At 72.5% G+C, this 57,134-nt stretch carries 50 protein-coding genes, 1 rRNA gene, 1 pseudogene and 1 riboswitch (1 of these 53 running past the window's edge); of the genes and pseudogenes, 22 read left to right on the plus strand and 30 right to left on the minus strand.

The genetic code is table 11. From position 1 onward, the window contains the following. The 4 genes from ACLWS4_RS00005 to ACLWS4_RS00020 form a co-directional block, all read right to left on the minus strand. Positions 1-75, minus strand: a 16S ribosomal RNA gene (locus tag ACLWS4_RS00005); the annotation flags it as partial. Between the two features lie 443 nt (positions 76-518). Beyond that, positions 519-1,595: a threonine aldolase family protein gene (locus tag ACLWS4_RS00010; RefSeq protein WP_049650550.1), complete on the minus strand. Its 1,077-nt coding sequence runs from the start codon at positions 1,593-1,595 to the stop codon at positions 519-521. Beyond that, positions 1,592-2,350, minus strand: a complete 759-nt coding sequence (locus ACLWS4_RS00015; protein ID WP_079272480.1) for an SDR family NAD(P)-dependent oxidoreductase — start codon at positions 2,348-2,350, stop codon at positions 1,592-1,594. The genes ACLWS4_RS00010 and ACLWS4_RS00015 overlap by 4 nt, the downstream gene beginning before the upstream one ends. Beyond that, positions 2,347-3,747: a DUF6421 family protein gene (locus ACLWS4_RS00020; RefSeq protein WP_049650551.1), complete on the minus strand. Its 1,401-nt coding sequence runs from the start codon at positions 3,745-3,747 to the stop codon at positions 2,347-2,349. Before ACLWS4_RS00020 ends, ACLWS4_RS00015 begins: the two co-directional genes overlap by 4 nt. A 536-nt stretch (positions 3,748-4,283) precedes the next feature. Between ACLWS4_RS00020 and ACLWS4_RS00025 the strand changes: the two genes are divergently transcribed. From ACLWS4_RS00025 to ACLWS4_RS00045, 5 genes are all read left to right on the plus strand, one after another. Next, positions 4,284-5,171: an ABC transporter substrate-binding protein gene (locus ACLWS4_RS00025; RefSeq protein ID WP_380778049.1), complete on the plus strand. Its 888-nt coding sequence runs from the start codon at positions 4,284-4,286 to the stop codon at positions 5,169-5,171. 53 nt (positions 5,172-5,224) lie between these two features. Further along, on the plus strand, positions 5,225-6,124 hold the full coding sequence (locus ACLWS4_RS00030) for an amino acid ABC transporter permease (RefSeq protein ID WP_416873283.1): 900 nt from the start codon (positions 5,225-5,227) through the stop codon (positions 6,122-6,124). After that, positions 6,121-6,879, plus strand: coding sequence for an amino acid ABC transporter ATP-binding protein (locus tag ACLWS4_RS00035; protein ID WP_416872992.1), 759 nt, complete (start codon positions 6,121-6,123; stop codon positions 6,877-6,879). The genes ACLWS4_RS00030 and ACLWS4_RS00035 overlap by 4 nt, the downstream gene beginning before the upstream one ends. 324 nt (positions 6,880-7,203) lie before the next feature. Continuing rightward, positions 7,204-7,758: a DUF5134 domain-containing protein gene (locus ACLWS4_RS00040; RefSeq protein ID WP_380737966.1), complete on the plus strand. Its 555-nt coding sequence runs from the start codon at positions 7,204-7,206 to the stop codon at positions 7,756-7,758. Between the two features lie 154 nt (positions 7,759-7,912). Further along, complete coding sequence (locus ACLWS4_RS00045; protein ID WP_117492506.1) at positions 7,913-8,860, plus strand: M56 family metallopeptidase; 948 nt, start codon at positions 7,913-7,915, stop codon at positions 8,858-8,860. Positions 8,861-8,918: 58 nt separating this feature from the next. On the opposite strand, the gene ACLWS4_RS00050 is transcribed toward ACLWS4_RS00045, so the two are convergent. Continuing rightward, the gene (locus ACLWS4_RS00050; protein WP_049650557.1) at positions 8,919-9,353 is read right to left on the minus strand and encodes a MarR family winged helix-turn-helix transcriptional regulator; all 435 of its coding nucleotides are present in this window, start codon (positions 9,351-9,353) and stop codon (positions 8,919-8,921) included. 87 nt (positions 9,354-9,440) lie between these two features. On the opposite strand from ACLWS4_RS00050, the gene ACLWS4_RS00055 reads away from it, so the two are divergent. Beyond that, positions 9,441-10,955 carry an MFS transporter gene (locus ACLWS4_RS00055; protein ID WP_416872993.1) on the plus strand — a complete coding sequence of 505 codons (1,515 nt, stop codon included), beginning with the start codon at positions 9,441-9,443 and terminating at the stop codon, positions 10,953-10,955. 228 nt (positions 10,956-11,183) lie between these two features. Next, the gene (locus ACLWS4_RS00060) at positions 11,184-11,789 is read left to right on the plus strand and encodes a TetR/AcrR family transcriptional regulator (RefSeq protein WP_049650559.1); all 606 of its coding nucleotides are present in this window, start codon (positions 11,184-11,186) and stop codon (positions 11,787-11,789) included. Between the two features lie 79 nt (positions 11,790-11,868). Here the strand turns inward: ACLWS4_RS00060 and ACLWS4_RS00065 are convergent, their stop codons facing one another. Beyond that, positions 11,869-12,735, minus strand: a complete 867-nt coding sequence (locus ACLWS4_RS00065; RefSeq protein WP_049650560.1) for a helix-turn-helix domain-containing protein — start codon at positions 12,733-12,735, stop codon at positions 11,869-11,871. Between the two features lie 418 nt (positions 12,736-13,153). On the opposite strand from ACLWS4_RS00065, the gene ACLWS4_RS00070 reads away from it, so the two are divergent. Beyond that, positions 13,154-13,729: an ATP-binding protein gene (locus ACLWS4_RS00070; RefSeq protein WP_241853036.1), complete on the plus strand. Its 576-nt coding sequence runs from the start codon at positions 13,154-13,156 to the stop codon at positions 13,727-13,729. A 376-nt stretch (positions 13,730-14,105) separates the two neighbouring features. On the opposite strand, the pseudogene ACLWS4_RS00075 reads toward ACLWS4_RS00070, so the two are convergent. Continuing rightward, positions 14,106-14,369 (minus strand): annotated as a pseudogene (locus ACLWS4_RS00075) (DUF397 domain-containing protein). Between the two features lie 558 nt (positions 14,370-14,927). On the opposite strand from ACLWS4_RS00075, the gene ACLWS4_RS00080 reads away from it, so the two are divergent. The 3 genes from ACLWS4_RS00080 to ACLWS4_RS00090 all read left to right on the plus strand — a co-directional run bounded on the left by ACLWS4_RS00080 (position 14,928) and on the right by ACLWS4_RS00090 (position 18,377). Next, entirely contained in the window at positions 14,928-15,887 is a 960-nt protein-coding gene (locus tag ACLWS4_RS00080) for a hypothetical protein (RefSeq protein ID WP_234348297.1), read from the plus strand. Between the two features lie 450 nt (positions 15,888-16,337). Next, a riboswitch (cyclic di-AMP (ydaO/yuaA leader) is annotated at positions 16,338-16,508 on the plus strand. Beyond that, positions 16,495-17,880: a transglycosylase family protein gene (locus ACLWS4_RS00085; RefSeq protein WP_416872994.1), complete on the plus strand. Its 1,386-nt coding sequence runs from the start codon at positions 16,495-16,497 to the stop codon at positions 17,878-17,880. (Overlaps the previous riboswitch by 14 nt.) Positions 17,881-18,176: 296 nt before the next feature. Continuing rightward, positions 18,177-18,377 carry a hypothetical protein gene (locus tag ACLWS4_RS00090; RefSeq protein ID WP_117492512.1) on the plus strand — a complete coding sequence of 67 codons (201 nt, stop codon included), beginning with the start codon at positions 18,177-18,179 and terminating at the stop codon, positions 18,375-18,377. A gap of 109 nt (positions 18,378-18,486) precedes the next feature. Here ACLWS4_RS00090 and ACLWS4_RS00095 read toward each other — a convergent pair whose 3' ends face one another. The 5 genes from ACLWS4_RS00095 to ACLWS4_RS00115 form a co-directional block, all read right to left on the minus strand. Continuing rightward, positions 18,487-19,506: a LacI family DNA-binding transcriptional regulator gene (locus tag ACLWS4_RS00095; protein ID WP_181970866.1), complete on the minus strand. Its 1,020-nt coding sequence runs from the start codon at positions 19,504-19,506 to the stop codon at positions 18,487-18,489. Positions 19,507-19,531: 25 nt separating this feature from the next. Next, entirely contained in the window at positions 19,532-21,229 is a 1,698-nt protein-coding gene (locus tag ACLWS4_RS00100; protein ID WP_049650564.1) for a glycoside hydrolase family 13 protein, read from the minus strand. A gap of 113 nt (positions 21,230-21,342) precedes the next feature. Beyond that, positions 21,343-22,248 carry a sugar ABC transporter permease gene (locus ACLWS4_RS00105; protein WP_049650565.1) on the minus strand — a complete coding sequence of 302 codons (906 nt, stop codon included), beginning with the start codon at positions 22,246-22,248 and terminating at the stop codon, positions 21,343-21,345. A gap of 40 nt (positions 22,249-22,288) precedes the next feature. Further along, on the minus strand, positions 22,289-23,290 hold the full coding sequence (locus ACLWS4_RS00110; protein WP_049650566.1) for a carbohydrate ABC transporter permease: 1,002 nt from the start codon (positions 23,288-23,290) through the stop codon (positions 22,289-22,291). A 201-nt stretch (positions 23,291-23,491) separates the two neighbouring features. Next, a complete protein-coding gene (locus tag ACLWS4_RS00115) occupies positions 23,492-24,769 on the minus strand; it encodes an extracellular solute-binding protein (RefSeq protein WP_074004381.1) in 1,278 nt (425 codons plus the stop codon). A 310-nt stretch (positions 24,770-25,079) separates the two neighbouring features. Between ACLWS4_RS00115 and ACLWS4_RS00120 the strand changes: the two genes are divergently transcribed. Further along, complete coding sequence (locus ACLWS4_RS00120; RefSeq protein ID WP_074004380.1) at positions 25,080-25,583, plus strand: GNAT family N-acetyltransferase; 504 nt, start codon at positions 25,080-25,082, stop codon at positions 25,581-25,583. A 93-nt stretch (positions 25,584-25,676) separates the two neighbouring features. Here the strand turns inward: ACLWS4_RS00120 and ACLWS4_RS00125 are convergent, their stop codons facing one another. Then, complete coding sequence (locus ACLWS4_RS00125; RefSeq protein ID WP_079272479.1) at positions 25,677-26,744, minus strand: aldose epimerase family protein; 1,068 nt, start codon at positions 26,742-26,744, stop codon at positions 25,677-25,679. Between the two features lie 229 nt (positions 26,745-26,973). Further along, positions 26,974-29,988, minus strand: coding sequence for an ATP-binding protein (locus tag ACLWS4_RS00130; protein ID WP_079272478.1), 3,015 nt, complete (start codon positions 29,986-29,988; stop codon positions 26,974-26,976). A gap of 310 nt (positions 29,989-30,298) precedes the next feature. Here ACLWS4_RS00130 and ACLWS4_RS00135 point away from each other — a divergent pair, with 310 nt between their 5' ends. The 3 genes from ACLWS4_RS00135 to ACLWS4_RS00145 all read left to right on the plus strand — a co-directional run bounded on the left by ACLWS4_RS00135 (position 30,299) and on the right by ACLWS4_RS00145 (position 33,752). Further along, complete coding sequence (locus ACLWS4_RS00135) at positions 30,299-31,246, plus strand: terpene synthase family protein (protein WP_049649515.1); 948 nt, start codon at positions 30,299-30,301, stop codon at positions 31,244-31,246. Positions 31,247-31,674: 428 nt separating this feature from the next. After that, positions 31,675-33,198, plus strand: a complete 1,524-nt coding sequence (locus tag ACLWS4_RS00140; protein WP_049649514.1) for an aldehyde dehydrogenase family protein — start codon at positions 31,675-31,677, stop codon at positions 33,196-33,198. A gap of 230 nt (positions 33,199-33,428) precedes the next feature. After that, on the plus strand, positions 33,429-33,752 hold the full coding sequence (locus tag ACLWS4_RS00145; protein ID WP_049649513.1) for a hypothetical protein: 324 nt from the start codon (positions 33,429-33,431) through the stop codon (positions 33,750-33,752). Positions 33,753-33,831: 79 nt separating this feature from the next. Here the strand turns inward: ACLWS4_RS00145 and ACLWS4_RS00150 are convergent, their stop codons facing one another. Continuing rightward, positions 33,832-35,055, minus strand: coding sequence for a serine hydrolase domain-containing protein (locus ACLWS4_RS00150; RefSeq protein WP_049649512.1), 1,224 nt, complete (start codon positions 35,053-35,055; stop codon positions 33,832-33,834). A gap of 122 nt (positions 35,056-35,177) precedes the next feature. On the opposite strand from ACLWS4_RS00150, the gene ACLWS4_RS00155 reads away from it, so the two are divergent. From ACLWS4_RS00155 to ACLWS4_RS00165, 3 genes are all read left to right on the plus strand, one after another. Then, on the plus strand, positions 35,178-35,687 hold the full coding sequence (locus ACLWS4_RS00155; RefSeq protein WP_049649511.1) for an NUDIX hydrolase: 510 nt from the start codon (positions 35,178-35,180) through the stop codon (positions 35,685-35,687). Positions 35,688-35,818: 131 nt separating this feature from the next. Beyond that, positions 35,819-36,661 carry a TetR/AcrR family transcriptional regulator gene (locus ACLWS4_RS00160; RefSeq protein ID WP_416872995.1) on the plus strand — a complete coding sequence of 281 codons (843 nt, stop codon included), beginning with the start codon at positions 35,819-35,821 and terminating at the stop codon, positions 36,659-36,661. Between the two features lie 231 nt (positions 36,662-36,892). Further along, a complete protein-coding gene (locus tag ACLWS4_RS00165) occupies positions 36,893-38,830 on the plus strand; it encodes a hypothetical protein (RefSeq protein WP_416872996.1) in 1,938 nt (645 codons plus the stop codon). Positions 38,831-38,977: 147 nt separating this feature from the next. On the opposite strand, the gene ACLWS4_RS00170 is transcribed toward ACLWS4_RS00165, so the two are convergent. From ACLWS4_RS00170 to ACLWS4_RS00225, 12 genes are all read right to left on the minus strand, one after another. Beyond that, the gene (locus tag ACLWS4_RS00170; protein WP_416872997.1) at positions 38,978-40,003 is read right to left on the minus strand and encodes a TetR/AcrR family transcriptional regulator C-terminal domain-containing protein; all 1,026 of its coding nucleotides are present in this window, start codon (positions 40,001-40,003) and stop codon (positions 38,978-38,980) included. Positions 40,004-40,158: 155 nt separating this feature from the next. Continuing rightward, positions 40,159-40,869, minus strand: coding sequence for a spermidine synthase (locus tag ACLWS4_RS00175; RefSeq protein WP_049649508.1), 711 nt, complete (start codon positions 40,867-40,869; stop codon positions 40,159-40,161). A 102-nt stretch (positions 40,870-40,971) separates the two neighbouring features. Further along, complete coding sequence (locus ACLWS4_RS00180; protein ID WP_416873284.1) at positions 40,972-42,105, minus strand: YeiH family protein; 1,134 nt, start codon at positions 42,103-42,105, stop codon at positions 40,972-40,974. Between the two features lie 58 nt (positions 42,106-42,163). Next, positions 42,164-42,745, minus strand: coding sequence for a cysteine dioxygenase family protein (locus ACLWS4_RS00185; protein ID WP_074004375.1), 582 nt, complete (start codon positions 42,743-42,745; stop codon positions 42,164-42,166). A gap of 124 nt (positions 42,746-42,869) precedes the next feature. Next, on the minus strand, positions 42,870-43,775 hold the full coding sequence (locus ACLWS4_RS00190) for a LysR family transcriptional regulator (RefSeq protein ID WP_049649505.1): 906 nt from the start codon (positions 43,773-43,775) through the stop codon (positions 42,870-42,872). 201 nt (positions 43,776-43,976) lie between these two features. Further along, a complete protein-coding gene (locus tag ACLWS4_RS00195) occupies positions 43,977-44,846 on the minus strand; it encodes an amino acid ABC transporter permease (RefSeq protein ID WP_117492528.1) in 870 nt (289 codons plus the stop codon). Then, complete coding sequence (locus ACLWS4_RS00200; RefSeq protein WP_074004373.1) at positions 44,843-45,487, minus strand: amino acid ABC transporter permease; 645 nt, start codon at positions 45,485-45,487, stop codon at positions 44,843-44,845. Before ACLWS4_RS00200 ends, ACLWS4_RS00195 begins: the two co-directional genes overlap by 4 nt. Before the next feature lie 12 nt (positions 45,488-45,499). Next, positions 45,500-46,414 (minus strand): glutamate ABC transporter substrate-binding protein, encoded by a 915-nt coding sequence (locus ACLWS4_RS00205; protein ID WP_416872998.1) that lies wholly within the window; start codon positions 46,412-46,414, stop codon positions 45,500-45,502. A 54-nt stretch (positions 46,415-46,468) separates the two neighbouring features. Continuing rightward, complete coding sequence (locus tag ACLWS4_RS00210; RefSeq protein ID WP_206745852.1) at positions 46,469-47,197, minus strand: amino acid ABC transporter ATP-binding protein; 729 nt, start codon at positions 47,195-47,197, stop codon at positions 46,469-46,471. A gap of 47 nt (positions 47,198-47,244) precedes the next feature. Then, on the minus strand, positions 47,245-47,490 hold the full coding sequence (locus tag ACLWS4_RS00215; RefSeq protein WP_049649495.1) for a lipopolysaccharide assembly protein LapA domain-containing protein: 246 nt from the start codon (positions 47,488-47,490) through the stop codon (positions 47,245-47,247). Positions 47,491-47,646: 156 nt separating this feature from the next. Next, complete coding sequence (locus ACLWS4_RS00220; RefSeq protein WP_416872999.1) at positions 47,647-49,419, minus strand: ABC transporter ATP-binding protein; 1,773 nt, start codon at positions 49,417-49,419, stop codon at positions 47,647-47,649. 43 nt (positions 49,420-49,462) lie between these two features. Then, on the minus strand, positions 49,463-51,238 hold the full coding sequence (locus ACLWS4_RS00225; RefSeq protein WP_074004370.1) for an ABC transporter transmembrane domain-containing protein: 1,776 nt from the start codon (positions 51,236-51,238) through the stop codon (positions 49,463-49,465). A gap of 600 nt (positions 51,239-51,838) precedes the next feature. Between ACLWS4_RS00225 and ACLWS4_RS00230 the strand changes: the two genes are divergently transcribed. Further along, complete coding sequence (locus tag ACLWS4_RS00230; protein ID WP_074004369.1) at positions 51,839-52,705, plus strand: aldo/keto reductase; 867 nt, start codon at positions 51,839-51,841, stop codon at positions 52,703-52,705. Between the two features lie 193 nt (positions 52,706-52,898). Here the strand turns inward: ACLWS4_RS00230 and ACLWS4_RS00235 are convergent, their stop codons facing one another. Then, the gene (locus ACLWS4_RS00235) at positions 52,899-53,723 is read right to left on the minus strand and encodes a MarR family winged helix-turn-helix transcriptional regulator (protein WP_053111942.1); all 825 of its coding nucleotides are present in this window, start codon (positions 53,721-53,723) and stop codon (positions 52,899-52,901) included. A 445-nt stretch (positions 53,724-54,168) separates the two neighbouring features. On the opposite strand from ACLWS4_RS00235, the gene fabG reads away from it, so the two are divergent. Continuing rightward, positions 54,169-54,936: a 3-oxoacyl-ACP reductase FabG gene (gene fabG / locus ACLWS4_RS00240; RefSeq protein ID WP_380777725.1), complete on the plus strand. Its 768-nt coding sequence runs from the start codon at positions 54,169-54,171 to the stop codon at positions 54,934-54,936. 231 nt (positions 54,937-55,167) lie between these two features. Beyond that, positions 55,168-55,977, plus strand: a complete 810-nt coding sequence (locus ACLWS4_RS00245) for a phosphatase PAP2 family protein (RefSeq protein WP_241853035.1) — start codon at positions 55,168-55,170, stop codon at positions 55,975-55,977. A 42-nt stretch (positions 55,978-56,019) separates the two neighbouring features. On the opposite strand, the gene ACLWS4_RS00250 is transcribed toward ACLWS4_RS00245, so the two are convergent. Continuing rightward, positions 56,020-56,289, minus strand: a complete 270-nt coding sequence (locus ACLWS4_RS00250; RefSeq protein ID WP_416873000.1) for an I78 family peptidase inhibitor — start codon at positions 56,287-56,289, stop codon at positions 56,020-56,022. Positions 56,290-56,365: 76 nt separating this feature from the next. Between ACLWS4_RS00250 and ACLWS4_RS00255 the strand changes: the two genes are divergently transcribed. Continuing rightward, positions 56,366-56,638: a DUF6343 family protein gene (locus tag ACLWS4_RS00255; RefSeq protein ID WP_416873001.1), complete on the plus strand. Its 273-nt coding sequence runs from the start codon at positions 56,366-56,368 to the stop codon at positions 56,636-56,638. Between the two features lie 109 nt (positions 56,639-56,747). Here ACLWS4_RS00255 and ACLWS4_RS00260 read toward each other — a convergent pair whose 3' ends face one another. Beyond that, a protein-coding gene (locus tag ACLWS4_RS00260) for an aspartate aminotransferase family protein (RefSeq protein ID WP_416873002.1) crosses the window boundary here: on the minus strand, positions 56,748-57,134 show its 3' portion. The gene runs 1,014 nt beyond the window's last position; the window shows 387 of its 1,401 coding nt (coding positions 1,015-1,401); its start codon lies off the right edge, out of view; it ends in the stop codon at positions 56,748-56,750.

Below are 57,134 nucleotides of genomic sequence, written 5' to 3' on the forward strand. Positions count from 1 at the left end.
GCTTCACCGTTCGACTTGCATGTGTTAAGCACGCCGCCAGCGTTCGTCCTGAGCCAGGATCAAACTCTCCGTGAATGCTTACCCGGCAGTGCTCGATTAAAAGCGCCGGTCGACACCCGCGTTGAGCGGCACGGCAACCACCGGAATAGGGTGATCCCGCGCACTGCGTCCTCGCTAGTGTTTGTTTCAAAAGGAATCTCCAACCCCAGTCGCAATGACCGAGGCCGGGGATGTCAACATATCTGGCGTTGACTTTTGGCACGCTGTTGAGTTCTCAAGGAACGGACGCTTCCTTCGGACCGCCTTCCAGCGGACCCTCCGGGCTTCGTTCTTTCGTGTTTCCAGCTTATCAGACGCTTTCCGCTCCGTTTTCCGGAGTTTCATTCATCGGATTCGCTTTCCGCTTTGCCGCCCCGGTCTCCCGCGGCGACTCCGGAACTGTACGGGCACCGGCCCGTCACATGCAAATCGTCCCGCCCCGCTGTCGCGGGACGGGACGATCCGTCGTTCGAGCACCGTCAGGCGCGGCCCATCTCCTCGGCGATGGCCGCCGCGAAGGCGTCGATGTCGGCCTCCGTGGTGTCGAAGGCGCACATCCAGCGGACCTCGCCGGTGTGCTCGTTCCAGAAGTAGAAGCGATAGCGCTTCTGGAGCCGCTCGCTCACCTCGCGCGGGAGGATCGCGAACACCGCGTTCGCCTGGGCCGGGCGGACCACCTCGACGCCGTCGATCTTCCGGACCGCGGCCTCCAGGCGGCTGGCCATCGCGTTGGCGTGGCCGGCGTTGCGCAGGTAGAGGTCGCCGGAGAGCAGGGCCTCGAACTGGACCGAGACGAAGCGCATCTTCGAGGCGAGCTGCATCGAGGTCTTGCGCAGGTACGTGATGTTGCGAACCCGCTCCGGGTTGAGCACCACCACGACCTCGCCGAACAGCAGGCCGTTCTTCGTCCCGCCGAAGGAGAGCACGTCGACGCCCACGTCGGTGGTGAAGGCGCGCAGCGGCTGGCCGAGCGAGGCGGCGGCGTTGGCCAGGCGGGAGCCGTCCACGTGGACGAGCATGCCCAGCTGGTGGGCGTGCTCGGTGATCGCGCGGATCTCGTCGGCGGTGTAGAGGGTGCCGAGCTCGGTGCTCTGGGTGATGGAGACCGCGAGCGGCTGCGCGCGGTGCTCGTCGCCGAAGCCCCAGGCCTGCTGGTCGAGCAGCTCGGGGGTGAGCTTGCCGTCCGGGGTGGGGACGGTGAGCAGCTTGATGCCGCCCATCTTCTCCGGGGCGCCGCCCTCGTCCACGTGGATGTGGGCGGACTCGGCGCAGACCACCGCGCCCCAGCGCGGGAGCAGGGCCTGGAGGGCGACCACGTTGGCGCCGGTGCCGTTGAAGACGGGGTAGGCCTCGGCCTTGTCGCCGAAGTGGCGACGGAAGACGTCCTGGAGGTGGGCCGTGTAGTCGTCCTCGCCGTAGGCGATCTGGTGGCCGCCGTTGGCGAGGGCTATCGCGGCGAGGACCTCCGGGTGCACGCCGGCGTAGTTGTCGCTGGCGAAGCCGCGGACGGCGGGGTCGTGCCGCCGTACCGCGTCCGTACGGGTGAGGTCGGTCATCGGGCTGTCAGCCACAGGTGCTGTCCGTTCAGTTCTGCTGCGGGGCGGTCCCAGAGGCCCGCCAGGTGTCCGGCGAGGTCGGCGGTGTCGGTGAAGCCGGCGAACTTCGCCTCCGGCTTCTCGGCCCGCATTTCGGGACTGACCAGCGCCTTGATGACCAGGATCGCAGCCGCCGCGGTGGGCTCGCCGTCGGGGGCGGTGGTCTCCTTCTTGAAGGAGTCGGCCATGGCGAGGGTCCACGCCTCGGTGGCGGCCTTGGCGGCCGCGTAGGCGGCGCCGCCGGCGGTGGGCTTGTGCGCGGCCGCGGCGGAGATCATCGCGTAGCGGCCGGCGGTGCTCCGGACCAGCGCGGGCTGGAAGGCCAGCGAGGTGTGCTGGAGGGTGCGCACGACGGTGTCGTGCAGGAAGTCCCAGTCGTCCAGCCGGGTGTCGAAGAAGGTCTTGCCGCCGCGCCAGCCGCCGACCAGGTGGAACAGGCCGTCGACGTGGCCGTGCTCGGACTCCAGGTGGTCGGCCCAGTCGTGGACCTCCTGGGGGTCGAGCAGGTCGATCACCTGGCCGCTGACCTTGGCCCCGCGGACGGCCACCCGGGTGGCGTCCAGCGCGGACTCCAGGCGCTGGGCGTCGATGTCGGCGCCGATCACGGTGGCACCGTCGGCGGTGAGGCGGCGCAGCACGGCGCGGCCGGCCGGGCCGCTGGCTCCGGCGACGGCGATGACCTTGCCGGCCAGCGGGGCGTTGGTGGAGGTGGTCACGCGGCGGCTCCCTGGATCCCGGCGCCGGTGATGCCGGCGGTGGCGGCGATGACACCGCTCAGCTTCTTGTTGAGGGCCTCGTAGAACATGCTCAGCGGGAACTCGTCCGGGAGCACGGCGTCGCAGAGGGCCTTGTTGAGGGCCTTGCCATCGGTGATGTCGAGCGGCAGGGCCTCGGAGCCCTTCGCCCAGGTGGAGGCCGGGTGCGGGGTGAGGTAGCGGGAGACCAGCTCGTACGCGGCGATCCAGTGGGCCGGCTTCGGCCGGTCGATGCCGTCGCGGTAGAGGGTCTCAATCTCGGCGCAGAGCGCGTTGGTGACCTGCTGGGCGCGCTCCCAGTCGATGCTGAGGCGGTTGTCGCGCCAGCGCAGCGCGTCGTGCTTGTGCAGGTAGGCGAAGAGCAGCTGGCCGCCGAGGCCGTCGTAGTTGCGCACCCGGTCGCCGGAGACCGGGAAGCGGAACAGGCGGTCGAAGAGGACCGCGTACTGGACGTCGCGGGCGTGCGGGTTGCCCTCGGTCTCCAGCTGCACCGCCTCCTTGAAGGTGGTGAGGTCGCAGCGGAGCTCCTCCAGGCCGTACATCCAGAACGGGCTGCGCTGCTTGATCATGAAGGGGTCGAACGGCAGGTCGCCGTGGCTGTGGGTGCGGTCGTGGACCAGGTCCCACAGGACGAAGGTCTCCTGCGCGCGCTGCTGGTCCTGGAGCAGGCCCTCGGCGTCGGCCGGGATCTCCAGGCCGAGCTGCTGGACGGCGCTGGTGGTGACGGCGCGGAAGCGCGCGGCCTCGCGGTCGCAGAAGATGCCGCCCCAGGTGAAACGTTCCGGCGCCTTGCGCACGGAGACCGTCTCGGGGAAGAGCACGGCGGAGTTGGTGTCGTAGCCGGCGGTGAAGTCCGTGAAGGTGATCGGCACGAACATCGGGTTGTCGAAGCGGGTGCGCTCCAGCTCGGCCAGCCAGTCGGGCCACACGACGCTCAGCAGGACGGCTTCCAGGTTGCGGTCCGGGTTGCCGTTCTGGGTGTACATCGGGAAGACGACCAGGTGCTCCAGCCCGTCCTCGCGCTGGGCGGCGGGCTGGAAGGCGAGGAGCGAGTCCAGGAAGTCGGGCTCGCGGTAGCCGGTGTCGGCCCACTTGGCGAGGTCCGCGTCGACGGCGGCCAGGTAGGCGGCGTCGTGCGGGAAGTTCGGAGCGAGCTCCTGGACGGCGGCGCGGACGGTCGCGACCAGCGGGTCGACCGTGTGCCGCTGGACGGCGGCCAGGTCGATCGAGCCGTCCTTCGACTGGAGCGGGCGCAGCGTCTCGACGGCCTCCTTCAGGCGCAGCCAGGCCGGGTGGCCGGCGAGGGTCGAGACCGGGGCGTCGGCCGCCACAGCGAGCCTTGGCGAAAGATTCTGCATCGTGGACTCACTTCGACAGGAGTTATTTCAACGGGAACACCATAAGTACGAAAGGTTCTCCCGTTCAAGGGGGGCCGGACGGGCAAAGTTCCGGCGCACCACCGCTCCGGCGCGGAAACCTTCGGCGAGAGGCGGGTTGTCCGGCATGTGGACAGTGATCTGGATGTTCTGGACAGATGCGCCGTTCTGATGCGAACCTCCCCGCATGCTCCCGGCGGTGATCACGGTGGCCGTACGCCACGACAGCCCGTTCCGGGCGCCCTCCCGTCGGCACGTCTGCCGTCGCTGTCGCTGTCGCGCGCGCGGCCTCTGCTGCCGCTGTCGCCGCTGTTGTTGACCGGCCTGCCGCCGACCCGGCTGCTGCCGGTCCGGCTCGGGGGGCGCCGCGGACGCGGGCCCGTACGCCGACCATGCCGCGTGTGTTCCGGCACCGCCACCGGGGGGAAGTGACCCGCCGGGATGCGGGCCGCCCGTCGCGCCCTCCCGTGCCCCTCACCTTCCTTCCGTCCCGCCGGTCCTTTCCCTGGAGCCCCGTCATGACCCTCCGCAAGCCGTCCGCCGTACTGCCCATCGCCGCGCTGGTCGCCGCCGCGGCCGTGCTGACCGCCTGCGCGCCGCAGGACTCGAAGTCCGACGCCGCCCCGGGCGCCTCGGGCGCGGCCGGGTCGGCGGCGGGCTGCGCGCCGGGCGCGCTGGCCACGCGTACCGCCGGGACGCTGACCGTCGGCACCGACAAGCCCGCGTACGACCCGTGGTTCACCGAGGACAAGCCGGAGAACGGCAAGGGCTTCGAGTCCGCCGTGGCCTACGCGGTCGCCGAGAAGCTCGGCTACCCGAAGGAGAAGGTCAGCTGGGTGGTGGCGCCGTTCAACAAGGCGACCTCGCCGGGTGCCAAGGACTTCGACTTCGACATCAACCAGGTGTCCGTCAGCGACGAACGCAAGCAGGCGGTGGACTTCTCCTCCGGTTACTACGACGTGCGCCAGACCGTCATCGCGCTGAAGAACTCCAAGGCGGCGGGGGCCAAGAGCATCGCCGACCTCAAGGGCGCCAAGCTCGGCGCGCAGGTCGGCACCACGAGCCTGGACACCATCACCGACACCATCAAGCCGAGCACCCAGCCGGCCGTCTTCGACTCCAACGACCTGGCCAAGGCAGCGCTGAAGAACGGCCAGATCGAAGCGCTGGTGGTGGACCTGCCGACCGCCTTCTACATCACCGGCGCCGAGGTGCCGGAGGCCCAGGTGGTCGGCCAGTTCGAGGTGTCCTCGCGGGCCGAGCAGTTCGGCCTGGTGCTGGACAAGGGCTCCAAGCTGACCGGCTGCGTCTCGCAGGCGGTGGACGCGCTGCGCGCCGACGGCACGCTGGCGAAGCTGGAGAAGCAGTGGCTCTCCGACGCCGTCTCGGCACCGGTGCTGAAGTGAGTGCTGACCTGGGCCCCCGGCCGAGTGGGGAGTCGTCGGGCCGGGAGGGCTCGGTGGACCTCGCCAAGGCCCCGGCGGTGCGGACCGGGACGCCGGCCGCGGAGGATGGCTACCGCCCGTCCGAGCGGCGGCTGGCGCACGAGGCCTACCGGCGCTCCCGGGCCCGCCGCTCGGCGCTGATCGCCACCGCGTCGACGCTGGCGACGGCCGTCGTGCTCTACCTGCTGGTCGTCAACTCCCCCGGCTGGGAGGTGACCCGGCGGACCTTCTTCAACCTCGACTACGCCCGCCAGGCACTGCCCGAGGTGCTGAAGGGGCTGCGGCTGAACCTGGAGCTGATGCTCGGCTGCGGGGCGCTGATCCTGGTGTTCGGGCTGCTGCTGGCGGTGCTGCGGACGCTGCGCGGGCCGGTCTTCCTGCCGGTGCGGCTGCTGGCCACCGCGTACGTGGACTTCTTCCTCGGGCTGCCGATGATCATCTGCCTGCTGGTGATGATCACCGGGGTGCCGGCGCTGCGGCTGACCGGGGTGACCACCGATCCGCTGCTGCTGGGCGGGGCCGCGCTGGTGCTGACGTACTCGGCGTACGTCTCCGAGGTGTTCCGCTCCGGCATCGAGTCGGTGCACCCGAGCCAGCGCGCCGCGGCCCGGTCGCTGGGGCTGACCAACGCGCAGGCGATGCGGTACGTGGTGCTGCCGCAGGCCGTCCGCCGGGTGGTGCCGCCGCTGCTCAACAACCTGGTGAGCCTCCAGAAGGACACCGGGCTGGTCTCGATCGGCGGGGCGATCGACGCGGTGTACGCGGCGAAGATCATCGCGGCCCGGTCCTTCAACTTCACGCCGTACCTGGTGGCGGGGCTGGTGTTCATCGTGCTGACCATTCCGTTGACCCGGTTCGCCGACTGGCTGACCACCCGGATGAACCGCCGCCAGCTGCAGGGAGGTGCGGTGTGACGTCGAGCGAGGTGCTCCGGCTGGAGTCGGTGCGCAAGACCTTCGGCGACCAGGTGGTGCTGCGCGACGTGGACCTCGCCGTGGCCGAGCACTCGGTGACGGCGCTGATCGGGGCGTCCGGCTCCGGCAAGTCCACGCTGATGCGCTGCGTCAACCTGCTGGAGGGGATCGACGACGGGGCGATCTTCCTGGACGGTGAGGAGATCACCGATCCGCGCGCGGACGAGGACGCCGTACGGCGCCGGATCGGCGTGGTGTTCCAGTCGTACAACCTGTTCCCGCATCTGACGGTGCTGGAGAACATCACGCTCGCGCCGCGCCGGGTGCACCGGGTCGCCCGGGCCGAGGCGGAGACGCGGGCGCTGGAACTGCTCGACCGGCTCGGGCTGGCGGCCAAGGCGAAGGAGTACCCGGACCGGCTGTCCGGCGGGCAGCAGCAGCGGGTCGCCATCGTGCGCGCGCTGGCCACCGGGCCGCGGCTGCTGCTCCTGGACGAGATCACCGCGGCGCTCGACCCGGTGCTGGTCGGCGAGGTGCTGTCGGTGGTGCGGGACCTCAAGGAGCAGGGGATGACGATGGTCCTCTCCACCCACGAGATGGGCTTCGCCCGCGAGGTCGCCGACCGGGTCTGCTTCCTGGACGGCGGGGTGGTGCTCGAACAGGGGCCGCCGGAGCAGGTGTTCGGCGACCCGCGGGAGGAGCGCACCCGGCAGTTCCTCAGCCGGGTGGTCGCCTCGGGGCGGCTCCAGGGCTGAGCGGGCACGCCCGGCCGGCGGGTACCGCACTGTGCGGCCGGGGTTTGCCACGAGGCGTGCGGTGGGCGTGCGGCAGGCGTGCGGCCAGGGCTTTCGCGAGGACGGGCACCACTGTGCGCCCCCGTACGCGCCCTGGCCACGCCCGGCCGGGTGCGGTGATCGTGGACCGGACGTCCGTCGCCGCGCACGGGGGCGGCGCACGGGCGACAGCCGACGGGTGACAACTGACAGCCGACAGATTTCATCATCTGTTCGCTGACCGCTGTCCGTTGTCATCTGTTCGCCGCCCGCCGCCCCGTCGCCCACCGCCCCGGGAGGCCGCCGTTGCACGGACCCGCCCTGGTCAACTGGCTCCTCGCCCTCCTCGCCGCCGGCGCGGGCACCTCCTGCCTGACCCGGCTGCGCCACTCCCCCTGCGCCCCGGGCGGCGCACACCGGCCGCTCGCCCGCGAGTCCGACGCCGCCGAGGCCCTGATGGGGCTCGGCATGGCCGCGATGGCCGTCACGGGCGCCACCGTCCCGGCCGCCGTCTGGGCCGGGCTCTTCGGCCTCCCCGCCGCCGCCTTCCTGCTCGCCGCCGTCCACGCCCCGGCCGGGCGGGCGCACCGCCTGCACCACGCGGTCGGCGCGCTCGCTATGACGTACATGGCCCTCGCGATGACGGGCACCTCCGGCCACGGGCACCACCAGGCCGCCGCCCTGGGCCTTCCGGCGCTGACCGGGGCGCTCCTCCTCTACTTCGGCGGATACACCCTCTGGACCGGCAGCCGGCTGCTGCGCACCCCGGCGGGCGCCCTCGCGGTCGGCACCGCCGGTCTGCCACAGGCCTGCCGACTCACCATGGGGATCGGCATGTTCGCCATGCTCCTGACCATGTGACGGCCGCACGCCACGACCTCCGGCACCCCAAGGCCCCCGTCCGGGCGTGGCGTTGGTCACTGGCCGGACGAAAGCCGTTCCACCGGACGTCGCCAGCGCATAGGTTGGCAGGGAACGCGTTGTCGCGTTCCGTGCGTACTCGGGGAGCCCATCGATGCCTGCCCTGATCGGCCTGCTGCTGCTCGGCCTGCTGCTCTCGACCGTCGCGCCCCGGCTGCTGGCCCGGGCCCGCTGGGCGGAGCGCGAACCGGTGCTGGCACTGCTGGTGTGGCAGTGCCTGGTGGTGGCCGTCCTGCTCTGCTGTGCGCTGGGCCTCCTCCTGGCGGCCTCCGCCGCCCTGCCGGAGCTGCGCGCGCTGCTGTTCCGCGGCGCGCCGCACGGCGTGGAGGCGGCGTACGGCCTCCAGGAGGCCGAGGGCTGGGGCCGGCTGTGCGCCGCGGCACTGGCCGCGGGCGGGGTGCAGACGGTGTTGGCGCTCACCCGGGAGGTCCGCACGGCCAAGGCACTGCGCAATCGTCGGCACGCCCAACTGGCCACCCGCGCGCCCGAGTTGCCGGACAGCATCGAGAGCGACCGGAGCCGCCGGGAGCGGCTGGTGGTCCTGGAGAACGTCCGCCCGGAGGCATGGTCGCTGCCCGGACCGGACTCCCGGCTGGTGGTCACCACCGGCGCCCTCCGGCAGCTGACCGACCGGGAGCTGGCGGCCGTGCTGAGCCATGAGCGCGGCCACGTCCGGGCCCGGCACCACTGGCTCCAGCAGTTCGCCCAGGCGCTCGCCTCCGGCTTCCCCGGGGTCGGCGTGTTCAGCGCCTTCCGGGACCAGGTGGCGGAGCTGGTCGAGCTGGCCGCCGACGACCGGGCCGCCCGTCGGCACGGCCGGCACACCACCGCCCTCGCGCTGGCCGAACTCAACCTGGACCGCGGGGTGTTCGGCTCCTGTCCGCCCGGCCTGGCACAGTCCCCGAAGCGGGTCGACCGGCTGCTCGCGGGCCGTCCGCGGCTCTCCGTCCCGCACCGGCTGCGGCTCACCGTCGGGGCGCTCGCCGCGCCCGCCGTGGTCGTCCTGCTGGCCGCCGCACCGGGGCTGCACTCGCTGCTCTGAGGCCAACCCGGCGTCAGCCCGGGGTTCTTGACGTTCCGTCAGCCGGAAAGCCGATCCGTCAGTCGGTGGACGATCCGCAGGCCGGCCCGAGTCCGCCGCCGAGGGTCAGCTCCAGCACCTGGCGGTGGAGCGGCCTGGCCTGCTCGTACCGTTCCCGCCCGGCCTCGGTGAGGGTGAGCACGACGCCCCGCCGGTCGCTCTCGCACATCGCCCGGGTGACCAGTCCGGCCTTCTCCAGGCGGGCGATCAGCCGGGAGAGCGCGCTCTGGCTCAGGTGGACGGTGTGGGCCAGCTCGCTCACCCGCACCGCGGGCCCGCCGCCGCCCCCGCACTCCTCGACGAGGCGCTCCAGCACCTCGAACTCGCTCATGCCCAGCCCGTACCGGTCGCCCAGCTCGCGGTCGAGCATGCAGGCCGCGGCGGCGTGCCGGGCCAGCAGCTCGCGCCACTGCGCGACGAGACCGGTCTCCGCCGGGGAGTCGAGTTCAGCCACGCCGCCACCCTAGCACGTGCATCGACAATTATTGCGTTCACATCTAATTCACTTGCATTGAATGCATGTGCATGTACTGTCCTCCCCATGACCACCGCGACCGTCCCATCACCCGATGCCCCGTCAACCAGCGGGCCGCACTGGACTCCCCGCCTCTGGGGCACCCTGATCGTGCTCTGCGCCGCCATGTTCCTGGACGCCCTGGACGTCTCCATGGTGGGCGTCGCCCTCCCGTCCATCGGCTCCGACCTGCACCTGTCCACCTCCACCCTGCAGTGGGTGGTCTCCGGCTACGTGCTCGGTTACGGCGGTCTGCTGCTGCTCGGCGGACGCGCCGCCGACCTGCTCGGCCGCCGCCGGGTGTTCCTGGTCGCCCTGGGCGTCTTCGCCGCCGCCTCACTGGTCGGCGGCCTGGTCGACGACGGCGGCCTGCTGATCGCGGCCCGCTTCCTCAAGGGCGTCAGCGCCGCCTTCACCGCCCCGGCCGGCCTGTCGATCATCACCACGACCTTCGCGGAGGGCCCGGCCCGCAACCGCGCCCTGTCGATCTACACCACCTGCGGTGCCAGCGGCTTCTCGCTCGGCCTGGTGCTCAGCGGCCTGCTCACCTCGGTCGGCTGGCGCTGGACCTTCCTGATGCCCGTCCCGGTCGCACTGCTCGCGCTGGTCTTCGCCGTCCGGCTGCTCCCCCGCCCGGTCGAGGAGCGCGCCAAGGGCGGCTACGACGCGCTGGGCGCGATCACCGGCACCGCGACCGTTCTGCTGCTGGTCTTCACCGTCACCGAGGCCCAGGGCGCCGGCTGGCTGAGCGCGCGCACGCTCGGCTCGATGCTCGTCGTCGCCCTGCTGGCCGCCGCCTTCCTGTGGGTGGAGAGCCGCGCCGCGCACCCGCTGGTCCGGCTCGGCATCTTCCGCAACGGTTCGGTCGCCCGGGCCAACGTGGTCGCCTTCGCGATGACCGGCGCCTACGGCGGCTTCCAGTTCGTGGTCACCCTCTACCTCCAGCACCTGCTCGGCTGGTCGGCCCTGGAGATGGCCCTCGGCCTGCTCCCCGCCGCGGCGCTCATCGCGCTCTCGGCGCCGTTCATGGGCCCGATCGTGGACCGCTTCGGCACCGGGCGGCTGCTGCCGATCGGCCTGCTCTCGCTGGTCGCCGCCTTCGCGCTGTTCCTGCGGCTGGACGAGCACAGCTCGTACCCCGGCCTGGTGCTGCCCTCGATGCTGCTGCTCGGCGTGGGCTTCGCCTTCGCCTTCCCCTCGGTGAACATCGCCGCCACCGACGGCGTGGGCGACGAGGAGCAGGGCCTGGCCTCGGGCCTGGTGAACACCGCGATCCAGGTCGGCACCGCGGTGGTCCTGGCCGGAGCGACCGCGATGATCACGGCCGGCAGCGCGGGCGGCGACAGCCCGCAGGCCCAGCTGGACGGCTACCGGCCGGCGCTGCTGTTCGTCACGATGGTCGCCCTGGTCGGCCTGGTGGTCGCGGCGGCGGGCGCCCTGGTGGACCGGCGCCGCGCCTCAACTCCCGCGCCGGTGCCGGATTATGATTACTCATCAGCCGGGTCGACCACGGCCCGCGCCGAAGTCCTGACCGAGCGCTGACCCCGGGCCCCGCCCGCGGCCGATCTCCGGGCCGTCGGGCCGTGGCGCCGGCTCCACCAAACCCCCGTGTTGGTGGAGCCGGCCGTCTTCGTGGCGGCCGCCCGGGCAGCGCCCCTCGGGGCACGGTTCCTCGGTGCGGCTGTCGGCTCCGCAAGTATATTGGCTGGCAGCCAACGAACGTTCGGAGCAGACACGATGGCACCTCGCGGGGATTCGGTCAATGAGGAGATGCGGCAACGCTCCCGCCGACGCATCATGCGGGCCACCGTCGAGCTGGTTGACCAGCGCGGATACGCGGGCACCACGCTGACGGACATCGCCGAGCGGGCCGGGCTCGCCCGCGGGCTGCTCTCGTACTACTTCGACGGCAAACGGCTGCTGATGCAGTCCGCGACGCACCGGATGATGCACCAGTCGCTGGCCTGCGCCTTGGCCGAACTGGCACCCGGTTCCTCGCCGAACGCCCGGCTGGCCCGGGCGATCGACACCGTGCTGGGGCTGGCGCTGGACCACCCCCGGGTGATGCGCTCGCACCTGGCACTGATCCTCGACCCGGACACCGGCGCCTTCGTCCAGGACCCGGAGCAGCAGCAGCTCGGGGCCCTGCTCCAGGGGCTGCTGCTCGACTGGGGCGCGCCCGACCCGGTCGCCGAGCACGCCGTCCTGCGCAGTGCGCTGATGGGCGGCTGCATCGGGGTGCTGCTGCCGGGCGCCGAGATCCCGCTGGCGCCGATCCGGGCCGACCTCTTCCGCCGCTACGACCTGGCCTGGGAGCTGGGCCGCCCGCCGCAACCGTCCCCGCCGGAACGCGAGAGGCCGCCGGCCCGCGACTGACGGCGGGTGGGCGGCCTGGCGGACCGACTGCCGGGGGCCTCGCGAGGGAGGGATCTCACAGGCCCCGGACGGCAGCGGCTCAGCGTTCCTTCAGGATCGAGGCGAGCAGGTCTATCGTGCGCTCCGGCGTGAGACTGTCCACGCAGAGCCGCTCCATGACCTGGATGTAGGCATCGACGTCGTCGCGCTTGTCCAGGTAGAGCGCGCTGGTGAGCTGCTCCAGGTAGACCACGTCCGCGAGGTCCTGCTCCGGGAAGCGCAGGATCGTGAACGCCCCGGACTCGCCCGCGTGCGCGCCGAACCGGAACGGCATGACCTGGATCACCACGTTGGCCTGCTCGGCGACGTCGATCAGGTACTGCACCTGACCGCGCATCACCTGGGGCCCGCCGACCGGCCGGCGCAGCGCGGCCTCGTCGATGACCGCCCACAGGCGCGGGCTGGCCCCCTCGGTCAGCAACTTCTGACGGCGCAGCCGGAGGCTGACCCGCCGTTCGACCTCCTCCTCGCTGATGACCGGCCGACTCTGGCCGAAAACCGCCCGTGCGTACTCCTCGGACTGCAGCAGTCCGGGGATGAACTGCACCTCGTAGGTGCGGATGAGCTGGGCGGCCTCCTCCAGGCCGACGTAGGTCTGGAACCAGCCCGGCAGCACGTCGTTGAAGCTGTGCCACCAGCCGGACTTGTTGGCCTCGCGGACGAGGCCGAGCAGGGCTTCCCGCTCGATGCCGTCGTCCACGCCGTACAGGCTGAGCAGGTCGGCGACGTCGCGCTCCTTGAAGCTGACGCGGCCGAGTTCCATGCGGCTGATCTTGGACTCGGAGGCCCGGATCGCGTAGCCCGCGTCCTCGCGGGTGATGCCGCGCGCCTCACGCAGGCGGCGCAGCTGCGAGCCGAGGAGGATCCGGCGGACCATCGAGCCGCCGCCCGGCTGAACTGTGGTCATGCGGTCGAAACCTCCACCTAGGGCAAACAGCGCACAGTCTGCCATCAGTTGAGCGCTCACGGTGCCGATACTGACGGATGTTCCTATCAGTTCTGCACTCCACGCACCAGGATGCACGTGCATTCGGCGCTTGCATATGCCAATAGTGCGACTGCACGTGAATCGACTCTTGCATCTGCAGTGAGCGCACACCACCATGGTGCACGTGCACCTGCACATCCCTGGCAATCCCGCGGGCTCCGCGTCGACCCCACGCGCGACTCCGTGCACCGACCCGACGGCGTCCCCCGCGTCATCGGGCGTTCGAGTGCGCGCGCGCCTGGTCGAGGGGGCGGCCGAGCGGCCGAGCGAGTCGGAGGTGACCGGCATGACCCCGGCGGGTCCAGCCGTGTCCGCCCCCTTATGGGAGGAGCTCTTCATGAGCACCGGTACGGCTTTGGCGGTTGACCCCCATGTGGTCACCTGTACGCTCGCTCCTCGCTTCGAAGCCGTCAGAACCGCGCGGGACTTCGCTCGGAGCACGCTCCAGCTCTGGGGCCTGACGGAACTGTTCGACGACGTCGCGCTGGTGGCCTCGGAACTCGTGACCAACGCGCTCCGGCATGCGATCGGCGCACGGCCCGACCCGTCGGGCGGCGCCCTGGGCGAGTACGACTTTCCCATGAAGCCGACCGCGGACGGCCGGCTGCCGATCCGAATAAGCCTGGTGCACCGCGCACCCCAGGTGGTCTGCGCGGTGAGCGATCCGAGCAGCACCGGCCCGGTCGCCCGGGAGGCCGACTTCGTCGCCGAATCGGGCCGCGGGCTGCACCTGGTGGAGTCGTTCAGCCGCTCCTGGGGCTGGCACCCGCTGGGCAGCGGCAAGGTGGTCTGGGCGATGTTCGAGGCCGAGTCGGTCGGCGGTTCCCCGCTGGACGGACACCCCGGGCTCGGCGGCCGCTCACCGCTCGACGGTCCCGTCGACGTCGGCGGACGGCATCGGCGCTCGGCCTAGGACGGGCCCCGCGCTCCGAGCGGGTCCTGTACTCCCAGCGGGCCCCGTGCTCCGAGCGGGCCCGGCGTTCCGGACGAGCCCTGACCCCGGGACAGGCCCTGCGCTCCGGAGGAGCCCTGCCTTCGGGACGGACCCCGCGCCGGACGGCGCGCGGCCGGTCGACGGACACCCCGGGAGGACCGCACCCCGGGCGCTTCCAGCAGGCCCCGTCGAGAGCCTCCGGCACCACGGAACCGCGAGCGGCTCAGCGCGGCCGGGCGGCCGGACGGATCCGGGAGAGGCCTCCGGAGCGAAGACATCCGGAGGAGACAAAGACAAAGGCCGTCGTGGTGTCGGCACCCACGACGGCCCCCCGATGATGGAGCACGGCGGCTGGTCAGACCGCCAGGTGGTCGAACTCCCCGTCCTTCGCCCCCAGCAGCAGGGCGGAGATCTCGGCCCGGGTTTAGATGAGTGCGGGGCCGTCCGGGAACCGCGAGTTGCGCATCGCCACATCGCCGCCCGGCAGGGCCGCGAACTCGACGCAGTTGCCCTGGGAGTTGCTGTGCCGGCTCTTCTGCCAGACCACCCCCTGGAGATCGGCGGCGGCCATCCCGTTGTAGGTGTCGTACGAGCCGTGCGTGTCCTGCGAGTCGTGCATAGAAATCTCCCGAAGAGCTCCGGAGTTGTCGTCCAGCGCGGCGCCCCCGGCACCGCCGAAACGAACGGACCGGCCCCGTACCGGTCCGGCACAACGCCTCACTTGACGTGATGATAGCCGCAGTGCACGTGCATCAGCACGGGACATTGCAGGTGCACGAGGCCTTTTACCCGCAGCCGCGAACTCTTCACGGGCCCTTCCCCTGACGGTACGTAAACGGACATAGCCGATGAATCGTCGAGCCCGCGATAACCGGCCGTGAGCACCTCCCCGCTGAATGTTGATCTTCGAATGCCGGGAGTCGCCCGCCCGTGACCCTCCGTCAAGCCGGGCTCATGCTGTGAGACATCTCACGCGCCCAGGGTGCAACGCCCGTCCCCTCGGATCGCGTCGGGACAAGCACCGGCCACCATGCGGGGGTTGGGCGAAGAATGTCCGGATTGTAGGCAAAGCGCCCGGACCGGCGCCGGAGACGCACCGGGTCCGTACCGCGAGCACGCGAAACCCGTACGGCAGCCGACTGCAAGCCGGACGGGCCGATGTCCTACGATCTCCGGCATGAGCACCGCAGCCATTCCGGGCGCGCCACTGCCCGTCCGTACTCCAGGCTCCCGTGCGCGGGGGCGCCACCGTCGTCCCGAGCGCCCCGAGATCCCGGCCGGCGCCCCGGCCCTGGTGCTCGCCGTGCCCGCGACCGCCGGGCCCGAGTCCCGCTCGGTCGTCGAGGAGCTGCTCTCGATCGTCCGCACCGAGCAGAACGGCGTCCAGACCGCCGTCGGCTACCTCCCCGGTGACGGTGCGGCGGGCGCGAGCGGCGAGGACCGCACCGTGGCCGAGCTGCTGGCCCTGGCCGCCGAGGCCGGGCGGCCGATGCCCGTCCTGGTGCCGCTGGTGCCCGGCCCGCACACCTTCCTGACCGGGCTTCACGCGCTCGCCGCCGAGTACGGCGCGCCCGTCACCGACCCGCTGGGCCCGCACCCGCTGCTGGCCGAGGCCGTGCACGTCCGGCTCTCCGAGGCCGGGCTGGCCCGGGCCGACCGCGCCCGACTGTTCGCCATCGCGACCGCCGCGGACGGCGTGGTGCTGACCACCGTCGGCGGCGAGGACGCGGCCGCCGCGGCCGGCATCACCGGCGTGCTGCTGGCCGCCCGGCTGGCCGTGCCGGTCGTCGCCGCCGCGCTCGACGTGCCCGGCTCGGTGGCCGCGGCCGTCAACCACCTCAAGGACACCGGCTCGCAGCGCCCGGCGCTGGCCCCGCTGGTGATCGGCCCGGAGGCGGACTCCGAGCTGCTCGCCACCGCCGCCGAGGAGACCGGCTGCCCGTCGGCCGCGCCGCTGGGCGCCTACCCGTCGGTCGGCCAGCTGATCGCCTCCACCTACCTGGCCGCGCTGCCCACGCCGTCCCCGGAGGACCTGGCACGGGCCGAGGCGGAGGCGGCGGCCGCCGCCGAGGCCGAGGGGGTCGTGGAGGGCTCCCGTGGCGCCCACGCGGCCGCCGAGGGGCCTGGCGGACGATAAGGACACCGCGCGCGGGTTCGCGCGCACCGAAGGGCCCGGAACGGATCGCGTTCCGGGCCCTTCCGCGTACTTCCCCCACCCCGTCCGTCCCGTACGGGAGTCACCCGGCAATGAAGGGGAATGTCCGTTCTGGCGCTATTTGAAAGGAAATAGGGAGCGTGGATTCACATGCTCCGATCGCGACCGCTCCCCCACCCGCCGGAGTGCGCCACTCCGCGATTCGACGCACCGTCACGCCACTCCTGAGGCGGAGCCAGTTGTCGGCTTCCACAACAGCATTGCCTGAAAACGATCATTTACGATCATGGTGAGTGGCAATTTTGGCAGTTTCCACTAAACCGTGATGCACATCACAGTGGTTTGCAGTTTGAACTTAAGTCTGATTAACGTGCTCCCCGTTCGTGACCACACGAACCCGGTCATCCGCAACGCCGAGTCCTGCCGTCGGATGTCCTGGAAGCGCGAAAACGCACCACGGCAGGAGCGGGGGACCCACAGGTAAGTCGCCCCGGACCGCTCTCCGGAACGGTCCAGGGCTAGGGGTGAAGCCGTGCTCACCGCACGGCCGGGCAACTCCAGCCCGAATCCGACAGCTCACCTCGCAGGCGTGGGAGAGGACCACGTCTTCATGCTGCCCACCAACGGCACCCGTCTGTCCGGCCGTACCCGTCGCGTGATCGCCGCCCTCGGCGTCGCGGGCGTCGGCCTCACCGTCCCCTGCCTCACCACCGGCACCGCCTCGGCCGCCTCCGTCGCCACCTGGGACAAGGTCGCCCAGTGCGAGAGCGGCGGCAACTGGAGCATCAACACCGGCAACGGCTTCTACGGCGGCCTCCAGTTCACCTCCAGCACCTGGTCCGCCTTCGGCGGCACGGCCTACGCGGCCCGCGCCGACCTGGCCGCCAAGGACCAGCAGATCGCCGTCGCCGAGAAGGTCCTCGCCTCGCAGGGCCCCGGCGCCTGGCCGGTCTGCTCGGTCCAGGCCGGGCTCACCAAGGGCGGCGCCGCGGCCGCCGTTGACACCTCGGCGGGTTCGACCGCCGCCAAGCCCGCCGCGCCCGCCCAGAGCGCCAAGCCGGCCGCTCCGGCCGCGAAGCCCAGCGCCAAGCCCGCACAGCCCCAGACCCCCGCCGCGAAGCCCGCCGCGCCCGCCCAGGGCGACGCGCAGGCCTCCACCGACTCCGCCGCCTCCGGCAACCGGAGCGACTGGGTGCAGAAGCGCCAGCAGCAGGCCCAGGGCGGCGACTACACCGTCGTCGAGGGCGACTGGCTGTCCGCGATCGCCGACCAGCACAAGGTGCAGGGCGGCTGGCAGCGGCTGTACGACCTCAACCGCGGCACCCTGACCGAGGGTCCGGACACCATCTACCCGGGCCAGCAGCTGTCCTTCGGCGGCAACGGCCAGGCCCGGGCCGGCCAGTCCTCCGCCGGCACGTCCGGCTCGGACTTCACCTGGTTCGACCGCTCGCAGAAGTCCGGCCAGTCCGCGAACGGCGGTGCCGTGAACGCCCAGCCGACCGCGCAGCCCGAGGCCCCGGCCGCCAAGCCGTCCACCAAGCCGGCCGCGAAGCCCGCCACCAAGCCCGCTCCGCAGCCCCAGGCCCAGACGCAGACCCAGGCGCCGGCCGCGACCGGCAGCATGGCCGCCGCGGTCTCCTTCGCCCAGTCGAAGGTCGGTCAGGCGTACGTCTACGGCGGCACCGGCAACGGCGGCTGGGACTGCTCCGGCCTGACCCAGGCCGCGCTGCGCGCCGCGGGCGTCTCCGTCCCGCGCGTCGCCGCCGACCAGGCCGCCGCCAGCACCCACGTCTCGCTGGACAGCCTCCAGGCGGGCGACCTGCTGTTCTGGTCCAACAACGGCAAGGACTCCGGCGTCTACCACGTCGCGATCTACGTCGGCAACGGCAAGTACGTCGAGGCCGCCAACCCGAGCTCGGGCGTCCGCGAGCAGAGCATCGCCAACTGGGCCCCGGACTTCGCCGGCCGGGTCTGAGGACGGCGCACGGTCCACGGCGCACGGCCGACGGACGGCCGGTAACAGCTGACGGGTAACAGATAACAGCTGACAGCTTTCAACATCTGTCAGCTGTTATCCGTCAGCTGTCGGCCGTCGTCCGAACGCTGACCGCCCACCACCCCCGGGGAGAGTCTGGTCGCTCCTCCCCGGGGGTTCCGGCGTTCCCGGGGCCCCGGCGTGCCCGACCGTTCCCGACCGCGGTTCCACCCCGTTCCGTGGTGGATCGCCGCCCCAGCGGGCATGCTGCTGCTCTGCACCCGAGGAGGAGTCACATGGCCCAGGTCACCGTCACCCTCGACGCGAACCTCGCGATCGACGCGATGATGCTTTCCGGCACCAAGAGCCCCCAGGACGCCGTCGAGCTGGTCCTGCGCGACTACCTGGCCCGCGGCCGCCGCACCGAGACCCGTACCGGCGAGGCCGCCGACGGGCACCGCCTGACCGCCGACCGCCCGACCGCCCAGGAGGGCTGACCCACCCCACGGCCTGCCACGGCCCGCGACGGCCGACCGCGCGCACGCCGACGGGCCCCGGAGAGCGATCGCCCTCCGGGGCCCGTCCGACGGCCGTGGCGGCCGGGGTTCAGCGCGCGCAGGCCCCGGTGGACCCGCGCATCACCAGCTCCGGCTGGAACATGAACTCGCCGCGCTGGGCGGCGTTCCCGCCGACCTCCTCCAGCAGCGCGTCCACCGCCGCCGTGGCCATCGCCTCGACCGGCTGGCGGATCGTGGTCAACGGCGGCTCGGTGAAGGCGATCAGCGGAGAGTCGTCGAAGCCGACCACCGACACGTCCTGCGGCACCGACAACCCGCGCTGCCGCACCGCCCGGATCGCCCCGAGCGCCATCATGTCGCTCCCGCAGACGATCGCCGTGCAGCCCTTGTCGAGCAGCGCGCCGGCCGCCGCGTGCCCGCCCTCCACGCTGAACAGCGTGTGGTGGACGAGGTTCTCGGCCTCCTCCCGGCCGAGCCCGAGCACCTCGCGCATCGCCGCCGTGAAGCCCTCGATCTTGCGCAGCACCGGTACGTACCGGCGCTGACCGACGGCCAGTCCGATCCGCTCGTGCCCGAGTTCGGCCAGGTGCTGGACGGCCATCCACATCGCGGCGCGGTCGTCCGGCGAGATGAACGGCGCGTCGATCTTCTCGCTGTAGCCGTTGATCAGCACGAACGGCACCCCGCGCCCGGCCAGCCGGGCGTAGCGGTCGTGGTCGGCGGTGGTGTCGGCGTGCAGGCCGGAGACGAAGACGATGCCCGCCACGCCCCGGTCCACCAGCATGTCCACCAGTTCGTCCTCGGTGGACCCGCCCGGCGTCTGGGTGCACAGCACCGGGGTGTAGCCGTGTCGGCTGAGCACCTGCTCGATCACCTGGGCCAGCGCCGGGAAGATCGGGTTGCTGAGCTCCGGCGTGATCAGGCCGATCAGCCCGGCGCTGCGCTGGCGAAGGCGGGTCGGCCGCTCGTACCCGAGCACGTCGAGTGCCGCCAGCACGGTCTGCCGGGTGGCGGCGGAAACGTTCGCCTTGCCGTTGAGCACGCGGGAGACGGTGGCTTCGCTGACCCCCGCCTGCGCCGCGATGTCTGAGAGTCGCGCCGTAGTCACGGTCCCAGAGCCTATTCCAACCACGTCAGACCGCCCACCAGCCGGTGCTGTCCGGAGCGAGCACCGTCTCGCCGCCGTCCACCACGAGGTCGGTCGAGGCGAGCAGCAGCGTGCCCGGGGCCGCGATCCGCACCGGCTCGCCGGTGGTGTTCACGGTGCAGACGAAGGCACCGCGGCGGAACGCCAGGGTGCCCTCGGGGCTCTCCAGCCACTCGACCCCGGTGCCGGCGCCGAGGTCGGGCTGGGCCCGGCGGACGGCCAGCGCGCTGCGGTAGAGCTCCAGGGTGGAGTTCGGGTCGCCGGTCTGCGCCTCGACGCTCAGCTCGGCCCACTCGGCCGGCTGCGGCAGCCAGGACGGCCCGCCGGCCACCGGGCCGAAGCCGTACGGGGCCTCGGTGCCGGACCACGGGATCGGGACGCGGCAGCCGTCGCGGTAGCCGTCCTGGCCGGCCTGGCGGAAGAAGGACGGGTCCTGGCGGACCTCGTCGGGCAGGTCGGTGACGTCCGGCAGGCCGAGCTCCTCGCCCTGGTAGACGTACGCCGAGCCGGGCAGCGCGAGCATCAGCAGGGTGGCGGCCCGGGCGCGGCGCAGGCCGAGCGCCCGGTCGCCGGGGGTGCGGATCTGGGTGCCGAGGCCGGGCTCGTTGGCGAACCGGGTGGCGTGCCGGGTGACGTCGTGGTTGGACAGCACCCAGGTGGTGGGGGCGTCGACCGGGCGCATCGAGTCGAGCGAGAGGTCGATCACCTCACGCAGCGCGGCGGCCTCCCAACCGGTGCCCAGGTACTGGAAGTTGAAGGCCTGGTGCAGCTCGTCGGGGCGGACGTAGTTGGCGGTGCGCTGGACGGTCGGAGTCCAGGCCTCGGCGACGCCGATCCGCTGCCCCGGGTACTCGTCGAGGATCGTGCGCCAGCTGCGGTAGATCTCGTGCACGCCGTCCTGGTCGAAGAACGGCATGACGTCGTTGCCGAGCAGCTTCAGCTGGTCGGCGCCGCCGAGGTCGGGCAGGCCGGGGGCCTTGACCAGGCCGTGGGCGACGTCGATGCGGAAGCCGTCCACGCCCATGTCGAGCCAGAACCGCAGGATCGAGCGGAACTCGTCGGCGACGGCCTGGTTCTCCCAGTTGAAGTCGGGCTGCTCCGGGGCGAACAGGTGCAGGTACCAGTCGCCGGGGGTGCCGTCCGGGTTCTCACTGCGGGTCCAGGCCGGGCCGCCGAAGATGGACTCCCAGTCGTTGGGCGGGAGTTCGCCCTGCTCGCCCTTGCCGGGGCGGAAGTGGTAGCGGTCGCGCAGCGGGGAGCCGGGGCCCTCCCGCAGGGCGCGCTGGAACCACTCGTGCTGGTCCGAGGAGTGGTTGGGGACGAGGTCGACGATGATCCGCAGGCCCAGGTCGTGGGCGTCCCGGATGAGGGCGTCGGCGTCCAGCAGGGTGCCGAACATCGGGTCCACGGCGCGGTAGTCGGCGACGTCGTAGCCGGCGTCCGCCTGCGGCGAGGCGTAGAACGGCGAGAGCCAGACCGCGTCCACCCCGAGGTCGCGCAGGTAGGGCAGGCGGCTGCGGACGCCGGGCAGGTCGCCCATGCCGTCGCCGTTGGAGTCGGCGAAGCTGCGCGGGTACACCTGGTAGATGACCGCGTCCCGCCACCAGCCTCTGGACGCGCTGACGTTCGCCTCGTGAGCGGTGTCGGCGGCAGGCCGGGAGGTGTCGGCCAGGTTCTGGGTCATGGACGGTATCCCTTGGGGACTAGAGGAGCGGAAGGCGCCGGGACGTGGAGGCGCGTGACGACGTGGTCGGGAACGGCGGCGTTGCGGGTGGTGCGTGACGACGCGGTGGCGCGCTACGACTTGGAGGCACCGGCGGTCAGACCGGTGACCAGGTGGCGCTGCACCAGGTAGAAGAAGGCCGCGGACGGGATCGCAATCAGCACGGCGGTCGCGGCCATCAGGTTCCACTGGGCGTCGTGCTCGCTGACGAAGGTCTGCAGGCCCACGGCCAGCGTGTACTTGTCGGAGCTGAGCATGAACGTGGAGGCGAACGGCACCTCGGCCCAGTAGGTGAGGAACGAGTAGAAGGCCGCCACCGCCAGGCCCGGGCGGGCGAGCGGCAGAACCAGCCGCCAGAAGGTGCCGAACGGGCTGAGCCCGTCGACCCGGCCGGCCTCGTCGATCTCCACCGGGATGGTGTCGAAGTAGCCCTTCAGCAGCCAGGCGCAGTACGGCACGGTGGTGGTCGAGTAGACCAGGATCAGACCGGTGTAGCTGTCCAGCAGGCCGAGTTCGGAGAGCATCGTGTACATCGGGACGATCAGCACCGCGATCGGGAACATCTGGGTGACCAGCAGCGACCACATCAGCGGCTTGTGCCCGGGGAACTTCATCCGGGAGACGGCGTAGCCGGTGGTGGCGGCGAGCATCACGCCGAACACGGTGGTGACCCCGGAGACCAGCAGGGCGTTGCCGAACCAGGTGAAGAAGTCGGTGTCGGACAGCACGTGCTGGTAGTTCGACAGCGTCAGCTTGTCGAGGATCTGGCCGGGGTGGAGGTAGTCGGTCTTGTCCGGGCCGAGCGAGACGAACAGGATCCACGCGACCGGGAACAGCGCGATCAGGCCGGCCAGGATCAGGGTGCCGTGGGACAGCGCCCGGGCCAGCGGGCTGCGCTCGCCGCGGCGGCGGACCTTGGCGGGCCGGGCCGCCGGGGCCGGGGCCGCCGCACGGGCCGGGAGTTCGGTGGTGGTGCTCATCGGGGGTACCTGCCTTCGTGGGTCAACTGGGTCCGGGGCCTCAGCCGTTGGCCTGCTCGTTGCGGGCGAGCCAGCGCCGGTAGAAGGCGGTGAAGACGATCAGGATGGACAGCAGGATCACGCCGTAGGCGGCGGACTGCGCGTAGTCCCGCGGGATCTGGCCGAAGCCGAGGCGGTACGCCCAGGTGACCAGCAGCTGGGCGTCGGGGGCGCCGGTGCCGAACAGCAGGAAGATCACGTTGAACTGGTTGAACGTCCAGATCACGCCGAGCAGCACGACCGTGGAGGAGACGGAGCGCAGCCCGGGCAGGGTGACGTACCGGAAGCGCTGCCAGGCGGTGGCGCCGTCCATCTCGGCGGCCTCGTACAACTCGGCCGGGATCGACTGGAGGCCGCCGAGCAGCGAGATCATCATGAACGGCACGCCGGCCCAGGTGTTCACCATGATCGCGGCCGCCTTCTGCGCCCACGGCTCGGTGAGCCAGCCCGGCTCGGGCAGGTGCAGGAAGGAGAGGATGCTGTTGACGACGCCGCCGTCGGCGAGCATCAGCCGCCAGGAGAAGACGGTGACGAAGGTCGGTACGGCCCACGGCAGGATGAGCAGCATCCGGTAGGCGGCGCGGCCGCGCAGCTTCTGGTTGAGCAGCAGCGCGAGGCCGAGCCCGAGGGTGTAGTGCAGGAAGACGCAGACGGCCGTCCAGGCGATGGTCCAGACGAAGTGCGACCAGAAGCGGTCGTACGAGCCCGGGCCCCACAGGATGTCGGCGTAGTTGTGGAAGCCGACGAACTGGTAGGTCGCCGGGATCTCGTTGACGCCGATCTTGCGCGCCATGTTGAGGCTGTTGGCGTCGGTGAGGGTGAGCCAGATGCCCTCGGCGAGCGGGTAGAGCACCAGCACGCCGAGCACCAGCACGACCGGGGCGATCATCGCGTAGGCGTACCAGTGCTTGGCGTAGGACCGCTTGACGCGTTCCAGCAGGCCCGGACGCTGCTCGCGCTCCCGGCTGCCCTTGCCGGTGGCGCCCTGCACGGCGACTGACATCGTTTGCACCTTCTCGGGGGGATTCTCGGGGGGAGCCGACGGCCCGGCCCTCCGGGGGGCGACAGGTGAGGGCGGCGCCGAACGGCGGACGGCGAACAACTGACAGATGATGAAATCTGTTCTCTGTTATTCGTTCGCCGTCACGCGTTCGGCCGCTCCTCGTCCGCTGTCACCCGTCGACCGGCGGGCCGGGCACAGGGACTACTTGGCGAAGCCCGGCAGGAGCTTGGCGTAGTCGGTGGAGACGGTGTTCAGCGCGTCCTGGGTGCTCGTCCCCTGGACGGCCTTGCCCAGGTTGGTGCTCAGCGAGGCGAACAGCGAGCTGTACTCGGGCAGTTCGGGGCGCGGCTTGGCGCTGCTCAGCACGGCCTGGAAGCCGGCGATGCCCGGGTCGGCCTTGACGTCGGCGGTGAAGGCGTCGGAGCGGGTCGGCAGGGTGGAGTTCTTCTGCGCGATGAACGCCTGGCTCTCGGCCGAGGTCATGAAGGCGGCGAACTTCTCCGCGGCGGCCTTGTGGGCCTTGTCGGCACCCGCGTACACGGCGATGTTGTGACCACCGGTGGGAGCGGCGGCCTTGCCGCTGGAGCCGGCCGGGACGGCGGCGATGCCGAGGTTGTTCTTGTCGGCGAAGGCCGAGCCCTTGTAGATGTTGGTGATCTCCCAGGGGCCCTGGACGATCGCCGCGACCTTGCCGCTGTTGAAGGCGTCCATCATGTGGGCGTAGGCGTCGGTGGTGACGTCGGCCTTGACGGTGCCGGGCGAGGTGAACATCGTCTTGTAGGTCTCGACGGCCTTGACGGCCTCCGGCGAGGCGACGCTGATCTTCTTGCCGGCGGCGTCGACGGTGTCGGTGCCCTCGCCGTACAGGAACGGCATCGCGTAGTAGCCGTCCGCGGCCTTCAGCCAGAAGCCGTCCACGCCGGCCTTCTCCTTGACGGCGGCGGCGTCGGTCTTCAGCTCGTCCCAGGTCTTCGGCGCCTCGGTGATGCCGGCCTTGGTGAACAGCTCCTTGTTGTAGAGCAGGCCGAGCGTGTCGGTCACCAGCGGAACGCCGTACAGCTTGCCCTCGTACTTGGCCTGCTGGATCAGGCTCGGCTGGAAGGCGGAGGTGTCAGCGGCGGCCGGGGTGCCGTCCAGCGGCTCCAGGAAGCCGGCCTTGGCGAAGGCGGCGGTCCAGCCGACCTCGGAGCGGAACACGTCCGGAGCACCCTTGGCCCCCATGGCGGTCTGCAGCTTGTTCTGCGCCTGGTCGAACGGCACGTTGACGAAGTCGACCTTGACGGTCGGGTTCGCAGCCTCGAACTTCTTGACGAGCTCCTGGTAGTTCGGCGCCTCGTTGGTGGCGTTCGACGTGTCCCAGTACGTGAGGGTGACCGGCCCGTCGGCCTTGCCGTCGGAGCTGGAGCCGCTGCTGCCACAGGCAGCCATCGAGACCGCGAGGGCCACAACGAGGGCAGAGGCCGCGATGCCACGCCGCATGAGAACTCCTAGGGAGGGTGGGGGTGCCCGAGATGTTCCGAGACAGGCGCATAATGGCTGCCTCGTGCCGACCGCACCGTTGCTGCCGTCGGGCTCGGGAAGGAAGTTAACAGCGGCGCAAGAGGGACGGAAAGTCCTTGCAGCAAGTTTCTGCAAGAAACCGCGATCGTTACGCCCGCGTGTCCTGGACGTAGCCACTCGGTAGTTGACGGCGGCACCGATTGCCCCGTTTCGCCCGATTCACCCCTCCGTGGGCTGGCCGACGGAACCACCGTGCGTGGCCGGAAACGCTCTGCAGCAGACTGGACGCATGCGAATCAGAGCCGTCACCAGGGACGAACTTCCGCTGCTCGCCGAGCTGGAGCGGGCCGCCGGCGCACCCTTCGCCGCGATCGGCATGCCGGAGATCGCCGAGGACGAACCCCCCGCACCCGAGGAGCTGGCGCACTACCTGGAGCGGGGCGTCGCCCTGCTCGCCGAGGCCCCCGACGGAACCGTCGCCGCCTACCTGCTGGCCGAGCCGGTGGACGGCGCCCTCCACATCGAACAGGTCTCCGTGCACCCCGACCACGCCCGCCGCGGCATCGGCCGGGCGCTGATCGAGCACCTCGCCGAAACCGCCGACGCCCCCGCGCTCACCCTCACGACCTTCGTTGAGGTCCCCTGGAACGCCCCCTACTACGCCCGCTGCGGCTTTCGGCCGCTGGCCGAGGAGGAACTCACGCCGGGCCTGCGGGAGATCCGCCGCAAGGAGGCCGAGCACGGCCTGGACCGCTGGCCCCGGCTCTGCATGCGCCGGGACCTGCGGCCGTAGCGCCGGCCCCGGCCGGCCGGTCCTCCTGATCAGCCCTGCCGGTCGGTCCCAGCCGTCGGTTCGGTCCCACCCGTCGGTTCGGTCCCACCGGTCCTACTGGTGGGTCCCCAGCCGGAGCACGGTGGTCGAGCGGAACTCCTCCCCCGGCCGCAGCTCCGTGCTGGGGAACGCCGGGTGGTGCGGGGAGTCCGGGAAGTGCTGGGTCTCCAGGGCGATCCCGGCGAACGGCCCGTACGGGACGCCGCTCGCGCCGGTGACCGCGCCCTGGAACTTGTTCGCCGTGTAGACCTGGATGCCCGGCTCGGTGGTCAGCACCTCCAGGGTGCGGCCGCTGACCGGGTCCTCCAGCAGCGCGGCCCGCACCGGGGCCCCGTCCGCGGGACGGGCGCGCAGCACCCAGTTGTGGTCGTAGCCGCCGGGCCCGGCCAGCTGGGGGTGCTCGTCGTGCACCGACTTGCCGATCGGCGTGGCCGCCGTGAAGTCGAACGGCGTGCCGGCCACCGGCTCGGTCCGACCGTACGGGATCTGCCGCTCGTCGGCCGGGGTGTACGCGTCGGCGTCCAGGGTGAGCAGGTGGCCCAGGACGTCGCCGCTGCCTTCACCCGCGAGGTTGAAGTACGCGTGGTTGGTCAGGTTGACGACGGTCGGCTTGCTGGTGACGGCACGGTAGGCGATCACCAGCTCACCGGAGGCGTCCAGGGTGTACGTGACGGTGACGTCCAACGCGCCGGGGAAGCCCTGGTCCCCGTCCGGGCTGTGCAGCGCCAGCCGCACCCCGCCCTCGACCGGCTCGGCCGCCCACATCCGGTGCGCGAAGCCGTCCGGACCGCCGTGGATGGTCATGCCGCCGCCGGTCGGAGCGAGCTGGTGCTCCTCGCCGTCGATGGTGACCGACGAGCGGTCGATCCGGTTGGCGTACCGGCCCACCACCGTGCCGTAGTGCCGGGCCGGGCCGAGGATCTCGGACAACCGGTCGGTGGCAAGCAGCAGTTGGGCGGAGCGGCCGGAGCGGTCCGGTGCGCTCAGGGTGTGCAGGGTCGCCCCGAGGGTGAGCACGCTCGCCTCGTACGGGCCGGCCGTGAGCGTCCAGCGCTCGATCGCGGCACCCGCGCCCGAAGGGTCCAGGGGTTCCTGCCGCACGCTGGTGGCCTCGCTCGCCATTGGCCTGCTCCTCACTGGCGGCGGGCGTTGCACCGCGTCCGCCCGGTTCCGGGTCCGTCGAGGGGGCGCCGCGGCAGCCCCGTGTCCGTCAGCCTAGCGACGGCGGCGGCAGCGGGGGCGCTTCCACCAGCCCACGCGCCGCCCCGCGCGCCGCCGTCCACCATCCGCACGCCGTGCGCCGGACCCGACCGCCGGGCGCTGACCGCCGCGCCCGGCACCGGCCGGTCGCCTAGTCGTTCAGGTCCCCCAGCCGCCCCAGGTCCCGCTGCTGCGGCGGCAGCCCGAGCGCCGAGGCCAGGCCGTCCGGCCCGCTGCCCGCCTTGCGGTAGACCGCCGCCAGCCGCCGGTTGACGATTCCGATCGGCACCCCGAGCTCGTCGGCGATCCGCTGCGGCGGCACGCCCTGCACGGCCCGCTTGGCGACCTCCCACTCCGAGCTGCTGAGCGTCTCCAGGGTGTCCCGGAAGTCGCGCAGCCCCACCCGGTTGGGCCGCAGGCCGTAGTTGGCGAGCTCCTGCCGCGCCCGGTCGACCAGCCCCTCCGCCGAGCAGTGCTGGGCCAGCTCGATGCCCTGGTACAGGCACTCCTGGGCGTCGTCCAGCCGACCGACCCGGCGCAGCGCGGCCCCGAGGTCGACCAGCGCGACGGCGTGCTCGTAGCCGGCCGGGGACTGCCCGAGGTACGCCACGGCCTCCTCCAGCAGCTCGACCGCCTGTCGGCCGTGCTCGATCCGCGCGTACAGCCGCAGCGCGCTGCCGATCGCCGAGGCGGTGCCGAAGGCCCGCGCGTCATGGACCGCCTTCTGGGCGTACTCCCGGGCACGCTCGGGCTCGTCGCCCGCAATCGCGATGGCGAGGTGGCCTGCCCAGGGCGCCCAGACGGTGTTGCGCCAGCCGCGGATCTCCAGCTGGGAGCCGGCCTCGGTGAGCGCGGCGGCCGCGCCCGCGTTGCGGGTCTTGGCGACCAGCAGCTTGCCGTACAACGAGGCTGCGTCCGGCAGCACCATGGCGGTCGCGTGGTACGGCGGGTGGAAGCCTGAGTCGTTGGCCAGCTGCCAGGCCTCGTCGATCCGGCCGCGGGCGAGCAGGGTGTCGACCAGCACGCCGACCGCGTCCCAGGCCAGCGGCAGCATGTCCCCGATCCGCTCGGAGATGCGGTGCGCCCGGCGCAGGAAGTCCTCGGCCTCGGCGAGCAGGCCGCGGCGGAACCGGGCCAGGCCCATCAGGAAGTAGGCGAAGCCCCGGTGGGCGCCGCTCCAACCGGCCACCTCGAACTGGATGATGGCGTCCGCGGCCAGCCGTTCGGCCTGGGCGATGCGGTCGTTGTAGATGTACGTGAGGCAGAGCATCGAGGGCAGTTCGAAGCCCCAGGTGGTGTCGGTCCACCCGAGGCCCTTGGGCAGCCGCCCGCCGTCGAGGACCTCGTCGGCGAGCGCGAGCGCCTCCGCGGACGGGGCGCCGCGCAGGGTGAGGTCCCAGGCGCGCATGGCGAGTACGGCCCGGGCGGAGGCCTCCTTGCCGTTCAGGCTCCGGCACATCTCGCCGAGCCGGGCGGAGCGGCCCGGGCCGTCCTCCTCGGACTTGCGGAAGGCGTGCCACATGAACGAGGCGGCCTGGAGCCGCTGACGGCCGGCCGGGTCGACGGTCTGCTCGGCCTCGCGCTGGCAGACCAGGGCGGCCTCGCCCAGCTCACCGGCGTGGGCGAGCACCTCGGAGAGCCGGAAGGTGGCGTCCACGCGCAGTTCGGGCCGCAGCGGCAGCTCGTCGGGGTCGAGGGCCAGCTTGAGCTGGTTGACGGTGGCGACGGGGTCGGTGAGCAGTGCGGAGCAGCCGAGTTCGTACATCACCTCGGCCTTGATCTCGTCGGCGGGCGGCTCGTTGAGCGCGCGGTGCAGACAGCGCTGGGCGGCCTCGGGGGCGCCGATCAGCTGGTGCTCGATGGCGGCGCGGCGCAGCTTCTTGACGATCCGGTCGTCGCCCTCGCCGGAGTGGGTCTCGACCAGGTGGCGGGAGGCGGCGAGCAGGCCGAGTCCGGCGTTCTCGATCTCGGCGGCGGCGATGCCGTGCATGCCGAGGCGGGTGGCGTCAGGCATGGTGTTGTAGATGGAGCTGGCGATCAGCGGGTGGACGAACTCCAGGTTCCCGTTGGGGGTCTGGGTCAGCACTCGCTGCTTGCGCAGCTGCTTGATGGACTCGCGGGCGCCCTCGGTGCTCTGGGTGGAGATCCGGGTGGCGAGGTCGACCCGGATGTCGGTGCCCAGCATCGCGCAGGCCCAGGCATACCGCAGGGTGCTGGCGCCTAGCCGGTCCAGCCAGCTCTTGAGGGTCATCCCGGTGGCGTCGACGGCGAGTTCGCGCAGCTGCCGGGAGTTCTCCTCGACCGGTTCGAGCTCCTGGTCGCGGACCTGGTCGAGCAGGGCGATGACCTCGAACGGGTTGCCGTTGACGACGTTCCAGAACTCGTAGCAGAAGGCCTCCTCGGCCTTGTCGCCGAGTTCGGCACGGATCATGTCGGTGACCGAGCTGAGGTTGAGGCGGTTGAGCTCGTGCCTGCGCGCCTTGAGTCCGAGGACGGCCCGGCGGAATTCCTGGGTCTCGGTGGGCCAGTCGCTCTCGTCCTCCCGGAAGGCGAAGACGAGCAGGACGGGAAGTTCACTCGATCGGATGGCGAACTTGGTCAGCCAGGAGAGTGACTCCCCGTCCGCCCAGTGCAGGTCGTCGACGATCATCACCATCGGCGCCCGGCGCGGCGCGAGCTGGGTGAGGACGTAGTCGAGGCCGTCGCGCACGCCCTGCGGGTCGAGGCGGCGGGCGCCGGCCTTGGGCTGCTTGAGGCCCATGGCCGGTCCGACGACCTCCTCCCAGGTGCCCATGACCTGGGCGAACACGTCCGGCGGCAGGTCACTGAGCACGGGCTGGAGCAGCTGCCGCAGCACGTGGTACGGATCCTTGAACTGCCGTTCTCCGCCTCGGGCGAAGAGCACGGTGGCGCCGTCGCGGAGCTTGGCGAGCCGCCGGACCTCGTGCAACAGACTGGTCTTTCCGATGCCGGGGCGGCCGGAGAAGGTGAGCAGGTCACCGATCTCGGTGCCACCTGCGGCGAAGCCGCGGCAGAGCTGGTCCACGGCGGCCTCCACCGAGCGCAGTTCGGAGTCGCGGTCGTGCAGCCGGACCCGGGGCGCGGTGCCGTCGCCCTCGTGGGCGGAACCAGCACCCGCCCGAATTGCGTTCTCCTGCTCGGTCACCGTCGTGCCTCCGCCTCGCCCGCTCGCGTCACAGCTCCATCACTGCGTGCAGCCGAGGTTAGCGCCGCGCGGCCGTTCCCGTGGGGCATTCGTGCAGGCTGGGGCGGACGGTGAGGGTTCGGGCGGCTTGTCAAGGGCAACTGCCCTATATCCCTAACGTCCGATCATTGCATCAGATACCCTACGGCCTTCGAGGTTCGGATGATCTTGCGGAACCCACCCCCACCGCCCGCGCCTCGCCGCGTCAACTCCCCCCACCATCAGCGCTCGAACAAAAAGCGCCCCCAACCTCCGCTGCACCGGGAGTCCGATGTCTGACGACACCTCACTTCAGATTCCGTTCCCGCACCGCCGCAGTCCGCACGGCCCGCGCGCCACCGCACTGCACCGGGACTGGCTCATCCGCCACCCCCTGCTACCCGACGCCGACCACCCCGGCTACGCCCACTGGGAAGTGGTGGACCTCGCCGCGCTCGGCTACCCGGACGCCGGTCCGGACGAACTCGCCCTGGCCGCCGACCTGATGGGCTTCTACTTCCTCTTCGACGACCAGTTCGACGGCCCGCTCGGCCGCCGCCCCGCCGAAGTCGCCCCGATCTGCGAACGGCTGATCGCCGTCCTGCACGGCGCCCGCCCCGACCAGGACTCCCCGGTCGAGACCGCGTTCGCCGACCTGTGGGACCGCAGCGTCCAGGGCATGCCGGCCCGCTGGCAGGCCCGCGCCGCCTACAACTGGGAGTACTACCTGGCCAGTCACCCGGCCGAGGCGGCCGGCCGGATCTCCACCCGGCCGCCGGACCGCGACGGCTACCTGGAGCTCCGACGGGGCACCGCGGCCATGGAGACCATCTTCGACATGGTCGAACGCCTGGGCCAGTTCGAGGTCCCGGCCGCCGTCCTGCACCACCCGGTGCTGCGCCAACTCCGCCAGCTGGCCGCCGACATACCGTCCCTCAGCAACGACGTGCGCTCCTACCCGCTGGAGGCGCCGCGCGGGGACGTGAACAACCTGGTCATGATCGTCCAGCGGGAGCGGTGCTGCTCGGCCGAGGAGGCCTGCGCGGCGGTCATCGCCGAGGCCCAGCTGATGGTCGACCGCTGCGCCGAGCTGCGCGACCGACTGCCGGACGTCCACCGCGAGTTGGGCCTCTCCCGGATCGAACGCGTGATCGCCGAGCGGTACGCGGACGGACTGCTGACCTGGCTGGCCGGCTACCTCAGCTGGGAGGCCCGCACCGGGCGGTACCACGCGGTCTGACCGGCGTCCGCCCCGAACCGCCCGACGGGCGTACGGCGGCCCGCCCCGGGAGCGCCGTCCGGGCCACGCGGCGGCGTGCGGCGGCACGCCGCGGGAACGCGGCCCGAACGCGCGCCCCGCAGCGATCCGGTTCCGGGCGCCCGAGGTGATCCGCTCCGGGGCGCCCCTGGTGATCGGCTCCGGACTCCCGTCGGCACGCCCCCGGGAGCGGCCGGCGGACACACCCTCCGTACGGGCCCGGCGTACGGACCGTAGCCGCGCCGGGCGCCGGGCGGTTATCGTGCTCGACGGCGGGCGCCCGGCGGGGCGCCGGTCCGATGGCGTGTCCCACCCCTCCCGCCGGACCGCCCCCTGACCGGGCGGTCCGGCGTGCCGCCCGCGGCCCGAGCCGCACCGACGGCACCCGACGCAGCGAGGAGACACCGAGCATGACGGTCTACCAGCCCCCCGGCACCCCCGGCAGCATCGTCGCCTACCGCTCCCGGTACGAGCACTGGATCGGCGGCGACTGGACGCCCCCGGTGCGCGGCGAGTACTTCGGCAACCCGACCCCGGTCACCGGCGAGGTGTTCACCGAGGTCGCCCGGGGCACCGCCGAGGACATCGAGGCCGCCCTGGACGCGGCCCACGCCGCCGCCCCGGCCTGGGGCCGCACCTCGGCCGCCGAGCGGGCGCAGGTGCTGCTGCGGGTCGCCGACCGGATGGAGGCCAACCTGGAGCGGCTGGCCGTCGCGGAGAGCTGGGAGAACGGCAAGCCGGTGCGCGAGACGCTGGCCGCCGACCTCCCGCTCGCCGTCGACCACCTGCGCTACTTCGCCGGTGCGCTGCGGGCCCAGGAGGGCAGCCTCTCCCAGCTGGACGAGGACACCGTGGCGTACCACTTCCACGAGCCGCTGGGCGTGGTCGGCCAGATCATCCCGTGGAACTTCCCGATCCTGATGGCGATCTGGAAGCTCGCCCCGGCGCTCGCGGCCGGCAACGCGGTGGTGCTCAAGCCCGCCGAGCAGACCCCGGCCTCGGTGCTGCTGCTCGCCGAACTGACCGCCGACCTGCTGCCGCCCGGCGTGCTCAACATCGTCACCGGCTTCGGCGAGGAGGCCGGCGCCCCGCTCGCCGCCAGTCCCCGGGTCCGCAAGGTCGCCTTCACCGGCGAGACCACCACCGGCCGGCTGATCGCCCGCTCGGCGGCCGACAACCTGATCCCGGTCACGCTGGAGCTCGGCGGCAAGAGCCCGAACGTGTTCTTCGCGGACGTCGCCGCCGCCTCGGACGCCTTCTACGACAAGGCCGTCGAGGGCTTCGCGATGTTCGCCCTCAACCAGGGCGAGGTCTGCACCTGCCCCAGCCGCGCGCTGATCGACTCCGCGATCTACGAGCGGCTGCTCGCCGACGGCCTGGAGCGGGTCCGGGCGATGCGCCAGGGCGACCCGCTGGACACCGAGACCCAGGTCGGCGCCCAGGCCAGTGTCGAACAGCTGAAGAAGATCCTCTCCTACTTCGAGATCGGCCAGGAGGAGGGCGCCAAGCTCCTGGCGGGCGGCGAGCGGGCCGACCTCGGCGGCGCGCTGGCCGGCGGGTACTACGTCACGCCGACGGTCTTCGAGGGCGACAACTCGATGCGGGTCTTCCAGGAGGAGATCTTCGGACCGGTCGTCTCGGTCACCCGCTTCGACGGCTTCGACCACGCCGTCGCCCTCGCCAACGACACCCAGTACGGGCTCGGCGCGGGCGTCTGGACCCGCAGCCTCAACACCGCCCACCGGGCCGGCCGCGCCATCCAGGCGGGCCGGGTCTGGACGAACTGCTACCACGCCTACCCGGCCCACGCGGCCTTCGGCGGCTACAAGAACTCCGGCATCGGGCGGGAGAACCACAAGGCGCTGCTGGAGCACTACCAGCAGACCAAGAACCTGCTGGTCAGCTACTCCCCCGACGCGGTCGGCTTCTTCTAGGAAGTCGGCTTCCTCCAGGGAGCGGAGCGGCAAAGCGGAGCGGGAGGCCCACCAGGGCCTCCCGCTCCTCGCCACTCCCCGTGGCGGGCTCCGGGGCGATTCGCCTGTTCCGGGGATCAAAGCACATGAATGCGCCCAATTCACCGACGCGCCGCCGACATGCCCGGACGGCCCGCGCGAAAGCCGTAGACAGGACTCCCCGTACCCCAACCCCGATCCGGGAGTCCCGCGTGACCATCGCCCCCACGAAACTCAGCGACCCCGCCGTCCGCGCCTTCGTCACCGCGGTCAACGCGGGCGACCGCGAGGCCTTCTTCGCGCTGCTCGCCGCGGACGCGACCATGTCCGACGACGGGTCCGAGCGCGACCTGGCGGACTGGGTCGACCGGGAGATCTTCGGCCCGAACGGCCGGATGGCCGTCCAGACCGAATCGCACGGCGGCCACGCGCTGGTCGCCGAGTTCACCAACGAGACCTGGGGCACGATGCGCACCGCGTGGCGCTTCACCGTCGACGGCGGGAAGATCCGCCGCTTCGAGACCGGCCAGGCCTGAAGCGACCGGCCTGGCCCGGGGCCACCAGCCAGGCCTGGGACTACCGGCCGGGCCTCGGGGCTACAGGCTGACCCCGGGGCTACCGGTCCAGCCCCAGGCACCCCCGCACCGCGCGGATCAGGTTCCGCGAGCGGACGTCCCCGGTGACACCCGGCTGCATGCCGTTGGTGACGTAGCCGAAGCCCAGCCCCAGGTCGGGGTCGGCGAAGCCGAGCGAGCCGCCCCGGCCCGGGTGGCCGAAGCTCGCCGGGGAGGCCATCGGCGCGGTCGGGCCGTGCCGCCAGAAGCCCAGGCCGAAGGTGGAGTTGACGATCAGCACCCGGTCCGGCCCGCTCACCGCCGGCCCGACCGCGCGGGCCAGCACCTCGGGGCCGAGCAGCGGCGGCAGCAGCGCGCCGGAGCCGTCCGCACGGTCGGCCGCACCGATCAGCGCCGCGTAGAACCGGGCCAGCGACCGGGCGGTGCCGATGCCGCCGGCCCCGGGGATCTCGGCGGCCTGCACCGCCGGGTCGTTGAGGTCCACGCCGGGGCGCACCGAGGCGAAGGAGCGGGCGGTCAGCGAGGCCGGGTCCTGGTAGGCGTCCCGGACGGACTGCTTGGGCCGCAGCCGCAGCCCGCTCGGACCGGTCCGCGCCGCCTCCGGGGCCGGCAGGTCGACCAGCTTGCCGACCCGGGGGGCGGCGCCGGCCGGCAGCCCGATCCACAGGTCCAGCCCGAGCGGCCGGGCGACCTCCTCGGCGAAGTACTGGCCTATGGTCCGGCCGCTCACCCGGCGCACCACCTCGCCGACCAGCCAGCCGAAGGTGTACGGGTGGTAGCCGTGCGCGGTGCCGGGTTCCCAGGCGGGCTCCTGCGCGGCGACGGCGGCGGCCGCGCGCTCCCAGGTGAGCACGTCCTCCAGCCGCAGCGGCACGTCCAGCGCGGGCACCCCGGCCTGGTGCGAGAGCAGCTGGCGCACCGGGACGCGGCCCTTGCCGGCCGCCGCGAACTCCGGCCAGTACGAGGCCGCCGGGGCGTCCAGGTCGAGCAGGCCGCGCTCGACCAGCAGCAGCGCGGCGGTCGCGGTGAGGCCCTTGGTGACCGAGCGCAGCACCTGGGCGGTGTCCGCCGTCCACGGCACCGCGGGCGCCGGCCGGCCGCCGACCTCCGGCCGGGCGTCGCCGCCCCACAGGTCGACCACCTTGCGGCCGCGCACGTACAGCGCGAAGGCCGCGCCGAGCTCGCCGTAGTCGGCGAAGTTCCGTGCGAAGGCCTCCCGTACGGGCTCGAACCCCTCGGCCGTCTCGCCCCAGATCTCCACCACCGCGTGCCGTCCTCGACCAGTTCCGCTGCTTCTCATGCCATGTGCGCTCGCTTTCGATCTCCTTCAATCCTTCTTCGATCGAATTCGTTCGAACCGAGCCCCGAAACCCTAACCTGTCCCCCATGACCAACCCTGCCGAAGAACTGCTGGACATCGTCGACGAGCACGACCGCGTGATCGGGACCGCCCTGCGCGGTGAGGTGTACCGGCGCGGGCTCACCCACCGCTGCGTCTTCATCCTGGTCCGCGACCCGGCCGGACGGATCTTCGTCCACCGCCGCACCGACACCAAGCTGTTCGCCCCCGGCGCGTACGACATGTTCGTCGGCGGCGTGGTCGGCTCCGGCGAGACCTACGCCGAGGCCGCCGTCCGCGAGGCCGAGGAGGAACTCGGCGTCCACGGCGTCACCCCGCGGCCCCTGTTCAAGTTCCTCTTCGAACAGGACCGGCTCTCCTGGTGGTGCGACATGTACGAGGCGGAGTGGGACGGCCCGGTCTCCCCCCAGGAGTCCGAGGTCGCCTGGCACGCCTGGCTCACCCCCGCCGAACTCGCCGACCGCCTCACCCGCGACACCTTCGTCCCCGACGGCCTGGAGGCCTACCGCCGCTACCTGGAGCTCCGGTCCGCCTAGCGCCGCCGCAGCCTCGGGGCCGACGGTTCGCGGTGCGGGGCGGCGTGCGGGCTTCGGAGACGGCGTGCGGGCCGACGGGCGGCGCGCCCCAGGCTCCACCGGAGGGCCCGCGACGAACTAGGGTGGCGCGCATGGCCTCCCGTACGCCGTCTCCGACGGCCGACCACGCAGCACGGACCTCCGCATCCGCCGGGGCGGCGGGCGGGCGGCCGCGTCGGCGGCTGAGCGTGGACGAGCGGCGGGAGCAGCTGATCGCCGTGGCGCTGGAGCTGTTCAGCCGCCGACCGCCGGAAGAGGTGTCGATCGACGACATCGCCGCCGCCGCGGGCGCCTCCCGGCCGCTGGTCTACCACTACTTCCCCGGCAAGCAGGCGCTGTACGAGGAGTCGCTGCGGCGGGCCGGGCGGGAACTGTCGGCGCGGTTCGAGGAGCCCATGGAGGGGCCGCTGTCGGAGCGGCTGCACCGGGTGATGGGCCGCTACCTGGACTTCGTACAGAGCCACGGGCCGGGCTTCGCCGCCCTGCTGCGCGGCGGCTCGGTGGCGGCCAGCGCGGGCACCTCGGCGGTGATCGACGACGTGCGCCGGGCGGCGCAGGAGCAGATCCTGGCCCACCTGGCGATCCCCGCGCCGAGCGTCGGGCTGCGGCTGACCGTCCGGGCCTGGATCGCCAACGCCGAGATCACCTCGCTGGAGTGGCTGTCCGAGCGCTCGGTGCCGCTGGCGGAACTCCAACTGCACCTGGTGCAGGAGTTCGTCGCGGCGCTCACCCTCACCGCCGCCCGTGAGCCGGCGCTCGCCGCCGAACTGGCCTCCTTCTTCGCCGACGAGCGCCCCGACGGCCCGACCGGGCGCCTGGTGCGGGACCTTGCGGGACTGTTCGCCGTACCGGGGATCGTCGAGGCGGTCACCGCGCTCGCGGCCGACACCCCCGACGACGGGTCCGCGCACGCCACCGGGGCCGCCGCCGAGTGACCCGCGCGGTCGGCGGAGCGGTAACCGTGCCCGGCGGAGCGGTAGCCGGGGTCGGCGCCGGACTCGTCGCCGCGCGCCGACCGTCCAAGTGATCATCGGGTGATCCTGCGGTTCGGTCAGGACAGTGGGCTCTGATAGGAATGAGCAGGGATCTGACGGCGCGCCGCCGCGCCGGGGCCGGTCCCACCCGAACCACCGACAGCAGACGGAGCAGAGCGGGGGGCTCACCAGGTGACCCAGGACGTCCAGTTCAGCGTGGAGGCCAATCCCTTCGCGGCAGCGGAGCAGGTCTGCGCGACCCTCGGCACCCTCACCGACGCCCTCTTCGACCAACACACCTCGCGCCACCCGGCGGCCTCGCTGAGCGCCCTGCGGACGGCCGAACACCCCGCCGCCGAGGCGCTGTTCGCCCTGCCGCTGGCCCCCAACGGCCCGGTGCACACCGCCCTCGACCGGCTCGGCACGGTGACCACCGCGGGCACCGGACGGCCGGGCACCGGCGCGCGGCTCACCGACCGGGTGGTCACCGCGCTCCAGGCCCGGTACGGCGGCGGCGCGGTGCGCGGTGCCATCGCCGACCGGGGCACCACCTCGGCCGTGCTGTTCCAGCTCCCGGTCACCGGCGAGTTCGCCGACGCCAAGCTGCGTCCGCCGTTCGCCCCCGCGCTGGCCGCGCTGGCGGCCGGGCAGCAGACCCGCCAGCCGGTCGAACTGCCCACCGGCGCGGGCGCCGAGGTCCGGCTGGTCGTACCGCCCGGCTTCCACTCGCTGACCTCCCCGGGCGGCCCGCCCGGCGTCTCCGCCCGTACGGTGCCCCCGCTGCCCGACGGCGTGGACCGGACCAGCGGCAGCGCGACCGGTGGGAGTGCGAGCGGCGGCAGTGCGAGCGGTGGCAGTGCGAGCGGTGGGAGCGCCCCGGCCACCGTGGCGGCCGCCGATGAGCTGGCCCGGCACCTGGCCGAGGTCGCCGAGGAGCTGTTCAGCGCGACCGGTCCGGAGCCGCGGCGCGACTTCGCGGTGATCTCCGCCACCCTGGCCGACCTGATCCGCGACGCGGGCGTCGTGTACGCCGGCGTCTGCGCGCTGGAGCTGGACGACCGCGCCTCGGACGCCGCCCTGGTCGTCTCGCTCGCCCGGCACCCGCTGCCGATCACCGCGCTCGCCACCGAGCTGGCCACCGTCCGGCGGCACGCCGAGGTGTGGACCGTACTGCTGCCGGCCGGACCGGCCGCCGTCCTGGTCGAGGGCCGGACCGTCCCGGTACCCGGACCGCTGGCCGCCGACGGACAGCGGCGCTGGGTGGTCACCTCGGCCGTCCAGGCCTTCGTGCCGCTGCCGGACGGCGGGACGGTGCTGTGCGCCCAGCTGTCCACGGCACGGCCGGAGGACTGGGAGCTGTACACGGAGGCGTTCGCGGAGCTGCTGAAGAGCATCCAGTTCGGCTGGGACGGCGTACCGGTCCCCGGCGCCGCGGCCGCCGTCCCGGCCGCCGCGGTGAGCAGCGTTCCGACCCCGGCGCCCGCTCCCGCCCCGACCCCGTCGCCTGCTGCCGCCGTCGAGGAGGCAGCGGCGGAGGCACCGGAGGAGAGGCCGGTGCACCTGCGCGGCACACCGGTACGGGTGCCTCCCGCGGACTTCAACCCCTTCGCGCCGGTCGCGGAGACCCCGGAGGTCCCCGCCGCCGGTGGGGACCAGGCGGCACCGGACACCGAGGGCGGACCGAAGGGCACCCCGGTGATGGTCCCGCCGCCGGACTTCAACCCCTTCGCCATGGGGGGCATCCCGGACCTGTCGGGCGACGCGCCCGCCACCCGGCCCGCCGGGGCGGCTCCGGTCGCCGATCCGTTCGGCACCACGGTCGCGGCCGAGCAGAAGGCCGACCCGTTCGGCACGACTCTCCCCTCCCAGGGCCCGGCCGTCCCGCCGCCGCCCTCGACCCCGCCCGTCATCCCGGCCCAGGCACCGCCCGCCGCGGCCGCGGCGGCGGAGCGGAGTTCGGGGCAGGGCGGGGACGCGGAGGAGCCGGCTCCGGGTAAGGGCACGCCGGTGATGGTCCCGCCGCCGGACTTCAACCCGTTCGCCATCGGGGGCCTCCCGGACCTGTCGGCTCCCGAACCGGAGCCGGCGGAGGAGGCGGACGCCGAACCGCAGAACCGCCCGTTCGGCTGAGCCGGAGGCGGGGGAAGCCGCTGCGCGCCGTCACCGCGAACGGGTGACGACCGTCAACGGACAGCTGACGGCTGACGGCTGACAGGTAACAACCGACAGATAACAGCTGACAGATTTCAGCGAACGAAATCTGAAATCTGTTACCTGTCAGCTGTTCGCCGCCCCCTGCCCCCGCCGCTCGATCATCAGACCGACCCCGTCCAGCATCCGCGCCATCCCGAACTCGAACAGCGCCTCCAGGCCCAGGTCGATCTCCGGCCCCCGGTTCATCGCGTCGAACATCGGGAACCGCTCCGGATCCACCATCAGCCGGGCGTGCTCCTCACCCTCCACCCGGTCCATCCACTCCTCCGCGGACAGCCCGCTGTCCTGCTCGGCCTGCGCCTCCCGCTCGAAGTGGACGGCCAGCCCGCACACGAACGCCGCCAGGGCGACGGCCGCCTGGGCCATCTCCTCGCCGCTCAGACCCCGCCCCGCCAGGGCGGCCATCGACCGCTCGGTGTGCAGTGCGGCGTCCGGCGCCAGCACGGGCCGGGTGAAGGACATCGTGGAGGCCAGCCACGGGTGGCGCCGGTAGATCCGCCACTGCAGCCGGGCGACCGCCTCCAGCCCCTCCCGCCAGTCCTCCGCCAGCGGCTCGGGCAGCGGCTGCTCCCCGAACGCCACGTCCGTCATGAGCCGCAACAGCTCGTCCTTGCCGGGCACATGACGGTAGAGCGACATCGTCGCGACGCCCAGATCGGTCGCGACCCGGCGCATCGACAGCGCCGCCAGCCCCTCCTCGTCGGCCACCCGGACGGCCGTCGCGACGATCCGCTCCCGGGTAAGCTCACCCTCGCCGCCCGCTCTCACCCGCCGCGCCGCGGTCGGCGCCGTGGCCGGCTCCGCCACCGGCCGCGCTTCCCGCGCCGGTTCCCGCCGCGGTTCCCGGGCCCGGACCTCCTCCGGAGCTGCCTTCCCGGCCACCACCGTGCCCACCCCGGGAACGGCCCGTACGAGCCCTTCCTCCCGGAGGCGGTTCAGCACCTTGGTCGCCGTGGCCATCGCGACGCCCCACTCCTGGGTGATCCGCCGGGTGGACGGCACCCGCGCCCCCGGCGCCAACTCCCCTGCCGCGATGCGACGTCGGAGCTCGGCCGCGATCCGCTCCGAGGGACTCCCGCTCTCAGCCACCCGATCCCACCATCAACCTGCCGTTCAACAGCCTTGGTGCCGACAGCAGTTGACGCACCAGGCGCCAACCATCGGCCGCCACAGCCGGGTTCACCCGCGATCCGGCCGCACCCGGCCCGATCCGCGTCCGCCCTCAGCCGGCCCTCAGCGCGCCCTCAGTCCGCCCGCCGGGCCAGGTGCACCACGTCCGGCACCCCCCGGGCGACCGGGATCTCGTGCGTCACCACGTCCGAGAACCCCACCGCCCGCAGCGCCTCCTCGAAGGCCGGCGAAGGCTGCGCGCTCCACACCGCCAGCACCCCGCCCGTCCGCAGCCGGTGCCACAGCACCGCGAGCCCGTCCGCGCCGTACAGCCCGTCGTTGGACTCGGTGACGGTCCAGTCCGGCCCGTTGTCGATGTCCAGGCACAGCGCGTCATAGCGCTCGCCGTCCGCCGCCGCGAGGTACTCCAGCAGGTCGGTGTGGAGCACCTCGACCCGCGCGTCCTCCAACGCACCGTCGGAGAAGGCGCCGAGCGGGCCGGTCCGGTGCCAGTCGATGATCGCGGTCTCCCGCTCGACGATGGCGATCCGTCCCCAGCGCGGCTCGGCCGCCGCGTACGCCAGCGAGAAGCCGACCCCGAGGCCCCCGATCAGCACCGACGGCCGCTCGACCGGGCCGCCCGTGCGGTCCAGCTCGTCCAGCGCCGCCTGGATCAGCAGCCGCTCCGAGCGCCCGTCGGCGGTGTCCATCAGGAAGCAGCCGTTGGCGATGATCTCGAAGTCCCGACCGCGTTGCCGGAGCACCACCTCGCCGTACGGACCCTCCCGCCGGTCGAGGGTGACGACGGCCTCGTGGCCGTCGCGTTCGGGCAGTGCGGTGGTCATCCGTCCCCCTTGGTGGACTCGGGCGAACTCGGCTGCGGTGCCGCCCCCGTACGGACGGGGCGGGCACCTGCCCGACAATAGCCGAGTCCGCACCCGGGTCCGTCAGGTCGTGACCAGCACCCCGACGTACGAGACGCCCGCGACGACCACCCAGGACCCGAGTCCGAGCAGGGCGATCCGCCCGCCGGTGCGGGCCATGGTCGGCAGGTGCACCGCACTGCCCAGGCCGAACAGCGCGGCGGCCAGCAGCAGCCCCTGGGCGTCCGCGGCCAGGTCGAGCGCCCGCTCGGGCAGCACCCCGGTGGTCCGCAGGACGATCATCGCGAGGAACCCGGCCACGAACAGCGGCACGATCGGCGGACGGCTGCCGGTCTTCACCGACTTCTCAGCCGGCTTCGCGCTCGACTTATCGCCCGACACTGCGCCCGCCGCGCCCTCCTCACCCGCCCCGCCCGCCGCTGAGACCCCCACCGGAGCGCCCACCGGCGCCCCGACCGGAACCTCCGCCAAGGCCGCCACCCGCGCCGCCCGCAGGTTCCGCCGCACCGCCACGGCCACCCCCGCGACCAGCGGCGCCAGCAGCACCACGCGCATCAGCTTGACCAGCACCGCTTCGCGCAGCGCCCCGGCCCCGCCGGTCTGCGCGGTGGCGACCACCTGCCCGACGTCGTGCACGCTCGCCCCGACCCAGCGCCCGAACTCCAGCTCGCCGAGCCCGAGCGGGTGCTGGAGCAGCGGCAGCACGGCGATCGCCAGCGTCCCGCAGAGGGTCACCAGCGCCACCGAGGCCGCGACGTCCTCCTCCTCGCTGCCCGCCGCCTGGCTGACCGCGCCGATCGCCGAGGCCCCGCAGATCGAGTACCCGGTGGCGACCAGCAGCGGCTGGTCCCCGGGCAGGCCGAGCCGCCGACCCAGCCAGAGCGTGCCCGCGAAGGTGGCCGCGACCACCGCGAGCACCATGGCGACGGTGGCCCAGCCGAGGCCGAGCACGTCGTCCAGGCTGAGCTTGAGCCCGAGCAGGACGATCCCGAGCCGCATCAGCCGCTTCCCGGCCGTGGACAGCCCCGGCCGGGCGATCCCGCGGACCACCGGGCGCAGCCCGGGCAGGTGGGCCACCAGCATGCCGAGCAGGACGGCGGCGGTGAGTTCGGGCACGGCCGGCACCAGCGCGTGGATGCCCAGCGCGGCGGCCACTCCGAGGGCCGCGAGCAGCAGCCCGGGGGCGTCCCCGCGCATCGGGGGCAGTGAGCGGGTGCCGGCGGTGCGATGCCTGAGGGTCAGTGCCACGCCGCCCTCACTGCTGCCGGTCGGCGGGCAGCCGGTAGACCCGCCGGATGCTGGTGCCGAGCCGCGAGACGTCCGCGCCGTAGACGTGGATGGAGATCGCCGTGCTGCTACAGGAGTTGCGCACCAGGTGGATGTCGCCGGGCGGGGCGAAGGCGGCCACGGTGCCGGCCGGGCCGGCCACGTGCTCGGTCTCGACCAGCCGGGAGGTGGGGCCGTCGGAGACCAGCCGGTAGCGGGTCTCGCTCTCCTGGCCCTGGTGGACGCCGGCCACGCACCAGGAGACGTGGTCGTGGATCGGGGTCTGCTGCCCGGGCAGCCAGACCAGGGCGACGACGGAGAAGCTGCCGTCCCCCTCCGCGTGCAGGACGTGCTGGCGGTAGCGCTGCGGGTCGCCCTCGCGCTGGGCGGGGGTGAGCAGCGCGTCGGGCCCGTCCGGGTCGGCGTGCAGGTGCGGGGCGAGGCGCTCGCCGACCAGGTAGGCGGTGAGCTCCGGCGGGAGCCCGCGGTCCACGACGGCGCGGATCTCACTGATCAGCGCGGTCATCCGCTCGGTGAGCCGGTCGCTGCCGACCGTGGCTGAGGGTGTCATCCCAGCAGGTTCGAACCTATGGACCCATCACGTCCAAGGAGGGTTTGTAAGCAATCTCCCCATCAACGCTTATAGGTTGCCGGGTAGCAGTCCTTGCTCGTCGGTCATGTCGCCCGCCGACGGGTCAGCACCCGACCCGGCTCGCCGCCGCCTGCCGCAGGTGGTCCAGCACCAGCCCGGTGGCCGGGATCCGCCGGTGCTCGCGCAGCACGTACGCGCTCACCTGCCGCCGCAGGTGCGGCTCGACGGCCCGTCCGGTGACCTTGCGGTGGCACATGAAGGAGAGCACCAGCGCCGGCATCAGCGCGATCCCGACCCCGGCGGCGACGAGCGACTGCACCGCGAGGTTGTCGTCGGTGGAGAAGACGATGTCCGGTGCGAAGCCCTCCTCCGCACAGACGTGCAGCAGGTTGGCCCGGCAGCGCGGACAGCCGGCGATCCAGCGTTCGCCGCCGAGGTCGGCCAGCCGTACGGCGTGCCGGCGGCCGAGCGGGTGCCCGACCGGCAGCAGAACCGTGAGCAGGTCCTCCATCAGCGGGATCTCGTCCACGCCCTCCGGCACCTCGGCGGCCGCGCCGGGGTACCGGAACGCCAGCGCGATGTCGCACTCCCCGCGCAGCAGCCGCTGGACGGAGTCCGGCGGCTCGGCCTCCAGCAGCTCGACCCGCACACCGGGGTGCTCGGCCAGCAGCCGGGCCATCGCCTGGGGTATCAGGGTGGCGTTGGCGCTGGGGAAGGCGCAGACCCGCACCCGACCGGCGCGCAGCCGGGCCAGCGCGGCGAGCTGCTGCTGGGCGGCGGACATGCTGCCGAGGATCAGCTCGGCGTGCCGGGAGAGCGCCTCGCCGGCCTCGGTGAGCCGCAGTCCGCGCCCGGCCCGGGTGAAGAGCGGGACGCCGACGGTGCGTTCGAGCGCCTTCATCTGCTGGGTGATGGCGGGCTGGGTGTAGCCCAGTTCGCGGGCGGCGGCCGAGTAGGAGCCGGCCCGGACGACCTCGTGGAACGTCCTGATGTGCCGCGAATCGAACACCGGCTCCATGGTCCCTCCCGCCCTCTCGTCCACCGTCGGCAGCCCCGTTCCGGCCGCGCTCCGGTCGTCCACGGGCCGCGCCCGGGCGCCCGAGAATCATAAGAGGAATTTGGAGGTACCGACCCCAACCCCACCCGTACCTATGGTTCAGCCCCGAACCGGCCTTCTCACAGCTGCGCCGACCTCACCGCCGCACCGGCCTCACAACTGCGCCGACGGCGGCAGCCCCACCGGCACCCCGGCCTTGGCCACCGGTGCCCCGCCCCGCGCGCTCGGACTGCGCCGGCTGCGCCGCTCCACGAAGCGGGCGAGCCAGGAGAGCAGCAGACACATGCCGATGTAGATCGGCGCGATCACCATCACCACCGGGATGAACGGCAGGTCGTAGTCCAGGTTGGTGGCGATCAGCTTGCCCGCGTGCAGGAACTCCTCGAAGGTGATCAGGAAGCCCAGCGAGGTGTCCTTGAGCGCGACCACCAGCTGACTGATGATGGCCGGCAGCATCGCCCGGTTGGCCTGCGGTACCAGGACGTACGTCATCACCTGGGTCTTGCGCATCCCCAGCGCGAACGCCGCCTCCCGCTGCCCCTTGGGCACCGCGAGCACGCCGGCCCGGAACACCTCGGCCAGCACCGAGCCGTTGTAGAGCACCAGCCCGGCCACCAGCGCCCAGAGCGGCTGCACCTTGAGCGCGACGAAGACGAAGAAGATCATCACCAGCACCGGCATGGCCCGGAAGAACTCCACCACCAGCGTGGCGAGCCAGCGCACCACCCGGTGGTCGGAGAGCCGCCCGGCCGCGAACAGCGCGCCGAACGGCAGTGCGAACAGCACCGTCCAGCCGAAGGCCTGCAAGGTGTTGCCGAGCCCGCGCAGCAGCAGGTCCTGCACGCCCCGGTACTCGAAGGGCTGCCACTTGGCGTACGTGAACTGGTGGGTGTGGAAGAGCATGTAGACCACCCAGCCGATCAGCGCCGCGATCAGCAGCAGCGCGATCCCGCCGTACAGCCGGTGCCGGGAGAGCGCCTTCGGGCCGGGGATGTCGTACAGCGCCGAGGATTCGACCGTCATCGGGACACCGCCACTCGTCGTTCCAGCAGGTTGAAGACGGCGCTGATGGCCAGGGTGATGATCAGGTAGCCGACGGCGATCCAGACGAAGGTCCAGATGATGCTGTAGCCCAACTCGTTGATGGTCCGGTAGGTGCCCAGCAGCTCGGTGACGCTGAACGAGCCGGCGATCGCCGTGTTCTTCGCCAACGCGATCATCACACTGCCGAGCGGCGCCACCACCGAGCGGTACGCCTGCGGCAGCACCACCAGGCTCATCGTCTGCCCGAAGTTCATGCCGAGGCTGCGGGCCGCCTCGCCCTGCCCGGTCGGCACCGTGTTGATGCCCGACCGCATCGACTCGCAGACGAAGGCCGAGGTGTAGCAGCCCAGCGCGAGCACCGCGAAGGTGTAGAAGGGCAGGGTGATGTCGAACCGGGGCAGGCCCAGCACCACGATGAAGAACAGCAGGGTCAGCGGCGTGTTGCGCAGCACCGTCACCCACAGCGTCCCGAACACCCGCAGCGGCTTCACCGGCGAGACCCGGAAGCCCGCGATCAGCACGCCCAGCACCAGCGACAGCACGGCGCTCACCGCGAACAGCGAGAGCGTGCCGAGGAACCCGTCCCAGTAGGTCGACCAGTTGTCGGTCAGCGTTTTCACGGCGCGGCCCTCTCAGTACCGGTCGATCTGCGGCGGGTTCGGCGCCGGCTCCCCGGAGAGGCCGAGGGTCGCCTCGAACGCCCTCCTCCAGTCGCCGTTCTGCATGTGGTACTCCAGGGCGTCGTTGATCGCGCCGCGCAGCACGGTGTCGTTCTTCGGCACCCCGATGCCGTACGGCTCGGTCGAGAACAGCGGGCCGACCACCTTGAGCTCGTCCGGCACCTTGGCCGCGTAGCCGAGCAGGATCGCGTTGTCCGTGGTCACCGCGTCGACCTGGTTGGTGATCAGGTTGTCCACGCAGGCCGAGTAGGTGTCGTAGCCGATCAGCTTGGCCTTCGGGTACTGCGACTGGATGCGCTGGTACGGCGTCGAGCCGGCCGCCGAGCAGACCTTCTTGCCGTCCAGGTCCTGCGGGCCGTGGATGGTGGTGTTGTTCTTGCGCACCAGCAGCGACTGCCCGGCGATGAAGTACGGGCCGGCGAAGCCGACCAGCTTCTTCCGGTTGTCGTTGATGGTGTAGGTGCCGACGTAGTAGTCCACCTGGCCGTTCTGCAGGGCGGTCTCGCGGTTGGCCGAGGCGATCGTCTTGAACTGGATCCGGTCCGGCGGGAAGCCCAAGGAGGCGCCGACCATCTTGGCGATCTCGATGTCGAAGCCGGAGTACACGCCGGTGGCCGGGTTCTTCTGGCCCAGGTACGGCTGGTCCTCCTTGGCGCCGACCACCAGGTGGCCCCGGCCGCGGGCGGCGTCCAGGGTCGGCGAGCCGGTGATCGCGGAGGCGTCCTGCACCTGGTAGCTGGGCAGGGCGCTGGGCTGCGGGCCCTTGGGCGGCGGGGTGCCGGGCTTGCCGCAGCCCGCCACCAGCGCGGTGAACAGCAGGGCGGCGGCGAGCACGCGCCGCCCCGCCCGCGCCACGGGCCTTCCCACAGATCTTCCCGCGGGCCTCGCCGCCGGCGTCGTCTCACGGTTCACGGCGCCGCCTCAGTGCTTCAGGATCTTGGACAGGAAGTCCCGGGCACGATCGCTCTCAGGAGCGCTGAAGAAGTCCTCCGGGGCGCGGTCCTCGACGATCCGGCCGTCGGCCATGAACACGACCCGGTTCGCGGAGGCCCGGGCGAAGCCCATCTCGTGGGTGACCACGATCATCGTCATGCCCTCGCTCGCGAGCTGGCGCATGACGTCCAGCACCTCGTTGATCATCTCGGGGTCGAGCGCCGAGGTGGGCTCGTCGAACAGCAGCGCCTTGGGGTCCATCGCCAGCGCGCGGGCGATCGCGACCCGCTGCTGCTGCCCGCCGGAGAGCTGCGCCGGGTACTTGGCCGCCTGATCGGCGAGGCCCACCCGCTCCAGCAGCGCGCGGGACTTGTCGTCCGCCTCCGCCCTGGGCCGGCCGCGGACCTTGATCTGCGCGAGCGAGACGTTCTGCAGCACGGTCTTGTGCGCGAACAGGTTGAAGGACTGGAACACCATGCCGACCTCGGCGCGCAGCCTGGCCAGCCCCTTGCCCTCCTCGGGCAGCGGCTGGCCGTCGATCAGGATGGTGCCGTCCTCGATCGGCTCCAGCCGGTTGATGGCCCGGCAGAGGGTGGACTTGCCGGAGCCGGACGGGCCGATGACGACGACGACCTCGCCGCGTCCCACCGTCAGCTCGATGTCCTGCAGCACGTGCAGGTCCCCGAAGTGCTTGTTGACCCCGCGCATCTCGATCAGCGGGGTGAAGGCCGATGCGCCGGCCGGAGCCGGTCCGGGGGCTGTGGTCACCTGCTGCGCCGTCCCTTCAGCAGCCAGCCCAGCGCGACGCCCGCGATCAGCGTGGCCAGCAGCGCGATCCAGAGCGGCGCGGTGACGGTGAAGACCCAGAACTGGATCTTGACCTTGTCGAGGTTGGCGAACAGGAACCACACGGCGAGGACGACGATGGCGCCGATCCCGATGTAGCGCGTGGGAATCCCGCCGATCTCACCGCGCGGGGAGCGGGACGAGCCGTCTGAAATCTTGGTCACCGGAGCAGTCTGCGGGCCGGGCGGCCGATTTGCCCGGTTACGCGCCCCTCCGGGCCAGGGAGTAACCCGTACGGGGCAATCCGGCCCCGTACGGGTTTGAAGCCCCCTCCTGCCCGGACGGCCCGCTCCCCGCTCGTCCCGCCCCGGGCCGTCGCGCTACCGCTCGTCCCGCCAGGACCGCCAGAGCGCCGCGTACGGACCGCCCGCCGCGACCAGGTCCGGGTGGCTGCCGTACTCGCTGATCCGCCCGCCCTCGACCACCGCGATCACGTCCGCGTCGTGCGCGGTGTGCAGCCGGTGGGCGATGGCGATGACCGTCCGGCCCTCCAGCACCCTGGAGAGCGAGCGCTCCAGGTGCCGGGCGGCCCGCGGGTCCAGCAGGGAGGTGGCCTCGTCCAGCACCAGGGTGTGCGGATCGGCCAGCACCAGCCGGGCCAGCGCCAGCTGCTGCGCCTGCGGCGGGGTCAGCGAGGCGCCCCCGGAGCCGACCTCGGTGTCCAGGCCCTCCGACAGGGCGTCCACCCAGGCCCCGGCCTCCACCGCGTCCAGAGCGGCCCGCAGCTCGGTGTCGTCCGCGTCGGGCGCGGCCAACCGCAGGTTGTCCCGCAGGGTGCCGACGAAGACGTGGTGCTCCTGGTTCACCAGGGCGACCTGCGCGCGCACCCGCTCGGCCGGCATCCGCGCCAGCGCCGCACCGCCGAGGGTCACGCTGCCGCGGCCAGGGGCGTAGATCCCCGCCAGCAGCCGGCCGAGCGTGGACTTGCCCGCGCCCGACGGCCCGACCAGCGCGACCCGGCTGCCCGGGGCGACGTCCAGGCTGATGCCGTGCAGGACGTCGGCGCCCTCCCGGTAGCCGAACCGGACGTCCTTCGCCTCGACCCGACGGCCGTCCGGCCGGGCGGACTCGTCCCCCTCGTGCTCCGGCACCTCGCGCACGCCGACCAGCCGGGCCAGCGAGGCCTGGCCGATCTGGAGCTCGTCGTACCAGCGCAGGATCAGGTCCACCGGGCCGGTCAGCATCTGCGCGTAGAGCACGCCGGTGGTCAACTGGCCCACGGTGATCCAGCCCCGGAGGGTGAACAGCCCGCCGAGCACCAGGGTGGCGAGCACCGCCGAGGTGTAGACCGCGTCGATGGTCGGGAACCAGACCGAGCGCAGCCACAGGGTGTACCGCTCCCAGGCCAGCCACTCGCGCAGCTTGCGGTCGGTCAGCCGGACCCGCTGGTCGCCCAGCCGCAGGGCCTCGACCGTCCGCCCGGCGTCGACCGTCTCGGCCAGCACGTTGCTCACCGCCGCGTACCCGGCCGACTCGCTGCGGTAGGACTGCGGCGCGCGCCGGAAGTACCAGCGGGAGCTGACCAGCAGCAGCGGCAGGCCGACCAGCGAGGTCAGTGCGAGCAGCGGCGACGTGATCAGCAGCGCACCGAGCACCAGGAGCAACGACACCACGGCGACGGCGAGTTCGGGCACCGCCTCGCGCACCGACTTGTCCAGCCGGTCGATGTCGGTGGTGCCCCGGGAGACCAGGTCCCCGGTGCCGGCCCGCTCCAGCACCCCGGTCGGCAGGGCCACCGAGCGGACCAGGAAGTCCTCGCGCAGGTCGGCCAGCACCTTCTCGCCGAGCACCGCGCCGCGCATCCGCGACCAGCCGGTGAACGCCGCCTGCGCCACCAGGGCCAGCAGGTACCAGGCGACCGCCACCGTGATGGTGGACCCGGCCGTCCCGGTGGCCAGCGACTCGACCAGGCGGCCGAGCACCCAGGGCCCGACCAGCCCGGCCAGCGTGGCCGTCGAGTGCAGTGTCACCACCGCGGAGAACCCGCGGCGGTGCCGCCGCGCGAGCAGCAGCAGGTACCCGCGCACGGCGGCCGGGGAGCCGACCGGCAGGGTGGTGGCCGGCCCCTGTTCCTCCTGGACGGGGGGCTTCATGACGTACTCCTCGCGCTCGTGGCAGGGAAGTTGACGATGGTCCTCATACGGCCCCACCCACCGGGCGGGCCGCTTCCTCGTCGCGGGTGACCACGGCCCGGTAGGCCGGCTCGGTCCGCATCAGCTCACGGTGCCGCCCGGCCGCGACGACCCGGCCCTCCTGCAGCAGCACCACCCGGTCCGCCTGGTCGAGCAGCAGCGGGCTGGTCGCGAACACCACGGTGGTGCGGCCGGCTCGGGTGTCCCGCAGCCCGGAGGCGATCCGCGACTCGGTGTGCGCGTCCACCGCGCTGGTGGGCTCGTCCAGCACCAGCACCGGAGGGTCCGCCAGCAGGGCGCGGGCCAGCGCGAGCCGCTGGCGCTGCCCGCCGGAGAGCGAGCGTCCGCGCTCGGTGATCCGGGCGCGCATCGGGTCTCCCCCGCACTCCGGCGAGCCCTCCACCAGGGCCTCCAGCACGTCGTCGGACCGGGCCGCCGCGAGGGCCTCGGCCGCCGGGACCCGCCCCGAGGACGGGATGTCGAACAGCTCGGCCAGCGTGCCGGAGAGCAGCACCGGCTCCTTGTCGTGGACCAGCACCGCCGCCCTGGCCTCGGCCAACGGCACCGCGTCCAGCTCCGTGCCGCCGAGCCGCGCCGAGGCCTCTGCCCGTTCGCCCTCGGCCAACGGGACGTGGCCGCCGAGCCGCTCGGCCAGCGCCCCGGCGTAGTCCGGGTCCCCGCAGACCACCGCGGTCAGCTCGCCGGCCCGCGCCGTCAGCCCGCTCGCCGGGTCGTGCAGGTCGGCCTTGTCCGGCCTGGCCAGCGCGGCCTCGGCCGTACCGGTGGTCCGGTCCAGCGAGAGCACCCGGACGGCCCGCCCGGCGGAGACCCGGGCCACGCTCCAGGCGTGCGCCGCCTCACCGAGGATGCGCAGCGGAGCGGCCAGGAAGGCCGTCGCGCCGTACACCGCGATCAGGGTGCCGACGGCGAGCTCGCCGGAGGCCACCAGCCGGGCGCCGTACCAGGTGACGCCGACCACGAACAGGCCCGGCAGCAGCACCTGTTGGGCCTGCATCAGCGACCAGATCCGGGACGACCGGACGGCCGCCGCCCGGACCTTCTGCGACGCGGCCCGGTACCGCTCCAGGAACAGCTCCTCGCCGCCGATGCCGCGCAGCACCCGCAGCCCCGCGACGGTGTCGGCCGCCAGCTCGGTGGCCTTGCCGCCGAGGGCGCGCTGCTGTTCGTAGCGCCGCTCGAACGGCCCGATCAGCGGCCAGACGGAGGCCGCCAGCACCGGGACGCCGAGCAGCACCCCGGCCCCGAGCACCGGATCGACCGTCAGGACCACCACGCTGACGGCCAGCCAGACGATCACCGCGGACCGGACCCGGGCGACCAGCTCGACGTACCAGCCGATCCGCTCGACGTCCCCGCTGCCGACCGCGACGACCTCGCCGGTGGCGATCCGGCGGGACAGCCCGGCCCCAAGGTGCGAGGCCTGCCGGGCCACCAACTGCCGTACGTGGGTGGCCGCGTGGATCCAGTTCCAGACCGCCTGGCGGTGCAACAGCACGGTGCCGACCGAGGCGCCCGCGCCCAGCAGCAGGAGGAGCCCGGCGGCCCGCCAGATCCCGCCGGCGTCGCCGTCCACGGCGGCCTGCACGCCGAGCCCGAGCGGTATCGGCAGGGCGGCCTGGCCCCCCATCTCGATCAGCGCCCAGAGGGTGGCGAGCAGCTGCCCGCGCCGCTGGCTGCGCTGCAGCCAGCGCAGGAAGGCCAGGGGTGAGGAGAGGTCGGGACGGCCGGGATCGGCCAGCGGCAGGGGGGTGAGCAGCATGACACTCCGATACGAGCAGTGCGCGGGTGCGGGGCACGGGCACACAGGGGTGCGGGGGAGCCAGGAAGCAAGGGGAGCCGGGAAGCAGGGGGAACAGGGCCCACGGAGCGCCTCAGCACCGTGCGCGCAGCACGCACGGCGACGGAACGGCAGGCGGCCCGGGCCGGCGGGCGGAGGATGCGCGGCGCTGCGGCACGGCGCCCGGCGCGACATCGACGCTGCGTCCGGAGCGGACACCGGACGGACATGGAATGGGCACGAAGGGCCCGGAAGTCAGGAGGTCATGGCCGCGAGCCTGCCAACCTCGATGTGATCCGCGCAACAGGTTTTTCCTCCGCCGACCGCGCGCGCCACGCCCCGCCCGCCACGCGCCGGGCCCGCACTCCCCCTGTGCGCCCCCGCGGGCTCCCGGCAGGCTTCCCGCGAGCCCCCCGCACGTCCCCCACCAGGGCGGTTCCGCCCCGTCACCGGCCGGCCGCCGCCCAGGCCAAACCCCCGCAAAGCTTCACCCAAGATTCGCCCGTTCGGCGGGAACAATCACACCGGGACACCAGTTGCCCCCACTGGAACAGCAGGACAATCAGGAGGGCACCTCTTCCCGTGAGCAGCATCCCCACCGTCACCCTCAACGACGGCGCGCAGATCCCGCAGCTCGGCTTCGGCGTGTGGCAGGTCCCGGACGCCGAGGCCACCCCCGCCGTCCGCGCCGCGATCGAGGCGGGCTACCGCTCCATCGACACCGCGGCCATCTACGAGAACGAGGCCGGCACCGGCGCGGCGATCACCGAGGCGCTGGCGGGCGGCGTGGCCCGCGAGGACCTCTACGTCACCACCAAGCTGTGGAACTCGGGCACCCGCGACTGGTCCGGCGAGCAGGGCCGCGACGCGGTGCTGCGCGAGTTCGACGCCTCGCTGGCCAAGCTCGGCCTCGACCAGCTCGACCTGTACCTGATCCACTGGCCGCGCCCGATGCACGGCGACAGCTACCTGAACATCTGGAAGGCCTTCGAGCAGCTGAAGGCGGACGGCAAGGTCAAGTCGATCGGCGTCTCCAACTTCGGCACCGAGCAGCTGACCCGCCTGCTGGACGAGGCCTCCGTCGCCCCGGCCCTGAACCAGGTCGAGCTGCACCCGTACTTCCCGCAGACGGAGCTGCGCGCGTTCCACGCCGAGCACGGCATCGCCACCGAGGCGTGGAGCCCGCTGGGCCAGGGCAAGGAGCTGCTCGCCGAGCCCGCACTGGTGAAGATCGCCGAGAAGCACGGCCGCACGGTCGCCCAGGTGGTGCTGCGCTGGCACCTCCAGAGCGGCGTGATCGCCATCCCGAAGTCGGTCACCCCGTCCCGGATCCGGGAGAACCTGGACGTCGCCGGCTTCGAGCTGGACGCCGAGGACCTCGCGGCGATCGCCGCCGTGGCCACCGGCAAGCGGATCGGCCCGGACCCGCAGGAGTTCGACTGGAACTGACGCGCCCGGGGTCCCGGCTCCCGGGCCCCCGAACCGTCTGAGCACCCGACCGGCTGACCACCGGTCGCACGAAGACCGCCCGCACCTCTACAGGAGCGGGCGGCCTTCGGTGTGCCCCGATGCGCCAAAGCCCATGGCCATGGACCCTCAGCGTTTTGGCGAATCGTTTTGGCTACGGTGGCGAACTTTTGACCTACAGCCTGCCCGCCTTGGCGATGAGCGCGAGCGCGGCCTCGTGCTCACCCTCCTCCAGCGGTGCCAGCAGCAGCCGCTGGACCTCGGCCACCCCAGCGGCCGAGCGGTGCAGCAGGTCCTGTCCCGCCGGTGAGAGCGAGAGCAGGTTGCGCCGTCCGTCCGAGGGGTCGCGCCGACGCTGCACCAGACCGCGGCGCACCAGCCGGCTGACCATCTCGGCCATCGTGGCCTTGTCCAGCGAGGCCAGCTCGCCGACCGTGCGCTGGTCGGCGCCCGGTTCCAGCTCCAACGCGTCCAGCACCGCGTACTGCGGAGCCGTCAGCTCGGCGCCCACGTGCTCCGACCAGAGCTTGGTGTGCACCTGCTGGCTCACCCTGATCAGGTAGCCGATCGCCCGCTGGGCGTCCAGTATCGGCCGCGCGTCGGTGATGACGGCGACCGCCGCGGGCTCCAGCCTGGCTATCTTGGCCATCACCCGGACGATCTCGACCTGTTCCTCCGCCGTGAGCGGTTCGAACAGGACGCGCTGAACGCGGACCACACCACCGGTGGCCTCGCGCACCGCCTGGGCGCCGCCCTGCGAGAGGGCCAGCAGCTTGCGCCGGCCGTCGGCCGGGTCGCGCCTGCGCAGCACCAGGCCACGACGGACCAGCCGCGCGACCATCTCGGCCATCGTGGCCTTGTCGAGCGAGGCCCGCTCGCCGACCGTCCGCTGGTCCGCACCCGGTTCCAGGGCCAGGACCAGCAGCACGGCGAACTGCGGAGCCGTGAGATCGGCTCCGACGTGTTCGGACCACAAGCGGGTGTGGACCTGCTGTGCCACGCGAATCAGGTGTCCTGGCGACTGCTGCAGTCGCGTAGACACGCGGGTTGTCGGGATCTCCCCCAGCACCATGTATCCGTCCCGATGTCACACCCGGTGTGTGTGGGACACCCGGGTGGGGCAGTAACGGCGAGTGGGCGTCCAGCTATGAGGGAGGGCGCTCCAGCCGTGCAGCCGGTGGCTGCTGGCGGACACTATACAAACGGCGGGCCCTTGCTGGCAGGCAGGGGCGGATAGTAGACGCAGGTTCGGCAACATTGGCATATTTACTCGCTGCGAACAGCTTGCAGTAACCCGTTCTGAGCAGAAAGCCGACCGGTCGGTCCTTACCCACCGTCACCTGCGTCTCTCCACCCTGGCCGCTCCCCCTACCCGCCGGTAGGGTGTGGCCACCCTCTCCGGGGGCTCTCCCCGGGAGGCACTCCCGAGAGAGACGAGAGCGAGCATGACCGAGCAGAGCACCGCCCCCCGGGTCGCCGTCGTGACCGGCGCCGCCCGCGGCCTGGGCGCCGCCACCGCCGTCCGGCTGGCCGCCGACGGCTACGCGGTCGCCGTCCTGGACCTGGACGAAGCGGCCGGCCAGGAGACCGTCGACCGGATCACCGCCGCCGGCGGCAGGGCGCTCGCCGTCGGCGCCGACGTCTCGGACGCCGAGCAGGTCCAGGCCGCCGTCGACCGGGTGGCCGCCGAGCTCGGCGCCCCCGTCGTCCTGGTGAACAACGCGGGTGTGCTCCGCGACAACCTGCTCTTCAAGATGTCCGAGTCCGACTGGGACACGGTCATCAACGTTCACCTCCGCGGCGCCTTCCTGATGACCCGCGCGGTGCAGAAGCACATGGTCGACGCCGGTTTCGGCCGCATCGTCAACCTGTCCTCGTCCTCGGCCCAGGGCAACCGCGGCCAGGCCAACTACTCGGCCGCCAAGGCCGGTCTCCAGGGCTTCACCAAGACTTTGGCCATCGAGCTGGGCAAGTTCGGCATCACGGCCAACGCGGTCGCCCCGGGCTTCATCGCCACGGACATGACAGCAGCCACCGCGGCCCGGGTCGGCATGGACTTCGAAGACTTCAAGCGGGCCGCAGCCTCTCAGATCCCGGTCCAGCGGGTCGGTCAGCCCGAGGACGTCGCCCACACCATCGCGTTCCTCGCGAGCGAGGGCGCCGGCTTCGTCTCCGGCCAGGTGATCTACGTCGCGGGCGGCCCCCTCGACTGAGCACGGAACCTACACAGGGTTACCACGGAGTGGGAAGCCGGGCGCACCGGCCTCCCACTCCGTTTGCTTTACCGGGGCTTTTGCAGAACCATTCGACGACCACACTGGCTTTCGATCCTGAAATAGCGGAAATCACCCCTCGGACCACCCCTGGTCGGCCCAATTGTCGATTTCCCGGGAAAATGACAATTACCACCGGAATAGCCCTGTCCGGATGGGTAAGGTCACCCCGTGCAATCCAGAAGTACCCCCGTTCCCCTTCCGCGCCAGGGGCCGGAGCGCCGCACCGCCGAGACCGGCCGCCTGGACCGTCCCACCGCCCCCGCGCGCCACCTCGCCCCGCTCGGCCCCGACCCCGGCGAGCCCGGCTGGCCGCCGATGAGCCGACGGCAGGCCGCCCTCCTCGCCGTCACCCTGGCCGGCTACCTGCTGGTGCTGGCCGGCGTCCTGCTCAACACCGCGCTGGTCGACCTCGACTGGTCGGTCCGGCTGCTGCGCCCCTACGAGCGGTGGCCCCGGCTGGAGCCGCTGCTCGACACCTGGGTGGTCGCCGGGCAGCGCGGCCCGTCGGCGATCGCCGCCTTCGTCTGGCTCGGCTGGCGGGCCCACCGCCTCGGCCGACTGCGCCCGCTGCTGGTCATGGGCATCGCGCTGTTGTTGCTCAACGTCACCGTCGGCGCGGTCAAGATCGTCACCGGCCGGCTCGGCCCGCACTACGCGCAGTACGTCGGCTCGCCCGAGCTCTTCTCCGGCGGCACCATCTTCCCCTCCGGCCACACCGCCAACGCGGTGGTCACCTGGGGCGTGCTCGCCTACCTCGCCGTCCGCTGGCGGCGGACCGGCGCGGTGATCGCCGCCGCCACCGCCTGCTCGATCGGTCTGACCACGGTCTACCTGGGCACCCACTGGGTCACCGACGTCCTGGCCGGCTGGGCCGCCGGACTGCTCGTCCTGCTCTCGCTGCCGCTGCTGGAACCCCTGGTCGCCGCCGCCGAACAGCGGCTCCACCGGCGCTTCGGCCGCCGACACCTGCTCTGCTGAACCCGGGCCCGCCCGAACCAGAGCCGACGGGTCACCGCGGTCCTACCCCTCCCAGCTGCGCTCGACCACACCGTTGCGCACCGCGAGGTTGAGCCGCCCCTGGCGGTACTCCATGGTCATCAGGTCCCCCGGCTCCAGCACCCGGACCGACGCCCAGCCGTGCCGCCGGGCCAACTCCCGGGCCCGCTCGATCCGCAGCCCCGCGTACCCCTCGCCGTCCTGGCCCGCCGCCCCCGAACCGGAGCCCGAACCCGAACCCGAACCCGAACCCGCCGCACCGGACTCCGCCCCCACCGCGTCCGAACCCGACATCGCGCCTCCCCCGGCTCGCCTCCTCGGACGTACGCTGGAATCGTAGCCCGACCCACGCGGTCCGGAGGTGAACGGCATGCGCACCACCACCCCGCGCCGGTGGCGCAGCGGCACCGAGCCGGCCACCGCCCGCAGCGACCTCAAGCTCCGCTACCTGCTCTCGCTCACCTTCACCCCGTTGTTCGCGCTGGCCACGGCGGGGTTCGCCGTCTGGGCGGCCTTCTCGCCCGCCTACGGCGCGCCCAGCCGGGGCACCCTCACCGGCTTCGCCGTGGCCTGCGGCCTGCTCACCCTGTTCGCCGCCGTCGATCTCGTGGTTGTCATCCGGCGCCGCCGGACCGAGCTCTGACGCGGTGTCTCCCACGGAGTGGGAAGTCGACCCGGCCGACTTCCCACTCCGTGCCGTCGACTTCCCACACCGTGCACCCACGATCCCGACCCCAGCGGCCCCGGCAGCCTCAGCGCCCGCCGACCGCCTGCTTCACCAGCGTCCGCCCGAAGTCCCACATCAGCCCGCTCCCCCGGTGGGCCTCGTCCATGATCTCGGTGAAGGCGTCCACGAACCGGTCCACGTCACGCTCGGTGATGATCAGCGGGGGGATCAGCTTGATCACTTCCAGGTGGTCCCCCGACACCTGGGTCAGGATGCGGTGCCGCTGCAGCAGCGGCACGACCACCATCTGCGCGAACAGCCCCTTGCGCGCCGCCTGGAGCGCGGTCCAACCGGCGCGCAGCTTCAGCGACTTGGGCCGGCCGAACTCGATCCCGATCATCAGCCCGCGCCCGCGCACCTCGGCGAGCAGCTCGTACTGGTCGACCAGCGCGGTCAGCCGTCCACGGAAGTA

The sequence above is a fragment of the Kitasatospora sp. SC0581 genome, assembly GCF_048159585.1.
Taxonomy (GTDB): Bacteria; Actinomycetota; Actinomycetes; order Streptomycetales; family Streptomycetaceae; genus Kitasatospora.

Coding starts and splice junctions, on each gene's coding strand:
- ACLWS4_RS00065 (WP_049650560.1), bottom strand. CDS start 12,735: ATGACCACAGTTCAGCCGGGCGGCGGCTCGATGGTCCGCCGGATCCTC.
- ACLWS4_RS00180 (WP_416873284.1), bottom strand. CDS start 42,105: ATGCGCGGGGACGCCCCCGGGCTGCTGCTCGCGGCCCTCGGAGTGGCC.
- ACLWS4_RS00155 (WP_049649511.1), top strand. CDS start 35,178: ATGACCAACCCTGCCGAAGAACTGCTGGACATCGTCGACGAGCACGAC.
- ACLWS4_RS00225 (WP_074004370.1), bottom strand. CDS start 51,238: ATGCTGCTCACCCCCCTGCCGCTGGCCGATCCCGGCCGTCCCGACCTC.
- ACLWS4_RS00055 (WP_416872993.1), top strand. CDS start 9,441: ATGACCACCGCGACCGTCCCATCACCCGATGCCCCGTCAACCAGCGGG.
- ACLWS4_RS00110 (WP_049650566.1), bottom strand. CDS start 23,290: ATGTCAGTCGCCGTGCAGGGCGCCACCGGCAAGGGCAGCCGGGAGCGC.
- ACLWS4_RS00135 (WP_049649515.1), top strand. CDS start 30,299: ATGTCTGACGACACCTCACTTCAGATTCCGTTCCCGCACCGCCGCAGT.
- ACLWS4_RS00020 (WP_049650551.1), bottom strand. CDS start 3,747: ATGCAGAATCTTTCGCCAAGGCTCGCTGTGGCGGCCGACGCCCCGGTC.
- ACLWS4_RS00120 (WP_074004380.1), top strand. CDS start 25,080: ATGCGAATCAGAGCCGTCACCAGGGACGAACTTCCGCTGCTCGCCGAG.
- ACLWS4_RS00090 (WP_117492512.1), top strand. CDS start 18,177: ATGGCCCAGGTCACCGTCACCCTCGACGCGAACCTCGCGATCGACGCG.
- ACLWS4_RS00195 (WP_117492528.1), bottom strand. CDS start 44,846: ATGACGGTCGAATCCTCGGCGCTGTACGACATCCCCGGCCCGAAGGCG.
- fabG (WP_380777725.1), top strand. CDS start 54,169: ATGACCGAGCAGAGCACCGCCCCCCGGGTCGCCGTCGTGACCGGCGCC.
- ACLWS4_RS00140 (WP_049649514.1), top strand. CDS start 31,675: ATGACGGTCTACCAGCCCCCCGGCACCCCCGGCAGCATCGTCGCCTAC.
- ACLWS4_RS00160 (WP_416872995.1), top strand. CDS start 35,819: ATGGCCTCCCGTACGCCGTCTCCGACGGCCGACCACGCAGCACGGACC.
- ACLWS4_RS00045 (WP_117492506.1), top strand. CDS start 7,913: ATGCCTGCCCTGATCGGCCTGCTGCTGCTCGGCCTGCTGCTCTCGACC.
- ACLWS4_RS00175 (WP_049649508.1), bottom strand. CDS start 40,869: ATGACCACCGCACTGCCCGAACGCGACGGCCACGAGGCCGTCGTCACC.
- ACLWS4_RS00105 (WP_049650565.1), bottom strand. CDS start 22,248: ATGAGCACCACCACCGAACTCCCGGCCCGTGCGGCGGCCCCGGCCCCG.
- ACLWS4_RS00070 (WP_241853036.1), top strand. CDS start 13,154: ATGAGCACCGGTACGGCTTTGGCGGTTGACCCCCATGTGGTCACCTGT.
- ACLWS4_RS00125 (WP_079272479.1), bottom strand. CDS start 26,744: ATGGCGAGCGAGGCCACCAGCGTGCGGCAGGAACCCCTGGACCCTTCG.
- ACLWS4_RS00255 (WP_416873001.1), top strand. CDS start 56,366: ATGCGCACCACCACCCCGCGCCGGTGGCGCAGCGGCACCGAGCCGGCC.
- ACLWS4_RS00080 (WP_234348297.1), top strand. CDS start 14,928: ATGAGCACCGCAGCCATTCCGGGCGCGCCACTGCCCGTCCGTACTCCA.
- ACLWS4_RS00115 (WP_074004381.1), bottom strand. CDS start 24,769: ATGCGGCGTGGCATCGCGGCCTCTGCCCTCGTTGTGGCCCTCGCGGTC.
- ACLWS4_RS00220 (WP_416872999.1), bottom strand. CDS start 49,419: ATGAAGCCCCCCGTCCAGGAGGAACAGGGGCCGGCCACCACCCTGCCG.
- ACLWS4_RS00250 (WP_416873000.1), bottom strand. CDS start 56,289: ATGTCGGGTTCGGACGCGGTGGGGGCGGAGTCCGGTGCGGCGGGTTCG.
- ACLWS4_RS00185 (WP_074004375.1), bottom strand. CDS start 42,745: ATGACACCCTCAGCCACGGTCGGCAGCGACCGGCTCACCGAGCGGATG.
- ACLWS4_RS00100 (WP_049650564.1), bottom strand. CDS start 21,229: ATGACCCAGAACCTGGCCGACACCTCCCGGCCTGCCGCCGACACCGCT.
- ACLWS4_RS00010 (WP_049650550.1), bottom strand. CDS start 1,595: ATGACCGACCTCACCCGTACGGACGCGGTACGGCGGCACGACCCCGCC.
- ACLWS4_RS00060 (WP_049650559.1), top strand. CDS start 11,184: ATGCGGCAACGCTCCCGCCGACGCATCATGCGGGCCACCGTCGAGCTG.
- ACLWS4_RS00025 (WP_380778049.1), top strand. CDS start 4,284: ATGACCCTCCGCAAGCCGTCCGCCGTACTGCCCATCGCCGCGCTGGTC.